50 protein-coding genes (1 of these 50 only partly in view) are annotated in these 57,671 nt (G+C 33.5%); 16 read left to right on the top strand and 34 right to left on the bottom strand.

What is annotated here, in order from left to right:
* Window positions 1-26 precede the first annotated feature (26 nt).
* On the bottom strand, window positions 27-398 hold the full coding sequence (locus KHA90_RS04480; protein WP_213295872.1) for a YraN family protein: 372 nt from the start codon (window positions 396-398) through the stop codon (window positions 27-29).
* Between the two features lie 171 nt (window positions 399-569).
* A complete protein-coding gene (locus tag KHA90_RS04475) occupies window positions 570-1,469 on the bottom strand; it encodes a S66 peptidase family protein (protein WP_213295870.1) in 900 nt (299 codons plus the stop codon).
* A 227-nt stretch (window positions 1,470-1,696) separates the two neighbouring features.
* On the opposite strand from KHA90_RS04475, the gene KHA90_RS04470 reads away from it, so the two are divergent.
* The 3 genes from KHA90_RS04470 (at window position 1,697) to KHA90_RS04460 (ending at window position 4,446) form a co-directional block, all read left to right on the top strand.
* Window positions 1,697-2,797, top strand: coding sequence for an endonuclease/exonuclease/phosphatase family protein (locus tag KHA90_RS04470; protein ID WP_213295868.1), 1,101 nt, complete (start codon window positions 1,697-1,699; stop codon window positions 2,795-2,797).
* 143 nt (window positions 2,798-2,940) lie between these two features.
* A complete protein-coding gene (locus KHA90_RS04465; RefSeq protein ID WP_213295865.1) occupies window positions 2,941-3,480 on the top strand; it encodes a 3-hydroxyanthranilate 3,4-dioxygenase in 540 nt (179 codons plus the stop codon).
* Window positions 3,481-3,651: 171 nt separating this feature from the next.
* Window positions 3,652-4,446: a hypothetical protein gene (locus tag KHA90_RS04460; protein ID WP_213295862.1), complete on the top strand. Its 795-nt coding sequence runs from the start codon at window positions 3,652-3,654 to the stop codon at window positions 4,444-4,446.
* A gap of 150 nt (window positions 4,447-4,596) precedes the next feature.
* On the opposite strand, the gene KHA90_RS04455 is transcribed toward KHA90_RS04460, so the two are convergent.
* Window positions 4,597-5,556, bottom strand: a complete 960-nt coding sequence (locus KHA90_RS04455) for an MBL fold metallo-hydrolase (RefSeq protein ID WP_213295860.1) — start codon at window positions 5,554-5,556, stop codon at window positions 4,597-4,599.
* Between the two features lie 181 nt (window positions 5,557-5,737).
* On the opposite strand from KHA90_RS04455, the gene amaB reads away from it, so the two are divergent.
* The 4 genes from amaB (at window position 5,738) to KHA90_RS04435 (ending at window position 9,908) form a co-directional block, all read left to right on the top strand.
* Window positions 5,738-7,291, top strand: coding sequence for an L-piperidine-6-carboxylate dehydrogenase (gene amaB, locus KHA90_RS04450; protein WP_213295857.1), 1,554 nt, complete (start codon window positions 5,738-5,740; stop codon window positions 7,289-7,291).
* A gap of 111 nt (window positions 7,292-7,402) precedes the next feature.
* The gene (locus KHA90_RS04445; protein ID WP_213295855.1) at window positions 7,403-8,155 is read left to right on the top strand and encodes a hypothetical protein; all 753 of its coding nucleotides are present in this window, start codon (window positions 7,403-7,405) and stop codon (window positions 8,153-8,155) included.
* 71 nt (window positions 8,156-8,226) lie between these two features.
* A complete protein-coding gene (locus KHA90_RS04440; RefSeq protein WP_213295854.1) occupies window positions 8,227-9,039 on the top strand; it encodes a leucine-rich repeat domain-containing protein in 813 nt (270 codons plus the stop codon).
* Window positions 9,040-9,071: 32 nt separating this feature from the next.
* Window positions 9,072-9,908, top strand: coding sequence for a hypothetical protein (locus KHA90_RS04435; protein ID WP_213295853.1), 837 nt, complete (start codon window positions 9,072-9,074; stop codon window positions 9,906-9,908).
* Window positions 9,909-9,936: 28 nt separating this feature from the next.
* Here KHA90_RS04435 and KHA90_RS04430 read toward each other — a convergent pair whose 3' ends face one another.
* Window positions 9,937-10,095 (bottom strand): hypothetical protein, encoded by a 159-nt coding sequence (locus tag KHA90_RS04430; protein WP_213295852.1) that lies wholly within the window; start codon window positions 10,093-10,095, stop codon window positions 9,937-9,939.
* Between the two features lie 116 nt (window positions 10,096-10,211).
* Between KHA90_RS04430 and KHA90_RS04425 the strand changes: the two genes are divergently transcribed.
* Both KHA90_RS04425 and KHA90_RS04420 read left to right on the top strand, forming a co-directional pair.
* The gene (locus KHA90_RS04425; RefSeq protein WP_244860247.1) at window positions 10,212-10,685 is read left to right on the top strand and encodes a LemA family protein; all 474 of its coding nucleotides are present in this window, start codon (window positions 10,212-10,214) and stop codon (window positions 10,683-10,685) included.
* Complete coding sequence (locus KHA90_RS04420) at window positions 10,669-11,070, top strand: hypothetical protein (RefSeq protein ID WP_213295849.1); 402 nt, start codon at window positions 10,669-10,671, stop codon at window positions 11,068-11,070. Before KHA90_RS04425 ends, KHA90_RS04420 begins: the two co-directional genes overlap by 17 nt.
* A gap of 76 nt (window positions 11,071-11,146) precedes the next feature.
* Here the strand turns inward: KHA90_RS04420 and KHA90_RS04415 are convergent, their stop codons facing one another.
* The 20 genes from KHA90_RS04415 to aspS all read right to left on the bottom strand — a co-directional run bounded on the left by KHA90_RS04415 (window position 11,147) and on the right by aspS (window position 35,265).
* A complete protein-coding gene (locus KHA90_RS04415; RefSeq protein WP_213295847.1) occupies window positions 11,147-13,999 on the bottom strand; it encodes a pectate lyase family protein in 2,853 nt (950 codons plus the stop codon).
* Window positions 14,000-14,623: 624 nt separating this feature from the next.
* Window positions 14,624-17,173: a pectate lyase family protein gene (locus tag KHA90_RS04410; protein ID WP_213295844.1), complete on the bottom strand. Its 2,550-nt coding sequence runs from the start codon at window positions 17,171-17,173 to the stop codon at window positions 14,624-14,626.
* Between the two features lie 568 nt (window positions 17,174-17,741).
* The gene (locus KHA90_RS04405; protein WP_213295841.1) at window positions 17,742-18,515 is read right to left on the bottom strand and encodes a Bax inhibitor-1/YccA family protein; all 774 of its coding nucleotides are present in this window, start codon (window positions 18,513-18,515) and stop codon (window positions 17,742-17,744) included.
* Window positions 18,516-18,657: 142 nt separating this feature from the next.
* On the bottom strand, window positions 18,658-20,049 hold the full coding sequence (locus KHA90_RS04400) for an NADH-quinone oxidoreductase subunit N (RefSeq protein ID WP_213295838.1): 1,392 nt from the start codon (window positions 20,047-20,049) through the stop codon (window positions 18,658-18,660).
* A 64-nt stretch (window positions 20,050-20,113) separates the two neighbouring features.
* On the bottom strand, window positions 20,114-21,553 hold the full coding sequence (locus KHA90_RS04395; RefSeq protein WP_213295836.1) for a complex I subunit 4 family protein: 1,440 nt from the start codon (window positions 21,551-21,553) through the stop codon (window positions 20,114-20,116).
* Between the two features lie 10 nt (window positions 21,554-21,563).
* Window positions 21,564-23,447: an NADH-quinone oxidoreductase subunit L gene (gene nuoL / locus KHA90_RS04390; protein ID WP_213295833.1), complete on the bottom strand. Its 1,884-nt coding sequence runs from the start codon at window positions 23,445-23,447 to the stop codon at window positions 21,564-21,566.
* A gap of 6 nt (window positions 23,448-23,453) precedes the next feature.
* Window positions 23,454-23,774, bottom strand: coding sequence for an NADH-quinone oxidoreductase subunit NuoK (gene nuoK / locus KHA90_RS04385; protein WP_017494599.1), 321 nt, complete (start codon window positions 23,772-23,774; stop codon window positions 23,454-23,456).
* Window positions 23,774-24,313: an NADH-quinone oxidoreductase subunit J family protein gene (locus tag KHA90_RS04380; protein ID WP_213295829.1), complete on the bottom strand. Its 540-nt coding sequence runs from the start codon at window positions 24,311-24,313 to the stop codon at window positions 23,774-23,776. The genes nuoK and KHA90_RS04380 overlap by 1 nt, the downstream gene beginning before the upstream one ends.
* Entirely contained in the window at window positions 24,314-24,859 is a 546-nt protein-coding gene (locus KHA90_RS04375; protein ID WP_059114695.1) for a NuoI/complex I 23 kDa subunit family protein, read from the bottom strand. It abuts the gene before it with no gap.
* Between the two features lie 164 nt (window positions 24,860-25,023).
* The gene (gene nuoH / locus KHA90_RS04370; RefSeq protein WP_213295826.1) at window positions 25,024-26,082 is read right to left on the bottom strand and encodes an NADH-quinone oxidoreductase subunit NuoH; all 1,059 of its coding nucleotides are present in this window, start codon (window positions 26,080-26,082) and stop codon (window positions 25,024-25,026) included.
* On the bottom strand, window positions 26,082-27,113 hold the full coding sequence (locus tag KHA90_RS04365; RefSeq protein WP_213295824.1) for a 2Fe-2S iron-sulfur cluster-binding protein: 1,032 nt from the start codon (window positions 27,111-27,113) through the stop codon (window positions 26,082-26,084). The genes nuoH and KHA90_RS04365 overlap by 1 nt, the downstream gene beginning before the upstream one ends.
* A 93-nt stretch (window positions 27,114-27,206) precedes the next feature.
* A complete protein-coding gene (locus KHA90_RS04360) occupies window positions 27,207-27,776 on the bottom strand; it encodes a hypothetical protein (RefSeq protein ID WP_213295821.1) in 570 nt (189 codons plus the stop codon).
* A gap of 13 nt (window positions 27,777-27,789) precedes the next feature.
* Window positions 27,790-29,160 (bottom strand): NADH-quinone oxidoreductase subunit NuoF, encoded by a 1,371-nt coding sequence (gene nuoF / locus KHA90_RS04355; RefSeq protein ID WP_213295819.1) that lies wholly within the window; start codon window positions 29,158-29,160, stop codon window positions 27,790-27,792.
* 1 nt (window position 29,161) lies between these two features.
* Complete coding sequence (locus KHA90_RS04350; RefSeq protein WP_213295816.1) at window positions 29,162-29,692, bottom strand: complex I 24 kDa subunit family protein; 531 nt, start codon at window positions 29,690-29,692, stop codon at window positions 29,162-29,164.
* Between the two features lie 126 nt (window positions 29,693-29,818).
* On the bottom strand, window positions 29,819-31,057 hold the full coding sequence (locus tag KHA90_RS04345) for an NADH-quinone oxidoreductase subunit D (protein WP_213295812.1): 1,239 nt from the start codon (window positions 31,055-31,057) through the stop codon (window positions 29,819-29,821).
* A gap of 24 nt (window positions 31,058-31,081) precedes the next feature.
* Window positions 31,082-31,603: an NADH-quinone oxidoreductase subunit C gene (locus tag KHA90_RS04340; protein WP_213295810.1), complete on the bottom strand. Its 522-nt coding sequence runs from the start codon at window positions 31,601-31,603 to the stop codon at window positions 31,082-31,084.
* A gap of 1 nt (window position 31,604) precedes the next feature.
* Window positions 31,605-32,153, bottom strand: a complete 549-nt coding sequence (locus tag KHA90_RS04335) for an NADH-quinone oxidoreductase subunit B (RefSeq protein ID WP_127338250.1) — start codon at window positions 32,151-32,153, stop codon at window positions 31,605-31,607.
* A 175-nt stretch (window positions 32,154-32,328) separates the two neighbouring features.
* A complete protein-coding gene (locus KHA90_RS04330) occupies window positions 32,329-32,694 on the bottom strand; it encodes an NADH-quinone oxidoreductase subunit A (protein ID WP_055097501.1) in 366 nt (121 codons plus the stop codon).
* Between the two features lie 243 nt (window positions 32,695-32,937).
* Complete coding sequence (locus tag KHA90_RS04325; protein ID WP_007137066.1) at window positions 32,938-33,132, bottom strand: cold-shock protein; 195 nt, start codon at window positions 33,130-33,132, stop codon at window positions 32,938-32,940.
* Window positions 33,133-33,513: 381 nt separating this feature from the next.
* On the bottom strand, window positions 33,514-35,265 hold the full coding sequence (aspS, locus tag KHA90_RS04320) for an aspartate--tRNA ligase (protein ID WP_213295809.1): 1,752 nt from the start codon (window positions 35,263-35,265) through the stop codon (window positions 33,514-33,516).
* A 158-nt stretch (window positions 35,266-35,423) separates the two neighbouring features.
* Between aspS and KHA90_RS04315 the strand changes: the two genes are divergently transcribed.
* Window positions 35,424-36,419 (top strand): TlpA family protein disulfide reductase, encoded by a 996-nt coding sequence (locus KHA90_RS04315; RefSeq protein ID WP_213295808.1) that lies wholly within the window; start codon window positions 35,424-35,426, stop codon window positions 36,417-36,419.
* Window positions 36,420-36,628: 209 nt separating this feature from the next.
* Window positions 36,629-36,976, top strand: a complete 348-nt coding sequence (locus KHA90_RS04310) for a toxin-antitoxin system YwqK family antitoxin (RefSeq protein ID WP_213295807.1) — start codon at window positions 36,629-36,631, stop codon at window positions 36,974-36,976.
* A gap of 249 nt (window positions 36,977-37,225) precedes the next feature.
* On the opposite strand, the gene KHA90_RS04305 is transcribed toward KHA90_RS04310, so the two are convergent.
* The 7 genes from KHA90_RS04305 to KHA90_RS04275 form a co-directional block, all read right to left on the bottom strand.
* Window positions 37,226-38,341 carry a PepSY-associated TM helix domain-containing protein gene (locus KHA90_RS04305; protein WP_213295806.1) on the bottom strand — a complete coding sequence of 372 codons (1,116 nt, stop codon included), beginning with the start codon at window positions 38,339-38,341 and terminating at the stop codon, window positions 37,226-37,228.
* 63 nt (window positions 38,342-38,404) lie between these two features.
* Window positions 38,405-39,955, bottom strand: coding sequence for a PepSY-associated TM helix domain-containing protein (locus KHA90_RS04300; RefSeq protein WP_213295805.1), 1,551 nt, complete (start codon window positions 39,953-39,955; stop codon window positions 38,405-38,407).
* Window positions 39,956-39,958: 3 nt separating this feature from the next.
* Window positions 39,959-40,261, bottom strand: coding sequence for a hypothetical protein (locus KHA90_RS04295; protein WP_213295803.1), 303 nt, complete (start codon window positions 40,259-40,261; stop codon window positions 39,959-39,961).
* Between the two features lie 18 nt (window positions 40,262-40,279).
* The gene (locus tag KHA90_RS04290; RefSeq protein WP_213295801.1) at window positions 40,280-40,612 is read right to left on the bottom strand and encodes a hypothetical protein; all 333 of its coding nucleotides are present in this window, start codon (window positions 40,610-40,612) and stop codon (window positions 40,280-40,282) included.
* 63 nt (window positions 40,613-40,675) lie between these two features.
* Complete coding sequence (locus tag KHA90_RS04285) at window positions 40,676-43,156, bottom strand: TonB-dependent receptor (RefSeq protein WP_213295799.1); 2,481 nt, start codon at window positions 43,154-43,156, stop codon at window positions 40,676-40,678.
* Between the two features lie 215 nt (window positions 43,157-43,371).
* Window positions 43,372-44,619, bottom strand: coding sequence for a 2-oxoglutarate dehydrogenase complex dihydrolipoyllysine-residue succinyltransferase (gene odhB, locus KHA90_RS04280; protein WP_213295798.1), 1,248 nt, complete (start codon window positions 44,617-44,619; stop codon window positions 43,372-43,374).
* A 78-nt stretch (window positions 44,620-44,697) separates the two neighbouring features.
* Entirely contained in the window at window positions 44,698-47,475 is a 2,778-nt protein-coding gene (locus tag KHA90_RS04275) for a 2-oxoglutarate dehydrogenase E1 component (RefSeq protein WP_213295797.1), read from the bottom strand.
* Between the two features lie 116 nt (window positions 47,476-47,591).
* On the opposite strand from KHA90_RS04275, the gene KHA90_RS04270 reads away from it, so the two are divergent.
* Window positions 47,592-48,143 carry a hypothetical protein gene (locus KHA90_RS04270; RefSeq protein WP_213295796.1) on the top strand — a complete coding sequence of 184 codons (552 nt, stop codon included), beginning with the start codon at window positions 47,592-47,594 and terminating at the stop codon, window positions 48,141-48,143.
* Between the two features lie 356 nt (window positions 48,144-48,499).
* Here the strand turns inward: KHA90_RS04270 and KHA90_RS04265 are convergent, their stop codons facing one another.
* Both KHA90_RS04265 and KHA90_RS04260 read right to left on the bottom strand, forming a co-directional pair.
* Window positions 48,500-48,853, bottom strand: coding sequence for a hypothetical protein (locus KHA90_RS04265; protein WP_213295794.1), 354 nt, complete (start codon window positions 48,851-48,853; stop codon window positions 48,500-48,502).
* A 40-nt stretch (window positions 48,854-48,893) separates the two neighbouring features.
* A complete protein-coding gene (locus tag KHA90_RS04260) occupies window positions 48,894-49,919 on the bottom strand; it encodes a LacI family DNA-binding transcriptional regulator (protein WP_213295792.1) in 1,026 nt (341 codons plus the stop codon).
* A gap of 163 nt (window positions 49,920-50,082) precedes the next feature.
* On the opposite strand from KHA90_RS04260, the gene KHA90_RS04255 reads away from it, so the two are divergent.
* The 3 genes from KHA90_RS04255 to KHA90_RS04245 all read left to right on the top strand — a co-directional run bounded on the left by KHA90_RS04255 (window position 50,083) and on the right by KHA90_RS04245 (window position 56,078).
* On the top strand, window positions 50,083-52,722 hold the full coding sequence (locus KHA90_RS04255; RefSeq protein ID WP_213295791.1) for a TonB-dependent receptor: 2,640 nt from the start codon (window positions 50,083-50,085) through the stop codon (window positions 52,720-52,722).
* Between the two features lie 280 nt (window positions 52,723-53,002).
* Entirely contained in the window at window positions 53,003-54,223 is a 1,221-nt protein-coding gene (locus tag KHA90_RS04250; protein ID WP_213295790.1) for an MFS transporter, read from the top strand.
* The gene (locus KHA90_RS04245) at window positions 54,213-56,078 is read left to right on the top strand and encodes an alpha,alpha-trehalase (protein ID WP_213295789.1); all 1,866 of its coding nucleotides are present in this window, start codon (window positions 54,213-54,215) and stop codon (window positions 56,076-56,078) included. Before KHA90_RS04250 ends, KHA90_RS04245 begins: the two co-directional genes overlap by 11 nt.
* A gap of 209 nt (window positions 56,079-56,287) precedes the next feature.
* Here the strand turns inward: KHA90_RS04245 and KHA90_RS04240 are convergent, their stop codons facing one another.
* Window positions 56,288-57,262, bottom strand: a complete 975-nt coding sequence (locus tag KHA90_RS04240) for a polyprenyl synthetase family protein (RefSeq protein WP_213295788.1) — start codon at window positions 57,260-57,262, stop codon at window positions 56,288-56,290.
* 267 nt (window positions 57,263-57,529) lie between these two features.
* On the opposite strand from KHA90_RS04240, the gene KHA90_RS04235 reads away from it, so the two are divergent.
* Window positions 57,530-57,671: the start of a YceI family protein gene (locus KHA90_RS04235; protein WP_213295787.1), read on the top strand. It continues 380 nt past the right edge of the window; the window shows 142 of its 522 coding nt (coding positions 1-142); it begins with the start codon at window positions 57,530-57,532; the stop codon falls past the right edge of the window.

Below are 57,671 nucleotides of genomic sequence, written 5' to 3'. Positions count from 1 at the left end.
TACAAATATAACAATAAAAATTTATGTTAAAAATGATAAAAAGCGTCTGTAAGATGTTCAATTGCAAATGTTTCGCCGCTTTTATGAATGGCAATAATATCAAATCTAATATTCAAATTGTCACAAAAATCCTTTTGCCTATCGTTTATGTAGGCATTTACTGCTTTAATAAGAAGTTGAATTTTTTTAGGCTTGACAAAATCTTGTGGAGCACCAAAATCCAAACTTGATCTGGTTTTAACTTCAATAACCGCTAAAATTTCATCTTTTAGTGCAATAATATCAATTTCAGCCTTTTGAAAAATCCAGTTTCTATCCAGAATTTTATAGCCTTCTTTCTGAAGAAATTCTACAGCAAGATTTTCTCCTTTTTTCCCTAATTCATTATGTTCGGCCATTTTTTTAATTGTGAATTATAAGTTGTGAATTATGAATTATGATGTAGTGAATAATTTGCGCGCAAAGTCGTAAAGACGCAAAGTAATTTGGTTAAAACTTTGCGTCTTTGCGACTTTGCGAGAGATATATTGTGGTATTTTTTTCTTATTTAAAAGAAATGAGCGACTATATTATTTTTGAAAAGAAACAGTACTTCCGGTTTCGTTAACTTCGATTGTAATAGTGTTTCCCATTATCAAAGCCCGATTGTCCTGGATATGTCCTGCCGGAAAGTTAAAAATTACCGGAATATTGTATTTCTTAGTCACATCATCTACGATTTCAACTGCATTTTTCCCCCAAGGAACTTCGTTGTCTTTCATTTTGGTCATTCCGCCAACGATAATTCCTTTTAGGTTTTCGATACAACCATTGCGTCGTAAATTCATCATCATACGATCAATATGATATAAATATTCGTCAAGATCTTCGATAAATAAAATTTTATCCCTGCAATCAATTGCTGATGGAGAACCTAATAAACTGTATAAAATAGACAAGTTACCACCAACTAATTCTCCGGTTGCTTTCCCGAATCTATTCATTTTATCTGGCGCGACAGAATAAGACAATGGTTCACCAAACAAACTCGATTTCATGGAACTAATTGCAGCAGGAGTAGCACGCGGAATCGTAACCGGCATAACTCCATGAATGGATTTATAGCCCATTGTATTCAAATGATTGTGTAAAACCGTTACGTCACTAAAACCAATAATCCATTTTGGGTGTTGTTTGAACTTGGTAAAGTCTAAAAGATCCACCATTCTCACAGTTCCGTATCCGCCACGAACACACCAAATTGCTTTTATATTAGGATTATCAAGTTGATGCTGAAAATCTGCCGCACGTTGCTCATCGGTTCCTGCTAATTGATTAAAGTAAAGTCCAATAGTGGTTCCAACAACGGCTTCTAATCCCCAACTGTGCAATAAATCAATGGTAGGTTTTAAGTTATCGTCGACATTTTTTCTTGCAGTGGCTAAAATAGCTATGGTATCTCCTTTTTGTAAATAAGGTGGTGTTATCATGTTTTGTTGGGATTGACAGTTGAGTGATTGTAAGGCAAAAATAAGAAATATGAATTTACAAAAACAAAAGTGTTTTCTGAAGTGTTGAATTGGGCTCGTTTTCATGTTTTCGCGGGTTCATTATTAAAGATAAACAAATATAGATATTTTAAAAAATAAAATAATTAGAAAATTCCTACAAATTAATTTATTTGTTTAAATTGAGCTTTTTTAAAACAACAGAGTTTATGAAGCTTATCAGATTATATTTTTATTGTATTGCCATTTTTTCATTTTCATTTTTACACTCACAATCCAAAAAATATACAATTCACACCGTTGCATTCTATAATTTCGAAAATCTTTTTGACACCATAAATGATCCAACGACGCACGATGACGAATGGACGCCAAGCGGAGCGCAACATTGGACAAAAGAAAAGTACGAACAAAAATTAAAAAACCTTTCCAGAGTTTTATCCGAAATAGGAACACCCGAAAATTCAAACGCACCAACATTAATTGGAGGTTCTGAAATTGAAAATCGCGGTGTTCTTGAAGACTTAATCAAACAGCCTAAATTGCAGCATTTTGATTACGGAATCATTCATTTTGATTCGCCGGACAAACGTGGAATTGATGTTGCATTGCTATATCAAAAAAAATATTTCAAACCTACGTCATATTCCAATATTCCTTTATACATCTATAAAAATAATTCGATTGTAAAAGAGGAAAAGAAGGAAGAATCAGATGATGAAGTCCAAATAAAAACGGAAAATAAGAACCGAATTTTCACAAGAGATCAGCTTTTAATAACAGGTTTTTTGGAAGATGAGGAGATTCATATTATAGTAAATCACTGGCCGTCGAGATCTGGAGGAGAAAAGAAGAGTAGTCCGTTTCGAGAATTAGCAGGAAATTTAAACAGAAGAATTATAGATTCTCTTCAGCAAATAAACCCGAATGCAAAAGTCATTACAATGGGCGATTTAAACGACGGTCCGTTTAACAGGAGCGTAAAAATAGCGTTGGGAGCAAAAGCAAAAAAGAGTGAAGTTCCGGAATTTGGCACTTTTAATCCGTTTGAAGAAATGGCAAATAAAGGCATGGGAACAATTGCCTTTAGAGATTCCTGGGATATTTTTGACCAGATTATAATCACCGAATCTTTAATAAAACCTGATTTTGCAACATTCAAATTTTGGAAAGCCGGTATTTTCAACAGGCCTTTTCTTGTTCAGAATTCAGGGCAATATAAAGGATATCCATTGCGCCACAGTTTAACCGAAGTGGGTTTTAGTGACCATTTTCCCGTTTATATTTATTTGATACAAGAGATGAAATAGTGGCAGTTTGCAGTCTCAGTATTCAGTCTCAACTTATTGGAAACTCTGACTTAAAAATTTTTACAATCGCAACTTACTGAAAACTGCGACTGAAAACTGAAAACTTTTTCCTTAACTTAGCTTCATACAAATTATCAAAAAAAATGTCAATAGCAAAGCCCTTCAATCTTACAAAATGGATCGACGAAAACCGTCATTTACTTAAACCGCCAGTTGGAAATAAAAATCTTTATGTCGATTCCGGTGATTATATCGTGATGATTGTCGCAGGACCAAATGCCCGAAAAGACTATCATTACAATGAAACCGAAGAACTTTTTTATCAGCTTGAAGGCAGTATAAAAGTAATTATTCAGGAGGATGGCGAACGCAAAGAAATGGAATTACATGCTGGCGATATGTACCTTCATCCAGCAAAAATACCACATTCTCCAGTTCGTTCAGAAGGTTCTATTGGTTTGGTAATAGAGCGCAAACGTGCCGGAAAAGGTTATACTGACGGATTGCTTTGGCATTGCGAAAACTGTAATCATAAACTCTACGAAGTACTTTTTGAATTGCACAATATCGAAAAAGATTTCCTGCCACATTTTGAACATTTTTATAATTCATTAGAACTAAGAACCTGCGATAATTGCGGAACCGTAATGGAATCTGATCCCAGATTTGTTGCTAAGAAGTAGTTAATTAGAAATTATTTCCCAACCTTTCGCACAAATTCTCTTGTGCGGTTTTCGAATATAAAAGGTGTATGGGCGGGAATTACAAATTTTGTACACTTTTTTTTAATTTCACAAAGAAGTTTAAAGCACTCACTATAATAGCATTAAAATATTGTCAATTAATTTAAGAAAATGAAAAACCACTTTAAAATCATACCTGTTCTAATTTTACTCATTATTGGGTGTGAAAGAAAAGTAATAGAATTTGAACAGCCTAAAATATTAAAAGCAAAATGCAAATTTGATTTAGCTATAATTGATTTTAATGAAGATGCAAAACAACTAACATCAAAAATACTTGATACAACAGCAACAGAGTCTTATTCATGTACAGATGAAAAAATGTATGATAGAAAAACTGGAAGTGTTTTGCCAACTGGCGTAAAAAGATGTGGTTATATGACTATAGAAAAACAGGATAGCGTAGCACATTTTGATGAGTTGTTTTTCCATAGGATTTATATTGAAATAGACGAAAAGAAAAAGATTAAAGCAGTCGTAGGTTATGCAAAATTTAGACAAGAGAAGGAACTTCAAAGACTTATGAAGTCTTTTTATGACAAGTACAAAACTACAGTTGATGGTGTAGAAGAATTAGGTTCCGATTACTATACAGGGCAAGATGTAAATTATGAATGGGGATTATATGATAGATTTATTCAAGTTCATATAGAAAATGGAAGAGAAATTGAAATCAGTACAAATGCGAAGGATAATTTTAATATTGAATATTTCTATGTTGAATTTTTAATGGTTCCAAGAGAAGAATATCAGCGAATGAAATTTCTAAACTTCAACGAAATAGTTAAAAATAAAAGAATAATGACAGTTGTAAAATCTTATTTTAATTTTGAGTCTATTGATCCATTAAGTGGAAGAAATTCTTCTCAGACATTGGATATATTACAAAGTAATACTTCTAAATAAAACTTAATCAGCTACTTTGACGTGTCAAATCATCAAAGTTTCTGTTTACAATTATGTGATAGCTTGATATGTTTTTAGAAATATTGGATAGTATAAAACATATACGAAAGGATTGACTACGATCGAATTTCATGTTGTAACGGGAATTTTTTACAACTCAAACTTTTTCCCCTGTTCAGGATAAATAATCTCCAACCCTAAATCATTTTGCTTTTGCAATTGCTCTTTAAGCTTTTCGATGTTTTTTGTTGGCGGTTTCAAATGTGTTACAATAATATTGAAGCCTTTCAGCGTGTCTTTTCCCGATAAATCAGCTAAAACGTGAAGTTCTTTCATTAAATAATTTGGAGTTAAATGTCCAAACAAAAACTGATCAGGTTGTTCGTTAGGGAAAGAAACTTCAATAAATATTCCTTTTAATTGTTTGCTTTTTACAAGAGGCGCAATCTCCGTCCAAAGAGATTTTAGTTTATCGCTTTTTTCTACAGCATCAGCTCCCGTGTCTCCTAAATAAAGTACATATGAATCTCCGTTTTTGATTAAAAACGCTGTACTTTCAAACGGATTCACATGACTTAACGGAAAAGCTTTTGCAGTCATGGTTGTATTTGTGATTGGAGTTTCTTCGCCAATATTTAAAGTTTGAAAATGATATTTATTCAATGGTTTTCCAGGACCTTTATCACCAAAATTAGCCCAGGTTTCATCATTAAAATAATGATTTTCCATCATCTCCATACATTTAGATGTAGCATAAACTGTTTTGGAAGAATCGGCAGGAGAATTAATAATCAATCCCGAAACGTGATCTAAATGCGCATGCGATATAAAATATCCTTTTATATATTTTCGTAAAACTTCACTTGTAGAAACTTTAAAAACTTTGTTTTCGATTGCTTTTGCAATTCCTGCATTTATAGTTCCGGCATCTAAAGAAATAAAATCGTTAGTATTAATTGGAGCGACTAAATAAGCGGATAGATTTTTTTCATCAATTCCGCCTTTTATTCCTAAAGGAACAACCTGAAATGAAGCTTTTAGCTCTTTTTGAGAAAATGCATTAAATGAAATTAAAACCAAGCAAAGCAATAACCGATTGAAATCAGACATATTTAAATAATTTTATGATTACAAATTTCATGAATTAAAGGGAATAAATCGCGGTATATTTCTTTAATTCATTTTTATTAATCCTAAATTTACTTGATTTTAACAAAGGCGTTCGGTTGAAATTCAACTTGAAATAATATCTTTACATAAAAATATAACAATTTTAACTAAAAAAGTTACAATGACAACAATAGCATCGCAATTTGGAATGAATGAGGCTCTGGAAAAATTGGGCATCAAATTGATAAATGAAGGAACATCGACTGGTGTAAATAATTTTTCTTCGGGAGAAATTTTAGACAGTTTTTCACCGGTTGACGGAAAATTAATTGCTTCGGTAAAAATGTCAACACCTGAGGATTACGAGAAAGTAATGCAATCAGCAACAGAAGCTTTCAAGACTTTTCGTTTAATTCCTGCGCCACAACGTGGAGAAATTGTTCGTCAGTTTGGACAAAAGTTACGTGAAAACAAAGAAGCTCTTGGTAAACTAGTTTCGTATGAAATGGGAAAATCATTGCAGGAAGGATATGGAGAAGTTCAGGAAATGATCGATATCTGTGATTTTGCTGTTGGATTATCCCGCCAATTACACGGATTAACCATGCATTCTGAAAGACCCGGACATAGAATGTATGAGCAATATCATTCATTAGGAGTTGTTGGGATTATTTCGGCATTCAACTTTCCCGTTGCAGTTTGGTCATGGAATACTGCTTTAGCATGGATTGCCGGAGATGTTTGCGTTTGGAAACCTTCTGAAAAAACACCTCTTTGCGGAATTGCTTGTCAAAATATTATTGCTCAAGTTATTAAAGAAAATAATCTTCCAGAAGGAATTTCATGTTTAATAAACGGTGATTATAAAATAGGAGAATTAATGACGGCTGATTCCAGAATTCCGTTAGTTTCTGCGACAGGTTCAACCCGAATGGGGAAAATTGTGGCGCAAGCCGTTGCAGGACGTTTAGGAAGATCATTATTAGAGTTAGGAGGAAATAATGCTATTATTGTTACTCCGGATGCTGATATAAAAATGACAGTTATTGGAGCTGTTTTTGGCGCAGTAGGAACTGCCGGGCAGCGTTGTACCTCTACAAGACGCCTGATTATTCACGAAAGTATTTATGATAAAGTAAAAAACGCTTTAATTGCTGCTTACAAACAATTGCGAATCGGAAATCCGCTTGACGAAAACAATCATGTTGGTCCATTAATTGATACGCATGCCGTTGAAATGTATGCAATTGCTTTGAATAAAGTAGTTGCCGAAGGTGGGAAAATTTTAGTTGAAGGCGGAGTACTTTCAGGTGAAGGTTATGAAAGTGGCTGTTATGTAAAACCCGCAATTGCAGAAGCTCAAAATTCCTATGCAATTGTACAGCACGAAACATTTGCTCCGGTTTTATATTTGATTAAATATTCTGGAGATGTTGATAATGCTATTGAAGTTCAAAATGAAGTAGGGCAGGGATTATCATCGGCTATTATGACCAATAATTTACGTGAAGCCGAAAGATTTTTATCAGTAGTAGGTTCAGATTGTGGAATCGCAAACGTAAATATTGGAACTTCAGGAGCAGAAATTGGCGGAGCTTTTGGTGGAGAAAAAGAAACTGGTGGAGGACGTGAATCAGGATCTGATGCCTGGAAAATTTATATGCGTCGTCAAACCAATACAATCAATTATACAACGAGTTTGCCTTTGGCACAAGGAATTAAATTTGATTTGTAGGACCTATATTTATAATTACAACCGCTTTTTCCATTCATTTTTGGGAAAAGCGGTTTTTTTATGCTAATATTTTATAGTATTTTACTTAAGTTTGGTCTAAATTTCAAATAAATGAAATATAAGATATTTTTATTGTTAGTTGCAATCTCTATCGTGAGTTGTAATAAAAAGTCAGATCTAAAAGTGGCAGTATCAAACACAGATACTTTGAATCAGGCTATTTCTCACGAAGAGGAGGAAGGCGAAACAGAAGGCGTGACTTTGCAACAACTGGAATTTCCAAAAACCGGCAAAAATGCCGAAGATTTTGTTTTAGAACCTTGTGAAATAAAAATGAAGGCCGAAGGTTTTCTAGATGATGATACACTTAAAGACATCGTAATTGTTTTGCAAAATAAAAACGACAACACAGACTCCAGAGCTACATTGGTTCTTTTAAAACAAAAAACAGGAGACTATAAATTACAGGAAATTTCATGGGAAGCGGTAGATCCTGAATATACTGATGGTGGCTACAGAATCTATGATAATGAAGAGATTTTTATAGACAATGAAAAGACATTGCACATTATGCTTCAGGCAATGGGACCTCCCGGCACGAGAGAAACAGTATATAGATATGTAAACAATGATTTAGTTTTGGTCAAAATTGGCACTTTTAATTCAGGCGCTGGCTCTCAGTTATCTAGTGAATATAATCTTGTTTCGGGACAAGTCGATCATGAAGTATTTAATACAATGCAGGATGATAGCGTACCAGGTAAACACCAAATTAAAAAGTTTAATTTAAAAAGACAGATGTTGTTTATTAGTGACAATCCAAACGATGTTTTAAAAGATTTACCAGGATCTGATGATTGGTAGAATAGAATCAGGATTGTTATAAAAGAATTGTTTAAAAAGAATTGTTTAAAAAGAATTTATAAAATTACAGAATGACTTTGATGTTTTTAGCGGGACTTACACCTTTTGGATATGCTTTTATAGGAGTTGTACTTTTATCTTTTCTCATTTCTTATTTATGGCTGAGACCTTCAAATAAAAAAAATAATTTAGGTTGTGTTTCAATCGGAATTCTGGCATTAATTATTGGGTTTATTTTGATGTTTCCTGCTACTATAACTTTTGAAATTATGGAAGGCGATAATGTCAATGCCAAATTAGGAATGCTTGTTTTTTGGGTTTTTATTTTATGTCTTGTTGTTTACTTTTTAGTCGCAAAAAAGACTACGAATGTCAAAAACATTCTACTTTCATTTCTCAAATACATTCTTTTTCTCATATTTCTTGGCTTGTTTTTGTCGATGTGTTTTGGGATGGCATATTATATTTACTTACGTCTTTTGACAACCGAAAAAAATACAGATCCAGTTTGGATGGCTTTTTTATGTATCTTTTTTTTAGCTGTACTTACCGTGGTTATTGCCGGATTATTTATTAGAAATAAAGAAGCGGATAAAAAACAAAAATCGAGTTTTTATGCTTTGGAAGAAGCAAAGTTAAAATCGGACTTAGTAGAAGAACTTAACTTATCAAATAAACAATTAAACAAATTTCCTGACGAAATTTTACAGTTCAAAAACTTAAGATTCCTGACTTTAAGCCATAACGATATTCATGAAATTCCTAATGAAATCAATAAATTGGATAAACTTATTGGTCTGGATTTAAGTCATAATCCAATTTCGGATATCGAAAGAAACCGTCTTAGAAAACTGCTTTCTAAAGAAGTAGAAATTGTATTTTAATCAATTTAACCAATGAATTTCTAACAGTAAATATGAACGATTTTTTTACATTGCTGACTCAAAATAAAGCAGATCCCGGCGCACTTATCTTTTTGATACTTTTTAGCTTTGGCATTGCTTTATTTCAAACTGTAATTTTTGCAGCACTTTATAATTTAAAATTTCCAAATTGGTTATTTTTTGTTTTAACTCCACTGCTTGTTGGTGGTAGTTACTTAATCGATGCCAGTTATCCGTTTGCAATTATATTTGTTTTATTTCTCACACTTTTTTTATTCACTATTATCGGAATGATCTATTCAGGTATAATAAGCAGTAAAAAAGAAAAAATAGAAAGAGAAAAATTCAATCGGATTCATAATATTCCTAAGACACCGCTTAAAGACAAACTTCTTGGATTTCTTGTCTTAGTGGCTATAATTGCTGCTTTTTATTGGCTGGCCGTAAGTGAAAACCTAAAACTACTTTTTTTAATTATCCCGGGTCTTATTCTGGTCAGTTCTATATTTTTTCCAAGTAATAAAAGTAAGTTTCTTAAGATGGAGTCTATTCTGCCAACTTCAAAAGTAGCAGCAATCGCCATGGGTTTAGTAGAGATTGAAGGAGATTTAGAAGAAATAGAATCTATTAGTTCTCCTTATTTTAAGAAACCATGCATTGGATATTATTATAAAATTGAAAAAGAAAGTCCGCCAGACGATGACGGCAGAACTACTTATTCAACCATTTTTAGTGAGCTCAAAACAGGTAAATTCAAGATCAAAGACGAAACTGGTTCTGTAACGGTAGATGGCGAAGGATTAGAATATTTTTTTGACAGAGTTGATAATCAACAGGGGGAAAGACCAGATATTCTGAAACTTATTTAAAAACCAACGATTATATGCTATTGATAGGTTACGCTGCATCAGACAATGGCGACACGATTATAAAAAAAAATTGTCCGGATACTATATTTGGCGTTGCAATTCCTAGAAGTATTTCGTTTAGAAATAAGTACAAACCATTGTTAAATTCTTTTTTAGCCACATTATTTTTTATTTCGCTTATACTCATTTATATCATTTTAAATTAAAGAAAATATGACTGTTCAAAACATTGCCCTACTTCCCGGATTAATTCTGATTATTATATTTTTTAATTTTTTTATAAGAATTTATAATAAGCTGGTTATGCTAAAAAATAATAATGAAAAAGCCTTTAGAAATATCGATGTAATCCTGATGCAACGTGCAGATGAAATTCCTGAGTTAGTAAAAATTGTCTCTAAATTTACAGAACATGAAACCAATATGCTTACGAATCTTACTAAATTAAGAACCGATTTTTTGAACGCGAAAACAGTAGAAGAAAAAATCGATAATGCAAATGAGTTTTCAAAAACATTAAAAAGTGTTTTTTCAGTTTCAGAGAATTATCCAACACTTTTGTCTAATAGTAATTTTCTGGAATTGCAAAAAAGAGTTTCACAAATGGAAGATAAAATTGCAGACCGACGAGAATTTTTTAATGACAGTGTAAATCTTTATAATGTAGGAATTCAGGAGTTTCCTAATGTTATTCTAGCGACGATATTTGGCTACAAAATGCAGACTTTATTTGATGTTTCACCAGAAGATAAAAAGTACGATGGAATTCAATTTTAATGTTTTTTTTGGCTACGAAGATGCTATTAATAGCTTAAACGATAAGGTTTTAATTTACGGATTTGCCAGCATTGTTTTTGGAATAGTAGCTTTATTATTTTTCTCATTTATAATTAGAAAACTCGGCTTGGATGCCATTAATAGTTATTTTATTAATCCATTAATGTTGTCTTTAGGACTTACGATGTTTGTTTCTATTTTGCCTACAATTGTATTTTATGTTGTAGCCTTAGATCTACCCGCGGTAAAGATTGTTTATAGTTGGATAGCCATTTTTATTGGAATGTTTTTGTTTGTAAGTATTAATTTGAAAACAATCAAAAGTGTATTTAAAGAATCTAATAAAGTGAGTCAACAAGAAGAATTTAGAAACAGAAACAGATAGACAAAATATCTTTTTACTTTGAAGAATTAAAGAAAGGCTTCCAAAATTTTGGAAGCCTTTTTCTTTTAAAATATTCTTATTTCTTTATAATCGTCTGATTGAATGAACCATCGTTAGTATTTACTTTTACTAAATAAGTTCCCGGAATTAACGGGGTCAAATCAACACTTTCTGCATCTTTTCCAACGCTTTTAACCAATACACCAGATAAATTATAGATTAAAATTTGTTCTATTTTCTGACTCGAATTTGATAAATATAAAGTGTTCATTACAGGATTTGGATATAGAATTGTTTTTGAAGATTGAATGGTTTCAACTGTTTCTTCTGCTTCAGTAATTTGTGCTATTCTGGCTGTCCCGCTGCCGTATTTTGTACTTATATAAAATAAATTGGCGACAGATCCTTTAATAATTGTGTGAGAACCCGAAGCAATTGAAGCTGTAACAATTCCTGCAGATGCTGTGTATGAAACATTATCAACCTTAACTGTTCCTGTAAAATTTGAATCAAAAACTAAAGTCAACGTTGACGTGCTTGTTGTTGTATAGGTAATAGAAGTGCTTGACTCAATTTTTAATCTTGCCGTTAAAGTTAGTCCTGCATAACTCACAGATCCTGAAGATGAATTCATGTTTCCTGTGATGTTATAAAATGAACTCGTTTTTCCTGAAGTTGTAAAATTGTGAATTTGATCCGTACCAGGATTGCTTGTTGTTACTGTGATTGTTCCTGATTCTGTAGCCGCAGTTCCCGTTCCGGTTGTAGCAATTGAGTAAGATACAGTTGCTGTTGGAGTTCCGGTAATTGTGATTGTTTTTGCTGAATAATTTTTTATATAACTAATACCAGATGCTGGTAATCCGGTTACTGTCGCATCAGTTGCGCTTCCGCCCCAAGTAAAAACGATAGAAGCAATTGCTGTTCCGCTGGCTACTGTTTGACTTTTGTTAGATGGCGAAGTAAGCGTTTGAGCGCTGGCAGATGAAACAGTAATTGTTCCTGATCCTGTCGCTACAGTTCCAGTGCCGCTGGTAGTTATGGAATATGATAAAGTAGCCGTTGGAGTTCCTGTAATGGTAATGGTTTTGGCTGATGCGTTTTTCACAAAACTAATTCCAGATGCCGGTAATCCGGTTACTGTTGCATCAGTTGCGCTTCCGCTCCAAGTAAAAACAATTGAACTTATTGCTGTTCCGCTCGCTACCGTCTGACTGTTATTTGTTGTAGATGTTAATGTTTGTGAACTTGCAGGAGGATTACCTTCGCCTTGTACAGCAACTAATGAACCTGTGTAGTTGGTAAGTGTCGATTTTAAAGCTGTAATTACCAAAGATGATTTATCATCGATACTATTGTCAAATGTCCATTTTAAATCTCCTCCGGAAACACGTCCTGCGTATTGCGTTACTTTATTTTTTGCAGTGGCCGGCTGATCTGTCACTAAGTTTTTTACATATAATGATGCATTGGTATCGAAATTATTATACGTGTTTGCTCCTGATTTAGATTTAACATTACTGCTCACAACTTCACCTCTTGAAGTTGCTGCATAAGCATCAAAATCTGTAGTGGAACTAATTTTTCCTGAAATATTATATAAAGGATTCGTATCGCCATAAGCTACGAATCGCATATTGTTTGTAGCGATATCTGCATCAAAAGTATTATTAAAAGCTTTGATCGACCCACCTGCCTCACCGGAGAAAGTTCCCATAGTTCCTGCATTGTTTACCTGATTGGCTTCGTCCCAAATATCTGAACCTTGTAAAGATGTCAGCATTGGATGTTTGCTGTTGCGGAAATAATTTCCTTCAACAAATAAAGAAGAACCCAATGTAGATCCCGAACCATATTTTGAAACACCGTCAAAATAATTGTTATAAATATGTGCCGAATAATAGCGTACACGTGGATGACGAGAATCTGAATGGTCGAACCAGTTGTGGTGATACGTAATGTATAAACCTGTTGTAGTTCCTTCGCTTAAGCCTAAAAGACTTGCTTTTCCACTGTCCCAAAAGTGATTATATGCTAAAGTTATATACGTTGATGTTTTATTATCCAATGCGCCGTCTCCTTTTATCTGGTCAGCATCACTTCCGGCATTTCCATAAAATAAATCACAATTGTGAACCCAAATATGGTCATTATCCTGTTGCATTCCAATATTATCTCCTGCAGTACTATTGCAGTTCATAACGCCAATATTACTTACTTCTACGTTTGAAGCTGCTTTAAGACGTATTCCCCAACCATTGGCAACAGCATCATTTCCAACGCCTTCCAGGGTTACGTAACTTGATGCATTATTTGCATTTTCAATTACGATATCTCCGCCTTCCATTACGCTAAAATCTGTAATATTTCCGATTAATCGAATAATAAATGGACGTGTATCTTTCCCTTTTTTAATGGCATAAAGAATATTTTGTAAGCCAACACAAGGATTTGTGCTCGCTCCTGTAATGTCCATTGAGATGGTATTTTTTGTATTTTGAGTAATATATAGAATTACCGCACCAGTTTTTGTAGTACCATCAGCATTATAACCGCCAGGAACGCGACCTCCGTCAAAAGCAAAACCATTTCGATCTTGTGCTAATACAGTTAAATTACTAGTGGTGGATCCTGTTCCTTCCGTTCCTGACAATACTGGTTTTACTTTTATTGTGTATGTTCCAGCTTTAAGGCCCGGAACATCAGCTCTGTAGTAAGAACCGTAACTTCTAATAAGTTGATCGTCAATTTTTTTGTCAACAAATCCGTTTCCGCTATAATAAACATTGTAGGATTGTGCATTGCTAACGGGTTGCCATTTTACAAATGCAGATTCTAACCAGCCTGAGGCTTCGTTAATTGTTACTTGCTGTGCCCATATTTGCGAACAGACAAACAATAAGGCGAAAATAAGTAGGTTTTTTTTCATAATTGTGGTTTTTTAGTTAATAAAGTTTTTTGTGGTTTTTTTAATATCGAAATCACCTGATTAATTGTAATCGATTGCACAAAAATATATTTAATTTCTTAATTATGTAAAAATTATGCTATAAAAATATTTAAACAATAAAAAATTACATATTTAAATATTGATTATGTAATAAATTACACTAAATGCAATTTATTACATAATGTAAGAAATCTTTGTAAGAGGTTGTTTTTATTGTATTTTCAAAAAATTGAAAGTAGTGGTGATATTGCTAAATTGTCTCTAAATTCAAGTTTTAGACAGTTTAATAATTTAAATTAAAAAATAAGAAAAAGGCTATATATTAATATCCTGTTTGGTGATATTTGGACTCAAAATTGCTTTTATTTTAAATAATTTTAATGAAATTGAAGTGGTAATTAGTTTAATAAATTCTATTTTAATACGTTTTATTTAAGTCTTTTTCCTGTTTTTCACTCATAAAAAGTTCGCACAAAACACAAAAGAGCCGTTAGGCTAGATTAATTTTGTAGTGCTGGACTTCAGCCCGGTTTAGATAATGTTTTAGGTCATAAAAAAGGCTTCCGATCAGGAAGCCTTGTGTTTTTTAATAGTTAGATTTAATTATTTTTTAATGATTTTTTTAGTAAAAGATCCTTTTTCAGTTGTTACCCTAACAATATAGTTTCCTGTTGTGAGGTTGCTAAGATCAATAGATTCAGTCTCTTTTTCAATAGTTTTTAATAGTGCTCCTAAGACATTATAGATTTCGACTTTTTGAATATTTTCTGAAGAAATATAAAGCTGATTCGTTACCGGATTAGGATATAAGATTAATTTCTGAGACTCAAAATTATCATTTAATCCTAGAGTGCTGTAAGTAGTTTTTATATAGAATAAATTTGCGGTATCTTTTTTTGCTATTGTATGATTTCCGGCAGGAATAGCGAGTGTTATAATTCCTCCTGTTGCAGTATAATTAACTCCGTCAATTTTAGCAGTTCCTGCTGGCTCAACAAAAACTAATGTCAATGTGCTTGTTTGAGTTGTTGTGTAAGTTATAGTTGTAGCAGTTTCCATTTTTAAACATTGTGTCAATGTTAAGCCGTTGTAAGTAACCGTTCCTTTATTTGTTGCCAGATTACCAGTAAATGTATAAAATGTGCTTGTCTTTGCCGAAAGAGTAAAGTCATGAATTTGATCTCCGGCACTTGGAGTAGTTGTGGTTTCAAAAGTTACTGTTCCTGATAATTTGGCAGGAGTTCCTCCGGTACCATTCGTTGTAATTGAGAATGAAACACTAGCTGTTGGAGTACCTGTAATGGTTATTGTTTTATCAGTAGTGTTTTTTATGAAACTTATTCCAGACGCAGGCAATCCGGTTACTGTTGCGTCTGTGGCATCGCCTCCCCAGGTAAAAATCATTGGTTCAATTACTATTTGTGCAGCTACAGTTTGGTTAATATCGCTATCAGTAGTCAAAGTTTGACTGCTTTCAACAACTGGGATTTCGCCTTGCACTTTTATTAGCGTACTTGTATAATTAGAAAGTGCTGATTTTAATGCTGGGATAACAAGCGAAGATTTATCGTCAGTTGCATTATTAAATGTCCATTTTAAATCACCGCCTGAAATTCTTCCCGCATATTGTATTACTTTATTTTTTGCTGCCAAAGGAGAATCGATTACCAGATTTTTTATATATAAAGAAGCGTCAGTATCAAAGTTGTTATAAATATTTCCTCCTGCAAAAGATTTGACAGAAGCCGGAACCTGATCTCCACGATTAGTTACAACATAAGCATCAAAATCAGTTGTTGAATTTATTTTTCCTGAAATATTGTATAGAGGATTTGTATCTCCATAAGCTACAAAACGCATGCTGTTAGTTGCAATATCAGCATCAAAAGTATTATTAAATGCTTTAATGCTTCCTCCGGCTTCACCTGAAAAAGTTCCTACTGTTGTTGCGTTATTTTTTTGAGCCGATTCATCCCATGCGTCTGTACCTTGCATTGAAGTCATCATTGGATTCTTGCTGTTTCGGAAATAATTCCCTTCAACAAATAAAGAAGATCCCAAAGTTGATCCAGCTCCATATTTTGAATTACCGTCATAATAATTGTTATAAATATGAGCAGAATAGTAGCGTACACGTGGGTGACGAGAATCTGAGTGATCAAACCAATTATGATGATATGTGATATATAATCCAGCTGTGGTTCCTTCGCTTAAACCTAAAAGACTTGCTTTTCCACTATCCCAAAAATGATTATATGCAAGTGTAATATAGGTTGAGCTTTTGTTATCAAGAGCTCCGTCACCTTTTACTTGATCTGCGTCACTTCCTGCATCTCCGTAAAATAAATCACAATTGTGAACCCAGATGTGATCGTTGTCCTGTTGCATTCCAATATTGTCACCTGCAGTGCTATTGCAATTCATAAATCCCAGATTACTAACTTCAATATTAGAAGCCTTTTTCAATCGAATTCCCATTCCGTTAACGACGGCATCATTTCCTATACCTTCTATTGTAAGATAGCTATTTGCGTTATTGGCATTTTCAATGGTAATATCACCGCCTTCCATTATTGTCATGTCGGTTATGTTTCCAATAAGTCGAATGATAAAAGGACGATTATCTTTTCCTTTTTTAATTCCGTAAAGAATATTTTGTAAACCTACGCACGGATTTGTACTGGCTCCTGTGATATTCATCGAAATAGTATTTTTCGTGTTTTGAGTAATGTAAAGAATTACGGCATTATCTTTTGGGGTTCCATCAATTTTATATCCTCCGGGAACTCGTCCGCCTTGAAAAGCGAAACCTGCACGATCCTGAGCTATCACGGTTAGATTTGATGTTGATGTCCCGGATCCTTCAATTGTTGCTGTTACTGGTTTTACTGTAATAGTATAATTTCCTGTAGTAAGTCCGGGAATGTCAGCACGAAAATAAGATCCATAGCTGCGAATCAATTCATTGTCGATTTTTTTGTTTGTTTGACCTCCTCCTGTATAATAAACATTATAAGAATCAGCGCCGGAAACAGGATTCCATTTTACAAAAGCAGATTCTAGCCAGCCTGCTGATTCATTAATTGTTACTTGTTGCGACCACATTTGGTAAGAGGTCAATAATAAGAATAGAAAAAGTAGTTCTTTTTTCATAATTGGTGGTTTAAGGTTAGATAAAGCGTGGTTTTTTGTGGTTTTAATTTTCGATTGACAAATTTTGGGGATATTGTAATCGATTACACAAACATAATCAAAATTTCGACATTATTAGTATTTTTTACTTAAAAAACACATGAAGTAAAAAAATCGTATTTATTTTAATTAATTTGTAATTTATTACATAAAATGTAATTTATTGCATATTAATGATGTCGTTAGTTGCGAAGTTTTTTGAAAGTATTTTTTTATTTTTTTCAGAAGTACTTTTTCGTTTTTTTTAATTAGTTTCTTCCAAAATCGTAAGAAATAACATTGACAAATTGTATTTCTTTAATAAAAAATGATTAAATTTTGATAGAAAGAAATTTGAATCTTTTAAAATATGAATATTCTATTGGAGATATTCCAAATATGCGAATAAAAAATAATGGGATATATTTTAGAATTCGATTGGATGTGAAGTGGCTAGCTTTTTAGTTGAGAAGACAATGGAATTTAAAGAGCATAAAAAAAGCCTTTTTGAAAATATCAAAAAGGCTTCGTATGTATTGTTAAAAAAATATTAATTCTTGCTTGATAATTTAGATAATAATCTTAAGAATTCAACGTACAACCAAACTAATGTAATCATTAATCCCATTGCGCCGTACCATTCCATGAATTTTGGCATTCTTTCCTGAACTCCTTTTTCGATTTGATCGAAATCTAAAAATAAGTTTAAGGCTGCTATGATAATTACAAAAACACTAATTCCTATACTCATCATTCCATTTCCATAATGAACAGGAGTGAAATTAAAGATCAAAGAAGCTACCCATGAAATTAGATAATAAGTTGCAATTGCCAAGGTAGCTGCAATAACTACAGATTTAAATTGCTCTGTAACTTTTACAATTTTAAATTTATATAATCCCAGGCAAACTAAAAAAGTTACCAGTGTTGCGCTTACTGCATTAACTACAATTCCCGGATACATAGCTTCAAAAATCGCAGAAATCCCTCCAATAAATAATCCTTCAAATAAGGCATAACCCGGAGCTAAATACGGTGAAAGATGTGGTTTGAATGCTGAAATTACAACTAAAATTAGTCCAACGATAGCACCACCAATTGTAGGTAACATTGCATTCATTCCGTTAAATGCCATCCACCATGTTAACATTGCAGATCCGCATAATATTAAAAACAAAATAGCTGTTTTATTAATTGTACCTGACAAAGTCATTTCCTGATTGTAATCAATAATTTGAGTCTGGTGTACTTCTTCAGCTTTTGAAACAGCATTTGATGAAAAACGTTTGTTGCTTAAAAATGGATTTTTAGAATTGAAGTTCATAATAATATTGGTTTTAAAACTCATCAAATATAATCGATATTTTTTGATGTGCCCGTAATACTATGGAATTTTTAACAATTACGACCAATAAAAAAGCCATCAATAACAATTGATGGCTTCTATATAAATTATGAAATTGTTTTTAATTTAAAAGATCTAAAACAAGTGATGGAAATAAACCTAAAACAATATTTAAAGTAATTGAAATTACTGCAACTGCATAAATAAGGAAAGGTTTTCCCGTGCGTTCCTGATTTGGTTCTTTAGAATACATTGCCAATATTAATTTGAAATAATATCCAACACTAATAATCGAGTTTATCACAGCAACAATTACTAAAGCAATATATCCAGCCTGAATAGTTTGATTAAACAAGAATAGTTTAGCAAAAAATCCGGAGAAAATTGGAATCCCGGCCATTGACAGCAATGATGCTGTTAAGATTGCCGCTAACAAAGGATTTGTTTTTCCTAAACCGTGAAAATTCGTAATATCTTCGTTGTCTTGGTTTTTACAGACATATAGTATAACACTAAAAGCAGCTATTCCGGCTAATGCATAAGCAGCGGCATAATACAATAAAACACCTGCTGAAGTTGCAATAGTTAATAAAGTCATCAACATAAAACCTGCATGTGAAATTCCTGAGAACGCCAGCATACGTTTTACATTTACCTGACGTAGTGCCATTATATTTCCTACGGTCATAGATGCGATAGAAATAATAACGATAATATTTTCAAAAGTTCCTAAAAGATCCTGATTGTCTAAAGAAGGCACAAGATTTAATGCCGAAACTAATTTATAAAGTGTTGCAATTGCTACAACTTTAGCCAAAGTACTCATTAATGCAGTAGTTAAAGCTGGAGATCCTTCGTAAACATCCGGAGCCCAAAAGTGAAAAGGAACTGCTGCTACTTTAAATAACATACCAATTATCATTAAGATCATTCCAATTGGAAACCAGATTGGCAATTCGGCAGATAGAGAACTTTCGTGAATTTCCGCAACATCAAAACTTCCCATTGCTCCATAAATCAAACAAATTCCAAATAAGATAATCCCTGATGCAAATGATCCCATCAAAAAGTATTTCATACCTGCTTCGTTACTTTTTAGATTTAATCTTTCACTTGCAGCTAATATGTAAAGCGCAATTGATAAAATTTCGATTCCCAGGAAAAACATCGCTAAGTTCCCAAAAGAAACCATAGCAACCCCACCAGCTAATAAAAAGATTTTTATAGCAACAAAATCTGAGATCTTGGTTGGGTGATTTTCGTAAAAATTATGACTTAATGCTACTAAGAAAATAGTTATAATAATAAATAGTGATGAAAACGTAGTAGAGAACTTGCTCACTGTAATCATGTTATTATAGTAACTTGCTGTTGATCCAAATTCGTAATAGTTGATTGCCAAAACGCCCAATAAACCAAGAATGGTAATAGGAACAATGGCCTTTCTTAAATTAAGAATTTCAAACAATAGGCAAAAAATACCCAATCCTGTTATAGCTATTAATGTATTCATTTTTGTTTTTTTGATTTAGGAAATCTCAAACTAATGATGCCCTAATTTATTTTTATTTAAAATATTAATTTTTATTGATAACGTTTAGAATTGTCTCTAAACTTGGAGTAATCAAATCTGTAATTGGTTTTGGATAAAATCCGAAGAAAATTAAAACCGCAATAATTACTACAAATGAAACTCCTTCATTAATAGAAACATCTGCAAAAGTTTTAGAGTTTGTTTCTCCTAACATTACATTTTGAAACATTTTAAGCATATAATAAGCTCCTAAAATAATAGTTGTTCCGCCTAAAACAGCAAACCATATATTAATTTGAGAAAGACTATACAAAACAGTAAACTCTCCAACGAAGTTAAAAGTACTCGGTAAGGCTACTGAAGCCAATACCAAAATTAAAAACATAGAAGTAAATTTTGGTGATTGCGTGCGAATACCACCTAATTGTGAAATTTCTCTGGTTTCATATCTTCTATAGATAACTTCAGCAGCGAAAAATAATCCAACTACTACAAAACCGTGAGCAATCATTTGTAAAACAGCTCCGCGGAAACCATCAATTGTTAATGTATAAGTTCCTGCAGCAATTAATCCAACGTGTGCTAACGAAGAATAAGCTAATAATTTCTTTAAATCCTTTTGTCTTAAAGCTACAATTGATCCGTAAATAACTCCGGCAATTCCTAAAGCAATGAAAATATTCATGTATTCTTTTGCAGCCAATGGAGCAAGAGGCAATTGCCAACGAATTACACTATACAATCCCATTTTTAACATGATACCGGATAAAAGCATTGTTCCAACGGTTGGTGCTTTTTGGTAAACATTTGCTTGCCAGGTATGGAAAGGAATAATTGGAATTTTAATCGCATAAGCGAAAAAGAAAGCTAAGAATATCCAAAGTTGCTCAGAAGCTGATAAATTTAATTTGTATAAATCTTCAATCATGAAACTGCCTGCTTTTGTATATAGGTAAATAAAAGCAACAAGCATGAATAAAGATCCTGCAAGAGTATAAATAAAGAATTTAACCACTGCCTTTCTACGTTCTTCCGCATCACCATTACCCCAAATAAGGGCAATAAAGTAAATAGGAATAAGTGCTAATTCCCAAAAGATATAATATAAAAGACCATCTGCTGCAAGAAAAGTTCCTGTCATAGCAAATGCCATAAATAAAATTAAAGCATAAAAACCTTTAGCATTTTTATATTCATTTCCAAAAGAAGAGAATATAATAATTGGCGTTAAAGCCGCAGTCAATAATAGCATTGCAATTCCTAATCCATCTGCATTAAGTGCAAATGAAATTTTAGGCTGATTGATCCATGCACTGACAAAACTGATACTTTCGCCTGCGTAAAAATGATTTAGTAAAACAATTGAACAACCTAAAGCTACCAAACTAAAGAACAAAGCTACTTTAGATGCTAGTTTATCACCAGCAAAATAAGTGACAAATGCACCAATTAAAAGAATAATTAATATAAGAGAAACGTTCATAGTTGTAAAATTATTTAGCTAAAAATATATAGGAAACAATGGCGCAAAGACCCAAAACAAAAGCAAACAGATATAATCCGATACTTCCGCTTTGTAATTTTCTACCTTGAAAACCTATTTCATTGGTTACTTTTCCTAATCCGAAAACAAGTGCTGATAAACCTGTTTCAATAGTGTCTCTAAAGAATTTTGATAATCCGTTAATAGAGCGAACAAATATTACATCGTAAATTTCATCTACATAATATTTGTTGTATAAAACTTTGGTCAAACCTGTAATGTTTTCGTCAGCTTCAGGAACGTTGTCTTGTTTAAAGTATTTAATGTAAGCAATTAAAATACCTAATAATCCGCCTAAAACTGCAACTCCCATTAATGTATATTCTGTAGTTCCTAAATGATGTTCTTCGCCAGCCACTTTTGTGAAAAGCGGCGCTAAATATTCATTTAACCAGCTATTTCCAGGCAAACTAATTAATCCGCCAAAAGTAGCCAGAATTGCTAAAATTATAAGAGGAAAAGTAATCAATGCGCCACTTTCATGTAAATGATGTTTTTGCTCTTCAGTTCCTCTGAAATCTTTAAAGAAAGTAAGGAACATCAATCTGAACATATAAAATGCAGTCATGATTGATGCAATAGAACCAATAACATATAAAGGAATACTGTGTTCGAAAGCCGTTAATAAGATTTCATCTTTAGAGAAAAATCCTGAGAAAAACGGAATACCTGAAATGGCTAATGATGAAATCAACATTGTCCAGAAAGTAATAGGCATTGCTTTACGCAAACCACCCATTTTACGCATATCCTGTTCTCCGTGTAAACCGTGAATTACAGATCCTGATCCTAAGAACAAACAAGCTTTAAAGAATGCGTGTGTGATTACGTGGAAAACAGCAACTTCATAAGCACCAAGTCCTAACGCTAAAAACATTAATCCTAATTGAGAAACGGTAGAGTAGGCTAATACTTTTTTGATATCTGTCTGAACTAAACCAATTGTTGCAGCAACTAATGAAGTCACAGCTCCAATAATAGCAATAACAGTTTGAACATCCGGAGCTAAATCAAATACAAAATTTAATCTTGTTACCATAAAGATACCAGCTGTAACCATTGTTGCAGCGTGAATCAATGCAGAAACAGGAGTTGGTCCAGCCATCGCGTCTGGTAACCAAGTATATAACGGAATTTGTGCTGATTTACCACAAGCACCAATAAATAAGCATAAAGCAGCTAATGAAAGCAACGGCAAATTCAAGTTTGTTGCGCCAACAATAGCAGTTTTTAAAGTTGCATAATCTAAAGTCGAGAACATTGAACCAATAATGAACATTCCGATTAATAAACCTAAATCTCCAATTCTGTTCATGATGAAAGCTTTTTTTGCAGCATCATTGTAATCCTGGTTTTTATGCCAGAATCCAATTAATAAGTACGAGCAAAGTCCAACGCCTTCCCAACCAATAAATAAAACTAATAAGTTACTTCCCATTACAAGCGTAATCATGAAGAATACGAACAGATTCAAATATGCAAAAAACTTGTGCATATTTTCATCATCGTGCATATAACTGATAGAATATAAGTGAATCAATGAACCAATACCAGTTACAAAAAGCAACCAAAGTAATGATAATTGATCTAATAAAAATCCAAGATTAATATGTAAATTACTGAGCTGAATCCAGTCAAATAAAGTGATTTGAATGACTTGTTTTGTTTGGCTGATTTGATTGAAAAAGAAAAGTGTAACGACAAAAGAAACTACTACCGCAGCAGTTCCAATAATTCCTGAAACAGTTTTTCCTAAGCTTTTGCCAAAGAAAACATTGATTAAAAATCCTAAAAAAGGAGCTAATACTAAAACTAAAGCTAAATTGGTATCCATTTCCATTTATCCTTTTAAATTTTTTAAATTATCGATACTAATCGAACCTAAATTTCTAAAGATCGAAACTAAAATAGCCAACCCAACTGCAACTTCTGCTGCAGCAACTGCCATCGAAAAGAATACAAAGACTTGTCCTTGTGCGTCTTGATGATAAGTTGAAAAAGCAACAAATAAAAGGTTAACAGCATTCAACATGATTTCGATAGACATGAAAACGATAATAGCATTTCGTCTGTACAATACACCAAAAATACCAATACAGAAAAGTACAACACTTAAAAAGATGTAGTTTTCAATACCTATTTGATTTAATATATTACCCATTATTTATTTAATTTTTCTTTTTTAGACAATAATACAGTTCCAATCATAGCTACTAAAAGCAAGATCGAAGCGAATTCAAACGGAACCATATATTCGTTCAATAATATTTTACCCAATACCTTAATCGACTGGAAATCCTCGCCAGTTGAATCATATTCTCCAACAATTGGTTTAGAATTTATGAAAATGGCAATCAATACAACACAAATCAAACAGAAAGATACAATTGCGCCTAAACGTGTAATTCTTGGTCTGTGTACATCTCGTTGTTCGTTCAAATTCATCAACATGATCGTAAACAGGAACAAAATCATAATCGCTCCAGAGTAGACTATAATATGTACGATAGCCAAAAATTGAGCATTTAATAATAAATAGTGACCAGCAATAGAGAAAAAACAAATCACTAAATAGATAGCACTATGAATTGGATTTCTGCTAAAAATAGTCAGGAAAGCGGTGATTACAGTAATAAACGCTAAGAAACAAAATATAATTTGTACAGTTGTTGCGTGTGCAAAATCAGGAATATGTATCATTTAATTAGCATTATTAAGTTGAGCATTTTTGATCGCCACATCAAGAGGCATCACTAATCTGTCTTTTCCAAAAATGAAATCTTCTCTTTCATAGCTGGAAGGAACCAATACCTTTGAAGTCGTCAAATAAATGGCGTCTTTCGGGCAGGCTTCTTCACATAGACCACAAAAAATACAACGTAACATATTGATTTCGTATATCGAAGCATATTTTTCTTCTCTGTACAAATGTTTTTCGTCAGCTTTACGTTCAGCAGCTTTCATTGTGATAGCTTCAGCCGGACATGACAAAGCACATAATCCGCAAGCGGTACAGTTTTCACGACCTTGTTCATCACGTTTCAACTGGTGTTGACCGCGATAAACCGGACTCATTTCACGCACTTGTTCAGGATAGTGAATTGTCACTTTTTTTCTGAATAAGTGTTTAAGTGTGATAAACAATCCTTTCACAATCGCCACAAGATACAATCGTTCCCAAAAAGTCATCTCTTTATTTGAGACCATCTTCTTTCTACCCGATAATGATATAGTTTCTATTGACATTTTTTAATGTATGATTTACGATTCTTAATTTGAGTTTAATTCAAATCTATAATCTGTTTTATTTTTAATTTGAAGCTAATCCTGCTATTCGCTATATCTTTAATTTTTCTAAAGAAAAAAAATTAAAGGATGCCGCTTCTATCAGGGCTATGACTTAAGGAGTATTAAAACCCGAAATATGCTGCGATTTGATGTCTTAAAATAACAACTCCGGTAATCATGATATTAACTATTGAAAGCGGAATCAAAATCCTCCATCCTAAATGCATTAATTGGTCATATCTAAATCTTGGAATTGTCCAACGAACCCACATATAGAAAAATATAAAGAAACATACTTTAGCAAATAATGCTACCATTCCTAAAACGTTTCCAATATTTACACCAACATTTTCTACCATCCATTGCATTCCGGGATAATTATATCCTCCAAAAAACAATACAGAAATAATAGTTGCAGATGTAAACATACTTGCATATTCAGCAAATAAATAGAATCCCATTTTCATGGATGAATATTCAGTATGATAACCTCCAATTAACTCAGATTCACATTCCGCCAAATCAAAAGGAGTTCTGTTTGTTTCTGCAAATGAACAAATCAGGAAAATTAAGAATGATAAAGGCTGATAGAAAACATTCCAGTTCATTCCTTGTTGCTGTAATGAAATTTCTTTTAAGCTCATAGTTCCTGTCATCATCAATAGTGCAATCATTGATAATCCCATTGCAACTTCATAAGAAACCATTTGCGAAGCTGCACGAACAGCCCCCATCAATGAGAATTTATTGTTAGAAGCCCATCCACCAATCATAATACCGTAAACTCCAACTGAAAGAACTCCAAAAATATACAGTAAAGCAATATTAATATCAGTTGCCTGAAGAATTACATCTCTGCCAAAAACATGAAGTTTATCTCCCCAGGGAATTACAGCACTTGTCATTAAAGCAGTACTCATGGCAATTGCCGGTCCTACAACAAATAAAAATTTGTTAGGCGTATTTGGGAAAAATTCTTCTTTCGAAAATAATTTCATACCATCAGCAAGAGGTTGCAATAATCCTCCCCATCCAGCACGGTTAGGCCCTACACGATCCTGAAGAAAAGCCGCAACTTTACGTTCAGCCCAGGTAGAATACATTGCCATAATCATCGTTACGGCAAAAACCACAACAATTACAACACTCTTTTCTATAATAAACGCACCATCTACCATCATTAAGAATTTTTGTTGTTAGTGTTTAATGGAATCTCAGCCATACTAATTTTTTTACGGTCGATATCTCTACCTTCTAGTATTGTTTTTTCTGTATCAATTATTACTTTCTCTAATTTTTGAGTGTAATTGTTTTGGTTGATAACAGAATCTTTTTCAAATTCTCTTGGTCCTTCAATAACCCAGTCATTCACATTTTTGTGATCAAAACGACAACTGTTGCAAATGAATTCCTCTACTTCATGGTACTCATCTTTACGACCAGTTACACGTTGAATTTCTCCTCCAAACATCCAAACAGTAGTTTTTCCACAACATCCTGGAGTTGTACATTCTCTGTGTGCATTGTAAGGTTTGTTGAACCAAACTCTTGATTTAAAACGGAAAGTTTTATCAGTCAATGCCCCAACAGGACAAACGTCGATCATATTTCCTGAGAATTCATTGTCGATAGCTTTAGAAATTCCAGTAGAAATATTAGCATGATCTCCACGATCTAATACTCCGTGAACTCTGTTGTCCGTCAACTGATCTGCAACTTGTACACATCTTTGACATAAAATGCAACGGTTCATATGTAGTTGAATATGTGGACCAATATCTTCTGGCTCAAATGTTCTTTTTTCTTCAATAAAACGTGATTTTGGGTTTCCGTGCTCAAAACTCAAGTTTTGAAGATCGCATTCACCAGCCTGATCACAAACCGGACAGTCTAATGGGTGATTGATTAACAAAAATTCAGTAACAGATTTACGGGCTTCGTTCACACGATCCGATGATTTACTGTTCACTTCCATTCCGTCCATACAGCCTGTTACACAAGATGCCATTAATTTTGGCATTGGTCTTGGGTCAGCTTCACTTCCTTTTGCCACTTCAACTAAACAACAACGACATTTACCGCCGCTGCCTTTTAATTTTGAGTAATAGCACATGGCTGGCGGAACTAAATCTCCACCAATCATACGTGCAGCTTGCAGGATCGTTGTTCCTGGCTCTACGTCTATACTTTGACCGTCTATGGTTACTTTCATTTCTTTATGATTTGAATGTTGAAAGTTGAAATATTCAAAGGAGTTTCCATTCTTTTAACTATTAACTTTATAACTTTCTGCTTTATTTTTTTACTATTTGAAATGCTCATTATATAATTCTATAACCTCTTCTATTTGATTGACTTTGTAATAATTACTAGAGTCCATCCATTTTTGATCTAGTTCTGGGTAATCCTTAATTTGTTTGGAAAGCCCTTTTTTTAGATTCATTGAATTCAATTCTGTTAAATTGTTGTCCTTGATAATAAAATATTTAACACTAGCATAATAACCTAATACTCCACCTGAGTTGTTTAAATATACTTTATAATAAGATAATTTACCCCTTATAATTTCATGATAAAAATAATTTTGATCGATAATACTCACAAAATTATAATTTCCATTTTTTGTCTCTTTAATAAAGAACGACTTGATTTGATTTGGTTTAAATTTTAACTTCTCACCATTCTCTGTAATAACATTTATTTTATTTCTGACCGTTTGAGGGTCAAACTTTTTCGAATCAAATAAGATAACAGGAATGTCAAAGCTACATGTTATAGTGTCATCGTCATTTGTTATATAATATCCTTTGTAGTTTTGGCTGTAAAAGATTGTACTTATAAAGCAAAATACTAAAGAAAAAATTATTTTATTCAATATGGATTAATTCTTATACAATCATTTTACCGCCTACTAAATGCTTTACTTGCGAGAAAGGTTCAGTAACAAAGTGATCTCTATTTTTTATTTTTTCAGGGAAACGAACGTGGTATTCAAATTCATCTCTAAAGTGGCGAATTGCTGCTGCTACTGGCCATGCTGCTGCATCTCCAAGCGGGCAAATCGTATTACCTTCGATTTTACTTTGAATGCTCCATAATAATTCGATATCTTCTTCACGGCCCTGACCGTTTTCGATTCTCCACAATATTTTTTCTAACCATCCGGTTCCTTCACGACAAGGCGTACATTGTCCGCAAGATTCATGGTGATAGAAACGAGAAAAATTCCAAGTGTTTCTTACTACACAAGCAGTATCATTATAAACGATAAATCCTCCTGAACCTAACATCGATCCGGTCGCAAAACCACCATCACTTAAAGATTCGTAAGACATTAATCTGTCTTCACCATTTGCAGTTTTAAAAATTAATTCAGCTGGCAAAATTGGTACTGAAGATCCTCCGGGAACAAATGCTTTCAAAGGTCTGCTCGAAGACATTCCTCCCAAATATTCATCAGAATTCATGAATTCGTCAACACTTAATCCTAATTCAATTTCGTAAACTCCCGGATTTTTTATGTGTCCTGAAGCTGAGATCAATTTAGTTCCTGTAGAACGACCTATACCTATTTTAGCATAATCATCACCAGAATTGTTGATAATCCATGGCACAGTTGCAATAGTTTCAACATTATTTACTACTGTAGGATTTGCCCATAATCCTGAAACTGCAGGAAATGGTGGTTTGATACGAGGATTTCCTCTTTTACCTTCTAATGATTCGATAAGTGCAGTTTCTTCTCCACAAATATAAGCACCAGCTCCACAATGAACATATAATTCTAAATCGTAACCTGTTCCTAATATATTTTTTCCTAACCAACCGGCTGCTTTAGCTTCGGCGATCGCTCTTTCTAATATTTTGAAAACCCACATATATTCTCCACGAATGTAGATATATGATAAGTTAGCGCCTAAGGCAAAACTTGAAGTGATCATTCCTTCGATCAATAAGTGAGGAATAAATTCCATCAAATAACGATCTTTGAAAGTTCCCGGTTCAGACTCATCGGCGTTGCAAACTAAATGTCTTGGTTTTCCTGATTTTTTGTCAATAAAACTCCATTTCATTCCGGCTGGGAAACCTGCTCCACCACGACCACGAAGACCTGATTTTTTTACTTCTTCAACAACTTCGTCTGGCGTAAGTGTTTTTAAAGCTTTTTCTACAGAAGCATAACCACCATTTTGGCGATATACTTCGTAGGTTTTGATACCCGGAACATTGATTTTATCTAATAATATTTTTTGTGACATATTATTTATCGTGTAATATTATTTTATCATCTCTACAATCAGCGATTAACTGATCGATTTTGTCTTCTGTCAATTTTTCTTTGTAGAAATCTCCCAACTGCATCATCGGAGCATATCCGCAGGCACCTAAACATTCTACACCGGCAATGGTAAACATTCCGTCCGGAGTTGTTTCGCCCATTTTAATGCCTAATTTTTCAGAAGTATAATCCATTAAATTTTCAGCTCCATTTAAACAACAACAAGAAGTCTGGCAAAATTCAAACATGTATTTTCCAATTGGTTTCTGGTTGTACATGGTATAAAAAGTAACTACTTCATAAACCTCAATTGGTTTTATATGCAAAATTTCAGCAACTTTATCCTGCAACTCTGTACTTAACCAGTTATCATGCGCATCCTGCACTTCATGCAAAACAGGCAACAAAGCTGATTTTCTTTTGTCTTCAGGATAATGACTGATTAATTCATTGATGCGATTCATCAATGCTTCAGTCATGTTTATTTCTTGTTTGTAATGTTTACGTTCCATTTTTATTTTGGATTTTAGATTTTAGATTTTAGATTTTTCAATCTTGATCTATAAATCGGCATTCTGCAATCTTTTTTATTTTAGATCCTCGATTTTTCAATCTAAAATCTAAACTCTGCAATCTGTTTATGCGTCTAATTCTCCTGCAATTACATTTAAACTTGATAGAATAACAATTGCATCTGATAATAAAGCGCCTTTAATCATTTCAGGATATGCCTGGTAATAAATAAAACAAGGTCTTCTAAAATGTAATCTGTATGGAGTTCTGCTTCCGTCTGTAACTAAATAAAATCCTAGTTCTCCATTTCCGCCTTCAACAGGATGATAGATTTCTGCAACCGGTACAGGAACTTCTCCCATTACTATCTTAAAGTGATAAATTAAAGATTCCATTGAAGTATAAACATCTTCTTTTGGAGGAAGGTAATAGTCAGGAACTTCTGCGTGGTATTCATTTCCGGCTGGCATTTTATCTAAAGCCTGACGAATGATGCTTAAACTTTCGCGAACTTCTGCATTACGAACACAGAAACGATCGTAAGTGTCACCTGATTTTCCAACAGGAACAATAAAATCGAAATCTTCATAAGAAGAGTAAGGATGTGCAACACGAACGTCATAATCAACTCCGGCAGCACGTAAGTTTGGACCTGTAAATCCATATGCCATTGCTTGCTCTGCTGAGATCGCACCTACGTCTACAGTTCTGTCAAGGAAAATTCTGTTTCTTTCGAATAAATTTTCAAATTCTTGCCAAGCGACAGGAAAATCTTTTAAAAACACATCTAGTTTGCGGAAAGCTTCTGGTGACCAATCTCTTTCGAAACCACCAATTCTTCCCATATTTGTTGTTAATCGAGCACCACAAATTTCTTCGTAGATCTCATAAACTTTTTCTCTAAATTGAAATACATATAAGAAACCGGTATAAGCACCAGTATCAACGCCCAGAATCGAATTACAAATCAAGTGATCCGTAATACGCGCCAATTCCATTACGATAACTCTTAAATATTGAGCACGTTTAGGCACTTCGATATTTAGTAGTTTCTCTAAAGTCATCCACCATCCCATATTGTTAATAGGAGAGGAGCAATAGTTCATACGGTCTGTAAGAGGAGTAATTTGGTAAAAAGGACGATTTTCGGCAATTTTTTCGAAAGCTCTGTGAATGTAACCAATAGTAGGTTCAGCTTCAAGAATTCTTTCTCCGTCCATCAACAGGATATTTTGAAAAATACCGTGAGTGGCCGGGTGTGTTGGACCTAAATTCAATACTGAAAGCTCGCTTCCGTCTTCGTTTAGTTTATCCTTTACTATTTTAGCATAACGATGCTCTGGTGGTAATAATAGTTCTGACATTTATAATGTTGAATTATTTATTTTTTAGCAATTTGTTGTTGTTCTTCCAAAGAATCTGTCATCCTTATCAGTTCTTCCGCTGTCTTCCATTGGGAATTCTTTTCGCATTGGGAATGATATCATTTCATCCATATTCAAAATACGTTTCAATTGTGGATGTCCAATAAAGTTAATCCCGAAAAAATCGTATGTTTCTCTTTCCATCCAGTTTGAACTTAAGAAAATGTTTGAAATGGTTTTTATCTCAGGTTTTTCGCCGTTAAGATATACTTTGATTCTAATACGTTTGTTTTCGTACCAATTGTGCATGTGATACACTATTGCAAACTGACGATCTAATTCGTTGTCCGGATAATGAATACCGCATAAATCGGTTAAAAAGTGAAAACGTAAGTCAGAATCGTTTTTCAAAAAAAGAATTAAGGCTGTGATTTTATCAGCAGTAGTTTCCAGTGAAAAAATATCTCTTTCTTCTTGAAAGTTAAAAACACTTGCGTCAAATGTTTCTGTAAGTTTATCCTGAATCAGGGTATTTTCTAAAGCCATCTTATGAAATGTTATATGAAGCTAGTAATTCTTGGTACTCTGGTGAACTTCTGCGTCTTACAGATTCTGATCTTACCAATTCTTGAAGTTTCATTACTCCATCTACTATTTGTTCTGGTCTTGGTGGACATCCCGGTACATAAACGTCAACTGGAATCACTTTGTCAATTCCTTGTAAAACTGAATAAGTATCGAAGATTCCGCCTGATGAAGCACAAGCTCCAACTGCAATAACCCAACGAGGTTCAGCCATTTGTTCGTAAACTTGTCTTAAAATAGGAGCCATTTTTTTAGAAATAGTTCCCATTACCATTAACATATCAGCCTGACGGGGAGAAAAACTCACACGCTCAGAACCAAATCGTGCTAAATCATAATGTGAAGCCATTGTTGCCATAAACTCGATTCCGCAACAAGAAGTTGCAAAGGGTAAAGGCCAAAGAGAATTCGCGCGCGCCATACCTACTACATCATTTAGTTTTGTGGCGAAAAAACCTTCACCAACAACACCTTCAGGAGGGGCAACCATATTTACTTTTGAATCGCTCATTTTTATTTTAGATTTCTGATTTTAGATTTTAGATTTGGGGAAATCGTAAAAGTTAAAATCAATTTTTAAATCAGTATATTAATTCGAGGAAATCAAATCTTAAATTGTAATTCTAAATCTATTCGGATAACCGATTCTTAAATCTAAAATCACTAATCTAAAATCTAAAACCGTTTTATTCCCAGTCTAATGCTTTTTTCTTGATGATATAGAAAAAGCCAACTAAAAGAAGTGACATGAATACGATCATCTTTAACATTCCTTCAATGCCAAGTTCTTTAAAGTTTACTGCCCAAGGATAAAGGAAAATCACCTCTACATCAAACAATACAAATAAAATGGCTACCAGGAAATATTTTACTGAAAAAGGAATACGGGCGTTACCAACAGATTCGATACCGCACTCAAAGTTTTTATCTTTAACTTCTGAGGTTCTTTTGGGTCCTAATTTTCCAGAAATAATGATTGTTCCTACCACAAAACCTACAGCCAGAATAAACTGCATTAAAATAGGAAGATAACTGTATTGATCAGATTGCATAAACTTAGGGTTTTTACTTAAAGAATAAGCCACAAAGATAACTTTCAACTCTGTAAATCACAAGCTAAAAAAGGATTTAAGTGTATCACTAAAGGGTCATTAATTGTAATTTTTATTGATTATAAATAATAACAACCTATTTTAAGTTTTTTTTAAGATTTGAGCAAAAAAAAAACGTCTCGAAATTAATCGAAACGTTTTTAAACCATTCAGAGGCAAAAAAAATAAATTGCTATATTTTTCTTAGATTACTGCTACTTTAGCAGCAACTTTCCCTTTTCTTCCTTCTTCTTCTTCGTAGCTTACACGGTCACCTTCGCGTAATTCTTCCGCGTTAATTCCTGAAGCGTGAACGAAGATATCTTTTCCTGTTTCTTCGTCTGTAATGAATCCATAACCTTTAGATTCATTGAAAAATTTTACTGTACCTGTACGCATTGTAATTGTAATAATAATTTATAATGAAGCAAATGTAATATATAAATTCATACAAAAGACAAGAAGGTGTTAATTTTTTGTAAAAATTATTGATTCACAGTGTTTTCGCTATTTATATTGCATCAATTTTGATATGGAACTACTTTATTTAAGAATCGTCAATTGTAAGAAAAAAAGTTAAAAAAGTAGCTTATAGTTTACAAATTTTTCTTAACTTTTGCACAAGTCAATTGCTTAATTAATGGTTATGTGAGAGAATACTTGTATTTACTGAGATTGTTCGTTTTAATGAATATATTTTCTTAAACCAAAAAAGGTATAAAAAGGAAAACGGCAGCTAAATTTTTTAGCTGCCGTCTCATTTTTTAAATTCTCAGAAATTTATATTGAGTCAATTTTAATGTGTAATTCTTTTAATTGTGCATCATCAATTTTAGCCGGTGCATCGATCATTACATCACGTCCTGAATTGTTTTTTGGGAATGCAATGAAATCTCTAATCGTTTCCTGGCCTCCTAAAATAGCAACTAATCTGTCAAGACCAAATGCTAAACCTCCGTGTGGTGGTGCTCCAAACTGAAAAGCATCCATTAAAAAGCCAAATTGTGCTTTTGCTTCATCTTCGGTAAAACCTAAATATTTAAACATTAACTGTTGTGTTGCTTTATCATGAATACGAATTGAACCTCCGCCAATTTCATTTCCATTCAAAACCATATCATAAGCATTAGCACGAACTTTTCCTGGTTCTGTTGCCAACAAATGCATGTCTTCCGGTTTTGGAGATGTAAAGGGGTGGTGCATAGCGTGATAACGACCAGTTTCTTCATCCAATTCTAATAAAGGAAAATCAACTACCCATAACGGAGCAAATTCTTCCGGTTTACGCAATCCTAAACGAGTTGCTAATTCCATACGAAGCGCAGAAAGCTGACCACGTGTTTTATCAGCCGGACCGGAAAGTACAAAAATCATATCGCCAGATTTTGCCCCAGTAATTTTTGCCCATTGTGTTAAATCGTCCTGATCGTAGAATTTATCTACAGATGATTTAAAAGTTCCGTCGTCATTACATTTTGCATATACCATTCCTGATGCGCCAACTTGCGGACGTTTTACCCAGTCAATTAATCCGTCAATTTCTTTACGGGTATAATTTCCTGCTCCCGGAACTGCAATTCCCACAACTAATTCTGCAGCATTGAATACTGGGAAATCTTTGTGTTTTGCAAATTCGTTTAACTCACCAAATTCCATCCCAAAACGAATGTCCGGTTTGTCATTTCCGTATGTTTTCATGGCATAATCGTAGGTAATTCTAGGGAATTTATCTACATCAATACCTTTGATTTCTTTCAATAAATGTCTTGTCAGACCTTCAAAAACATTCAAAATATCTTCTTGTTCCACAAATGCCATTTCGCAATCGATTTGTGTAAACTCAGGCTGACGGTCTGCACGCAAATCTTCGTCGCGGAAACATTTTACAATCTGGAAATATTTATCCATTCCACCCACCATCAATAATTGTTTGAAAGTTTGAGGAGATTGTGGCAATGCATAAAATTGTCCTTCGTTCATACGGCTTGGTACAACGAAATCTCTTGCACCTTCCGGAGTCGATTTTATTAAATAAGGAGTTTCAACTTCGCAAAAATCTAAATCAGATAAATACTTACGAACTTCCATCGCTACTTTATGACGGAACAATAAACTGTTTTTTACAGGATTTCTTCTAATATCTAAATAACGATATTTCATTCGAATATCTTCTCCACCATCCGTTTCATCTTCAATAGTAAACGGAGGCGTTAATGCTGCATTTAGAACAGTCATTTCTGTAACTAAAATTTCGATTTCACCAGTCGGAATATTTTTGTTTTTGGCTTCACGCTCAATAACAGTTCCTTTTACCTGAATTACAAATTCTCTACCAAGAGTTTTTGCCAATTCAAATACAGTCTTATCGGTACGACTTTCGTCGAAAATAAGTTGTGTAATTCCATAACGGTCACGTAAATCGACCCAATTCATAAATCCTTTGTCGCGTGATTTCTGAACCCAACCCGCTAGTGTAACTTCCGTATTAATATTTGAGGCGTTCAATTCGCCACAATTATGACTTCTATACATGATCAAAATTTTAGATTGCAAAAGTAAACACAAAATTCAAGATAATATAGTAAAGTGATAAAGTTGATAGATGTAAATTTGAAATATTTTGTTAATTCTTAAATTTTGACGCTGTAATTTCTTTAGATTTGAATCACTAAAAGCAAACTATAATTATTATGAAAAAACTTTTTATAACTGGTCTGTTGATTTTTAGCGCTTTGAATGTTATCGGTCAAGCCAAAAATCAAATAAAATTTACGGCTAAAATTACTAACAGAAATAGCGACACTTTAGTTATTAGAGGAAAGGATAATTTTAAACAAGTTATTCCAATTAATAAAAATGAAGTTTTTGCTGCTAATTTTGAAGCTCCGAAAGGATTTTATATGTTTTCTGACGGAATAGAATCTTCGAATTTATATTTAAAGCCGGATTCAGATATTAATTTAACGATGAATGCAAAAGAATTTGACGAGACTATACTATATAAAGGTAAAGGTGCTGATGAAAGTAATTTTATGGCACAACAAGCTTTAAAAGATGAGCAATTTCAAAAAGAGGCTTTCGCCAAAGAACCGGCAGAGTTTGCCACTTTATTAGCGGCAAAGAAAAAAACAGATATTGAAAATGTTGAAAAAGGGAATTTTGATCCTGAATTTAAAACAGCATTAAAAAATAGTTTTGAAAGTTTCAATCAATACGCATCTCAGGAATACGACAGAGCATCAAAAGCGAATAAACTAAACGGAAAACCTTCGCCTGATTTTGATTATGTTAATTATAAAGGAGGAAAAACAAAACTTTCTGATTTAAAAGGGAAATATGTTTATATCGATCTTTGGGCAACTTGGTGTGCGCCTTGCAGAGCCGAAATTCCTTACCTACAGAAAATTGAAGAAAAGTATCACGCAAAAAACATTGAGTTTGTTAGTATTTCAATTGATAAACTGAAAGATAACGAAAAATGGAAAAAATTTGTGGCAGATAAAAATCTGGGCGGAATACAATTATTTGCTGATAAAGATTGGGAATCTGAGTTTGTAACAAGTTATGGCGTAACCGGAATTCCGAGATTTATTATTGTTGATCCAAAAGGAAATGTTTTAAGTGCCGATGCTGACAGACCATCGTCTCCAGAGCTTGAGAAGCAGTTAGATACATTATTAAAGTAATTTATTATAAAAATTACAACGATATAGAAGATTTGCAATTTTTAGTAAATCCCAGTAAAACCAATGCTTAAGCATTGGTTTTTTTATTTTAGGTAAGTTTCCAATGTTAAGCTTTTACTCAATGTTACCAAATTGTTAACTAAAAGTTTTTTTAATGTAAACAATTAATTATATTTGATAAAGATTTGAAAACATAAATACCTAAAGATATGAAAAAGTGTGTAATTTTAGTTGCAATATTGTTCTCTGGAATTTTAGTTGCACAAGAGGTAAAACCAGAATTAGAAGCTGTTGGAAACAAAGTAAAAGCTACTTATTACTATGAAAATGGGAATGTACAACAAGAAGGCTTTTTTAAAGATGGTAAATTAGATGGCGTTTGGGTTTCGTATGATGAAAAAGGCAATAAAGTTGCCGTAGGAGAATACACAAACGGATTGAAAACTGGAAAATGGGTTTTCTTCAATGAAAAAAACCTTTGCGAAGTTGCTTATGAAAACAGCAAAATCAGTTCAGTTAAAAACTTACAGAAAAATGCATTAGCAAACAGAAATTAATACAATTTCAAATAAAATAAGAACCGCTTTTATGAGCGGTTTTTTTATGGAGTAAAACATATTGTATTTGTGGAGAAAGATAAAATATTGTGAATCTGCATTGCGAATTTACCGCCGAGTCCGCAAAGTTTATATATTATACGAATGTTTAGAAAACACAAAGTTCACAAAGCTTTGTCTTGATCTGGCTTTGCGAAATTTGTGTTTGAAATCATAAAATAATATTTGTGTTCTTTGCGGTTAAATTTTTTATGCTTTTATTTTTTTACAGGATTTATTTCTTCTTCCGTACCAAATTACAAAACCCGTTACAGGCAAAGCTGCTGCAATCAGACTTATAATAAAAGCAATTATTTTTCCAGGCAGATCTAAGATTTGACCAGTGTGAATGCCGTAATTTATTTCGACAACCTGCAAACCTAAACTCTTTTTTTCGAAGGTTTGACTTTGAATTAATTTACCATCATTTGGATGGAAATAATAATTGCTTTGATGATCGTATCTTAATGTATGCGGATAAGCTCCAGAATTTATCAGATCACCTTTTTGCTGCGGATAGGTTACAAAAATCATTTCGGCTTTTGGCTGTAATTTTATTGTTTCAAGAAAAGCACGATCAACGGCAATAATTTTATTAGAAGTAAATTTAGTTGTATCAATTATTGGTGCTCTTGTTTCTAAGGTTTTATCTCCGCCAAAATTGAAACTTTTGTAAATGCCGTCTCCAACCCATTCATAAGTAAAAGTCAAACCTGTAATGGCAATAATAACAGCAATAATAGCAATGTAAAATCCGGATGTATTGTGCCAGTCATAATTTACACGACGCCATTTTGCGGACCATTTTATAGAAAAACTTCTTTTAAGATCATTTTTGCGTTTTGGCCACCATTGAATAATTCCTGAAATCAATAGTAAAATAAAAATGATTGTTGCTCCGCCGATAATATGTTTGCCAATATAATCCGGTAATAATAAATACAAATGAATGTATTCTACAATAATAAAAAAGTCCGTTTCAGGATTTTCACTTTTTAAATATTTTCCTGTGTACGGATTAAAATAAAGATATCGATTTTCTTTATCATAATAAGTATAAACAATTGCAGCTCTGTTTTTTCCGTAAAAGGAAACCATAGATTGTTTATAATTTGGCAGAATTTCTTTTGCCTTTTCCTGTAAAACAGAAGGAAGGACAAAAGGCTTATTTTGAGGTTCAACCAATCGCCATTCTTTGCGGGTGATGTCTTTTATCTCATCATGAAAACAAAATATACAGCCTGTAATACAGACTATAAAAACAATAAGCCCGGAAATTAATCCGAGCCATTTATGTAAAAAACGTATTTTTCGTTTGAATCCCATTTTTGAATAAAAACGTAAAAGTATACGCTAAATCTCGCGGGGACAAATTATTTATGCCAATTTTTAAGAAACTACCTTTTTTGGCTTTAAATGATAAGCGACATACAATGTGATTGATGCCAAAACAATCCAGAAAACATCAATAAAGAAAACCTGAATATGATTTTGCATGAATGAATTCCAAAACCAATTTCCGGATACAATTCCGTTTGTTATTGGAATCAGAAATCCTAAAATGCTTCCTGAAATCAAACAGAACTTATTAGTGAATGCATCATTCTTTTTAATTATAAAGAAGATTGTGAGAACTAACCATCCGCCAAAATAAACTAAGAAAAGATTATCCTGAGTTAATGGATAAAATATTTTAGAGGCAATAAATGCAAGTGCCGTAATGGGATACATACTCAGACAAATTGCCAAATAGATACGAACGACGGCTGCGTTGAAGCGTCTTTTCTTTTCAGGTAAATTATTTTTTTGTCTCGCAATTAACCAAATCATCACGCCGGAAATAATTACAAAACAAGTGATAATTCCTAAAACGAAACTCACAATTTTTAAAGCATATCCGCCATAATCTCCAAAATGTATTCGATACAAAACATTTTTTACAACATCGAGATAGTTGTTTTGTGTGATAGGATTTTTCTTTGCAACTTCTTTTCCATCAGCAATTCGGTAAATTACTTTTCCAATTCCTGTGAATTTTTTATGACTTAACATTTCGCCTTCAACTACAACATGCATATTTACATCGCCATAATTCTGAATTAAAACGCGTGTAATTTCAAAATCTTTCCAGTTGCTTTTTGTTTTTGCAACTAGCTGATCTATATTAAATGGAGTCGCTAATTTTTTATTGTCAAATTGATAAACAGGATCGTTGTATTCTAATTCTTTGTACAATTTATCCTGATCGCCTTTGTACAATGCCATTACAGCAGGCGCGACGATTAAAAGTTTGATCATAAAGAAAGCTCCGGTTACAGCATAAACAAATTGAAAAGGTAAACCAATCATTCCTAAAGCCGTGTGAGCATCTGTCCATAATGTTTTTAATTTTTCCTTTGGACGGAAAATATAAAAGTTGGAAACGATTTTTTTCCAATGTAATAAAACCCCGGTGACAATTGCAAATAGAAAAAACAATGCTACAAAACCGGAAAGATAATACCCAACCGGATATGGGATTTGTGCTAAGAAATGTAAACGGTATAAAAATTCACCTAACGAATAAGATTGTTCATAGGTGTAGGTTTTGAATGTTTGAGTGTCAAGATAAAAAAACGTTCCTTCTTTTTGTTTGGCTGGAGCCAAAGTATCTTTGGTGCCTTCAAGATAAACGGCAACTCTTCTTTCGTTACTTGGTTTAGAAATCGTGATGTTTCTTCCGTGTAAAACGTATTCTTTGTCCAGTTTATTTAAAGTTGTATTATAGTCTAATTGAATTTCTTTGGTAATTGCAGAAGATTCATTTCTTTCCCAATTGATGATTTCATCCCTGAAGAAAGAAAAAGATCCTGCGAAAAAAATCACAAAAAGAACTACACTAATAACAATTCCGCTAACGGTATGTGTATGAAAATAGATGTTATAATTACGGTTATTCATAAGTTACTGTGCTATCGGATTGTAGGTTTGACCCAAATAAATAAAAAGAGAAAAAACTAAAGTAAGAAGTATATAAAGACCCCAGATTTTCCAGGCGCTTTTTGCTAAAAAAGCAATTACCATTAGTGCTACCCAAAGTATAAATCCGGTAAAAGCCATTGTCATTAAAATAGTAGCACGGTTGAACCAAGATGCTAAAGCCAAATGAAAAGTGACTGAAACAAAATAGCCGCCTATTATAGCAGCTGTAATTTTGGCAAATCGTTGCCATGGAGATTTTGTTAGATATTTAGGATTTGCTGGCATATTTTGGTTAGAAATAAGTTAGTGGTAATAAAATTCGAGTAAAGCGACAATTATAAAAAGAGCAATAATAGCGAATCGGTTAATTTTTTTTAATGGAGTTAAAATGATGATTAAACTTCCAATAGTCATTAATTGAATAAAAAACATTAAAGTTCCGCAACACAAAGATTGTGTAATTAACCACAATGAATAGGCAAGAAGCAGAAGACCTAAGCCTACGAATTTCGTTGGTTTTGGATTGCTCTTCATCCATTTTTCAAAACCTAAATCATAAGATAAAGTGGCTCTTTTTGAGGTGTAATAAAGAGTATAAAAAGCTAAAAAAACGATAAGACTTGCTATTGTTATCATGATTTTATGAATTTAAAAAACACCTTTCTTTTTAACGAGAAAGGTGCCTTGTATTGTTTTTTATTAGAATTTATATGAGAAACTTGCAGCTAAGCTTCGCATGTTTTTTGGGTGTATAGTTGACCAACCATCATAAGTATCAACATTTGCGATATTATCAAGTTTAAGAGTCAAAGTGAATTTTTCTGTTCCGTAGAATACAGAAGAATTAAGTACAGTATACTCCGGAATTGTAAATTGTCCGGTAAGTGTACGGTTCATGATTTTATTATTACTTGCATAATTTCCTCCAAAACCTAAACCAAAACCTTTTAAGTCTCCGTCAAGAAATCTGTAGCTTGCCCAAAGATTTGCTAAGTTTTGCGGTCCTGCACTTTCTGGTCTGTGACCTACGAAATCAGGATCTCCAGCAGTTAAAAGAGCATCATTATAACTGTATCCAAAAACAATGTTTAAACCATCAATTGGGTTTGCAACGATTTCAGCCTCGAAACCTTTGTTTTTTTGTCCGCCATCTTGGTAAGATGTTTGTGTTGTTGCAGTATAAACTGTATAAACCTGATCTTTAACTTCAGTGTTGTAATAGCTGAAAGTTGCATAAAGTCTGTCTTTAAAAACATTCAATTTTGTTCCAACTTCAAACTGGTTGGCGTGCTCAGGAGAGAATGTTCTTGGTAAAGAAGTTCCATTTGCTAATATATCGCTAGTTGGTAATGTGTTAGCAAAACCATCCATGTAGTTTGCGAAAACAGATACTTTGTCAATAATTGGCTGGTAAACCAATCCAAATTTAGGTGAAAAAGCAGTTTGGTTATAATCATCAGTATCTGTAGTAACATCACCTTGCGTCATGAAACGGTCTACACGTAAACTTGCCATTGCAGATAATGCAGGAGTAAAGTTGATTACGTCAGATACATAAACACTCATTACTTCTTGTTTGGTTTTGTTATTGTTCATAGCAGCTGAAGATAAAAGTTTGTCAGCACCTGCTTTTGTCAATTGACCACTATCTCCATCAGTAATGTATTTAGTTGGATCAGTAATGCCATAAAGATTTTCGTTTACTGTTTTAAGATCAAGATTTCCAATATAGATTCCGCCATTTGCTACATATCCGGTACCATTATCAATTGAACCTCTATTGAAATAATCTAAACCGGCAACAATTCTGTTTCTTAAGTTTCCTATTTTAAAATCACCAATAAAATTTTGTTGAATATCAGTGATTAAAGTGGTTGCATCCTGATAGTTCATTTGACGACCAAGTACAATCCCTTCTGTTATACCAGGATAAAATTGAGTTCCTTCATATAAATATGAATAATATCCTTGTGATTTTGCTGAGTTTCTTGAAACAACCGTTTGAGAACTCCATTGATCATTAAATTTGTAATTCATTTGCCCTTGTAAACTATAAGAAGGAGTTTCCATGGCAAGTTGATTACTTGTGTATGAACGCTTATTGTCATAACCTAATTCATCTATATTATGAACTTTTAAAGGCGCACCTCTGTCTAAGAATAACATTGTTTGATTAGTTGATTTGTTATTCATGAATTCCGTGTTAATGAAAAACGAAAGTTTATCATTAACCTGATAAGATAAAGATGGTGCAAAAAAGAATGATTTTTTGAATCCTGCATCCTGAAAGCTATTTTCGTTATGATAAGCTGTGTTGATACGCAAGTTTACTTTGTGTTCGTCATCTAAAGGAGTGTTAACATCAGCAGTCACTCTGTTTAAACCGTAACTTCCTGCTGTATAATTTATTTCTCCGCCAAAATGATCGTAAGGTTTTTTAGTTGTTAAATTGATCAAACCTCCGTAAGAGATTAAACTGCTTCCAAATAAAGTTCCTGATGGTCCTTTGATTACTTCAATTTTTTCAATGTTAGCAGGATCAAGACTTCCGTTTGATAAAGCAGGTAATCCATTAATCATACTTGGCTGAACAGCAAATCCTCTTAAAGAGAAATAAGCAGCACCATCTCCACCACGACCTGTAGAAGCCCAAAGTGGTGATAATCCTGGAGCATTTTTAAGTGCGTCGTCAATATTTGTAACAACTTGCTCTTTTAAAAGTTCGCTTGTAATGGTAGTGTAAACTTGTGGGTTTTCAAGATTTTTAAGTGGTAATCTTGAAACTTGCTGAGTCTCTTTACGTGCTAGTGGATTTTTTTTATTTCCTCCATTTACTACAATTTCGTCTAATTGTTCTGAGTTTGAACTAATAGTAAAGTCTTCAACAATATCATCTCCATTATTAAGAGAAACACTTTTCTCTTTTGATGAATGTCCAACAGCAGAAACTCTAATTACATAGTTTCCCGGTTTAAGATTTTTAATTTCATAAAAACCATTACTGTCAGTATTCGTTCCTATTTTAGTTCCTTTTAAAACTATTGAAACATTGTCTGCAGCCTGATTGTTGGTTAAGCTAATTTGACCTTTGATACTAGCTTTTTCCTGAGCTGTGATATTTGTAACAGCTAATAGAAAAAAACAAAAGCTCAAAAAAGAAATTGTAAATTTATATTTCATTTTATTTAGAATTGATTTTAATAGCGCAAATTTAATCGTTGATTATCAATCAGGCAAGCTATTCTTATTTATTCTAAATAAAATATTTTTTAAAGGGTAAAATTTACGTTTATTCAAAAAATTAACATCTTAAGCAAGATTTAAGCTAATATTAAGAAAAAAAACCTGTTCAATTGAATGAACAGGTTTTATATTATTGTCGAAAATGATTACAATTACAATTCTAAAGCACGTTTTGCGTCTCCATTCATCAATAACTCAACTGGATTTTCTAAAGCTTCTTTTACAGCAACTAAAAAACCAACAGACTCACGTCCGTCGATAATTCTGTGGTCATAAGAAAGTGCCACGTACATCATTGGGTGAATTTCAACTTTACCATTTACAGCAATTGGACGCTCAATAATATTGTGCATTCCTAAAATTCCTGATTGTGGAGGATTGATAATTGGAGTACTTAACATACTTCCAAAAACACCACCATTAGTAATTGTGAAAGTTCCGCCAGTCATGTCGTCAACTGTAATTTGCCCATCACGAGCTCTTAAAGCTAATCTTTTGATTTCAGCTTCAATTCCACGGAAAGTTAAGTTTTCAGCATTACGAACTACAGGGACCATTAAACCTTTTGGTCCTGAAACTGCGATAGAGATATCAGCAAAATCGTAAGCGATTTTATAATCACCATCCATCATAGAGTTTACATCAGGATATAATTCTAATGCTCTTGTAACTGCTTTTGTAAAGAAAGACATGTAACCTAAACCAAGACCACCATGTTTTGCTTTGAAAGCATCTTTGTATTCGTTACGAATCAAGTTGATTGGTGTCATGTTAACTTCGTTGAAAGTAGTTAACATTGCAGTTTCGTTTTTAGCAGCTACTAATCTCTCAGCAACTTTACGACGCAACATTGATAATTTTGTACGCTCAGATCCACGGTTTCCTCCAGTTGGAGTTCCCATAGAAGGCACTGCATTTACAGCATCATCTTTAGTGATTCTTCCGCCTTTACCAGTTCCTGAAACAGTTGCCGGTGCTATATTTTTTTCGTCTAATATTTTTCTTGCTGCCGGAGATGGAGTTCCAGATGCATAACTTGTAGCCGCCGGAGCTTGAGTTGGAGCCGCTTTTGGCGCTTCAGCTTTTACCTCTGCTTTAGGTGCTTCAGCCTTCACTTCAGCTTTTGGTGCTTCAGCTGCCGGAGCATCACCTGCTGGTTTTACACCATCAGTATCAATTAAACAAACTACAGCTCCTACTGCAACTGCATCACCTTCTTCTGCTTTAAGCGTAATAATTCCGCTCATTTCAGCCGGTAATTCAAGAGTTGCTTTATCTGAATCTACTTCAGCAATAGCTTGATCTTTTTCTACATAATCTCCGTCTTTTACTAACCAAGTTGCAATTTCAACTTCTTTTATTGATTCCCCTGGTGATGGGACTTTCATTTCTAAAATCATCTTTGTTTTTGTTTAAAGTTTTAATTGTTTAAAGTTTCATGTAATTAAACCTGAAACTTTAAACTTGAAACATTTTTTTTATCTGAATAAATCTTTATCGAATACCATTCTAATTGCATCTGCATGACGACGTTTTGCACGTGTATAACTTCCTGATGCCGGAGCAGCGTAAGCTTTTAACGAAGCTAATCTCCATTTTACAAGATCAAAGTTCATTAACATAAAGCTGTAAGCTCCCATGTTTTTAGGTTCTTCCTGAGCCCAAACATAATCATCAGCATTTGGATATTGTGCGATGATTGCTTTTAACTGTTCAACTGGCAATGGAAACAATTGCTCGATACGAACAACTGCAACGTCATTTCTTCCGTTGTTCTCTCTTTCGGCAACGATGTCATAGTAGAATTTACCTGTAACAAAAACTAAAGTTTTTACTGCTTTTTTATCTACTGTATTATCATCAATAGTTTCCTGGAAACTTCCTTTTTCTAAATCTTCGATAGTCGAAACACATCTTGGATCACGTAATAAACTCTTAGGTGTAAATACAATAAGAGGTTTACGGAATTTTGTTTTCATTTGTCTTCTCAACAAGTGAAAGAAGTTAGCTGGCGTTGTACAATCTGCAACATACATGTTTTGTCTTGCGCAAAGTTGTAGGTAACGTTCCATTCTTGCAGAAGAGTGTTCTGCTCCCTGACCTTCATATCCGTGAGGTAATAATAAAACAATACCGTTTTGGTTGTTCCATTTATCTTCGCCACAAGAAATATATTGGTCTAACATAATTTGAGCTCCGTTAGAGAAATCTCCAAACTGTGCTTCCCAAATTGTTAAGGCATTTGGAGACGCTAATGCATATCCGTAATCAAAACCAAGAACTCCGTATTCTGATAATAATGAGTTGTAGATATTGAAATTTCCTTTTTTACCTTCAAGGTTATTGATAAGGATTACTTCTTCTTCAGAATCTTCAACTTTAACAACAGCATGACGGTGAGAGAAAGTACCACGCTCAACATCTTGTCCAGAAATACGAATGTCATAACCTTCCTGAAGTAATGATCCGTAAGCCAAATGTTCTGCCATTCCCCAATCTAATAAATTGGTATCGAAGAACATTGTTTTTCTGTCGTTGATTAATTTTTGTATTTTACTGATGAATTGTTTGTCTTCCGGTAAATTAGAAATTGCATTTGCAATTTGAGTAAGACCTTCTCTTGAATAAGAAGTATCTACATTTTCAAGCATTTGCGTATCTGTTACCTGAACAAATCCGTCCCATTCGTTTTTCATGAATGGAGTTATGATAGTCAAATCTTTTTTACGGGAAGCTTCTAAATTCTCCTCCATGGTAGATTTGTATACTTTTTCCAAACCATTTACATAAGAGGCATCGATTACGCCATCTGACAATAATTTCTCTGCATAAATATCTCTTGGATTTTTATGTTTTGAGATGATTTTATATAAAACCGGTTGTGTAAAACGAGGTTCATCACCTTCATTATGACCGTATTTTCTATATCCTAATAAGTCAATAAATACGTCACGACCAAATTGCATTCTGTAATCCAAAGCAAAAGATATTGCATGTACAACAGCTTCAGCATCATCAGCATTTACGTGTAAAACTGGCGAAAGTGTTACTTTAGCAACATCTGTACAATATGTAGACGAACGTGCATCAAGATAGTTAGTTGTAAAACCAACCTGGTTGTTGATTACAATATGAATTGTTCCTCCGGTTTTGTAACCGTCAAGCTGAGCCATTTGAATGATTTCATACAAAATACCCTGACCTGCGATTGCAGCATCACCGTGAACGGCAATTGGCAATACTTTGGAGAAATCATTAGGGAAATATTTCTCTTGTTTTGCTCTTGTGATTCCTTCAATTACAGCTCCAACCGTTTCTAAGTGAGATGGGTTTGGTGCTAAATTGATATTGATATTTTTTCCTGTTCTTGTTTTTTTGTCAGCCGTAAGACCTAAGTGGTATTTTACGTCACCATCAAAATATTCCTGATCGTAATCTTTACCGTCAAACTCTCCAAAGATATCCTGAGTAGATTTGCCAAAGATGTTTGCCAAAACGTTCAAACGACCACGGTGAGCCATTCCCATTACGAATTGTTCAACACCTTTTTCAGCAGCTTGTTCAATTAAAGCATCAAGAGCCGGAATGATAGTTTCACCACCTTCTAATGAAAATCTTTTTTGACCTACATATTTAGTATGCAGGAAATTCTCGAAAGAAACAGCCTGGTTTAATTTATCTAAGATAGTTTTCTTTTCTTCAGAATTGAAGTTAGGCTGATTAACATTTACAGCTAATTTTTCCTGAATCCATTTTACAACACCAGGATTCCTGATGTACATATATTCAATACCAATATGTTGGCAGTAAATAGATTGAAGACGCGTAATAATGTCCTGTAATGTAGAAGGTCCCACTCCGATAGTCTGAGCAGCATCAAAAACTGTAGAAAGATCAGCAGTTGTTAATCCGAAATTCTCAATATCTAAAGTTGGAGAAGAAGTTCTACGATCACGAACCGGGTTTGTTTTTGTAAACAAATGTCCGCGGGTACGGTATCCATCAATTAATTTTAGAACGTTGAATTCTTTTTGCAGTTTTTCTGAAACCTGACTGTAATCTGTGTTTGGGCTAGTCACATATTCAACAATCTGTTGAACTGGATTTTCGTCATTATAAGTCGTTTGTCCAAAGTCGAAACCCTGAAAAAAACTTCTCCAGCTTGGCTCAACGCTATCTGGGTTTACTAAATACTGATCGTATAATTGTGCGAAAAACTCTGTATGCGCTGCATTTAAAAATGAAAACCTATCCATAATATTAGTGAATATACTTTTTGTTAAATAGAATGGCAAAAGTACAACAATCGACTTTATTTAAACCTTTTTTTTACGTACTTTTACGTAAAAATTTGTTAAAAATAGACTCAACTATGAATAAAATTCAATTTTCAATCGATTGCAAGAATTTATTTGTGATTTTAGCAGTCTTATTCTCTACTTCCTCAATTGCACAACAAAATTATGTAATTGACAATAGTAATCACTTTTGGGACAAGGTTCAGTTTGGGGGAGGACTTGGTTTAGGAATAGGTTCCGGATACACAGATATCTCCGTTATGCCAAGCGCTATCTACAATATAAACGAAATTGTCGCGGTTGGTGTTGGATTGCAATTTGGTTATTTATCATCAAAAAGCTACTATAACTCATTTGTTTACGGCGGAAGTGTGGTTGGACTTGTAAACCCAATTCCTGAAATTCAATTATCAGCCGAATTAGAACAAGTTCGCGTAAATACAGATTATAATTCGACTCCATACAGACCCAGTTATTCAGATAATTATTGGAATACCGCCTTATATTTAGGCGCAGGTTACAGAACCGGAAGTGTTACCATTGGTGCACGTTACGATGTTTTGTATGATCCAAAAAGAAGTCTTTATGGATCTGGGTTTATGCCTTTTGTGAGGGTTTATTTTTAAGAGGTACAAAGTTGCAGAGTGACAAAGGTTCAAAGGGTTAGCGACGATTGTTTTTTCGCTCCAATTTGTCATCCTGAGGAACGAAGGATCTTAGCAAGTAACTCCGCAAAGATTTGAAAGATAGTTGGTCGAGTTTCTTATGGAGATTCTTCGTTTCAGAATGACAAGATTGTGGTTATTTTATGGATGTGATTGTCGTTATGGTCATGATTGCGAAGAATGGATTAAAATCCATCTTTACAATATGTTTTGTTCCTCCGGAACGCTTTAAAATCCTATAAAATGATTTATTTTTTAGCAATGTCTTCATGAAAAAAAGCCTCTGTCCCTTTGCAACTTTGAACCTTTGTCCCTTTTTACTTAAAATTCTTCCTAAACCAAACCTTCTGCCATTCTCTTTTTAAAACCAAAAACGAAACCTGTTCTGCAAGAATTACCAAATCAGAACCGTCGAGTTTTTTTATTTCACTTTCAGATACATCGATGATATAAAGCAGATTGAGATATTCAGCAAATTTGTACTGAATCATTCGGTAGATTTTTTCGTGAAGCTGAATTTTTAGTTCGTCGGGAGAAATACTTAACGGAAAATCAATTCCTTCATTGGCTAAATTAAAGTCTTTATTAATTTGCTCAATCAGACTTATATATAAATTTTCTTTTTCGGCATCAGCCAATAAAAAATCGGTATTTTCAGGAATCGGAAACATTGATGCTTTTTAAGATTGGCACAAAGTTAAAACTAAAAAATCATTTAACTGTTGATTCACGTTCAATGATTCTTGTAGGAAGTTCGATAATTTGATGCGTTACGGGGCGATGTTCTTTTATGTCGACAATTTCATCAATTAAAAGAGAGACTGCCTGATGTCCCATTTCGAATCCAGGCTGATCAATTGTAGTTAATTTAGGTGAAATAACCGTACTCATAAACCAATTGCTAAACCCAAAAACAGCCACTTGTTCTGGCGTTTTTATTCCTGCCTCATTAAAATATTTGATAATCCCGATAGCAACTAAATCCGTAATGGCAAAAATGGCATCAATATCTGGGTTTTCAGTCATTATTTTCTGGGCATTTTCGTAGCCGTCTTCAAAATCCGTATTGTTGTCGCAAACATAAACCAGTTTCGAATCGTACTCAATTCCGTGCGCTTCAAGTGCTCTTTTATATCCAAGAAAGCGATCAATCGAGTTTTGCGGAACATACGATCCTCTAAAATGGGCGATTTTTTTAAATCCTTTATTAATAAGGTAGGTAACGGCATCATAAGCCGCTTTTGCATCATTAATAACGACTTTCGAGCAATCGACTCTTTTAGCGATTTTATCGAATAAAACAACGGGCGTATTTTTTCGAATGGCTTCATTAATATGAGTAAAATCATCTGTCTCGTTTGAAAGCGACATTAAAACGCCGTCAACTCGTTTCTGAATTAATAAAGCAAGCTGTTTTTTCTCTAGTTCATATTTTTCATTTGATTGTAATATAATGACAAGATATCCTCTTTTTTCGGCTTCTTCTAAAATGCCATTTAATACACTCGAAAAAAAATGATGAACAGTTGCGGGAATGATCACGCCAATGGTTTTAGTTTCATTGGTTCGAAGATTTACCGCAACAGAGTTTGGAATGTAGTTCATGGTTTCGGCCATTTCAATCACCCTTGCGCGTGTAGCTTTACTAATATCTGTATATCCTTTTAAAGCTTTTGAAACCGTAGTAACCGAAATTCCTAATGCCGAGGCTATATCTATTAATTTTGTGTCATTCATGAAATAAAAGTACTAAAAATAAACTGCATTGATAAAAAATTAACTTCCGAAAACGTTTTAGGTGTTTTCGAAAACGTTTTCGATTTGAAATTGCTATATTCCTTATAATTAGTTATTAAGTTTGACAGTGATAACCATAATTACTAACTAACCAAACAAAAAAATGAAAAAGCTACACCAATATTTAGGTACATTACTTTTGATGTTTTGCCTATTTTCTTTACCAAATAATCTGTTTGCACAAACTCAGAATAAAATCTCGGGAAAAGTACTTGACGACAGCGGAGCAACAGTTCCCGGAGCAAATGTATCGATCAAAGAAACAGGCAAAAGTACTGTTACAGATGAAAACGGAGGATATTCATTCTCGAATATCGAAGCAGGAAATTATACTATAATTGCAACGAATGTAGGTTATAAAACCTTCGAGAAAAAAGTTGCAATAAAGGAAGGAGAATCATTAGACGTAAATTTACTTCTTGAAGGAGAATCACAAAGTTTAAATGAAGTCGTGGTTACAGGATCTTCGGCACCGCGATCAAAACTGGAATCCAGTGTTGCGATTACAACAATGGGAGCAAAAGCAATCGAAGACAGAGCGCCATCAAGTACGGCAGCTTTATTACAGACAATTCCCGGATTTGTGGTTGAAGCATCAGGAGGAGAAATTGGAAACAACCTTTTTGCAAGAGGAATTCCATCTGCGGGAGCTTATGAATCTGTACAAATTCAGGAAGACGGATTGCCGGTTTTTGAAGATGGAGCTTTGCAATTTGCCAACGCCGATACTTTTTACAGACTTGACGAAACCGTAAGTAAAATGGAAGCCGTTCGTGGAGGTTCTGCATCAATTTTTGCCAACAATGCTCCGGGTGGAATCATAAATTTTATTTCGAAAACAGGACAAAATGAATTTAAAGGAAGAGCAAAATTCACCACTTCAGATTACGGAATGTTCAGAACAGATCTTAATTTATCAGGAGCTTTAATTCAGGATAAATTATTCTTTAATGTTGGAGGTTTTTACAGAGCCGATAACGGAGTTAGAAATACAGGCTTTACAGCAAATAAAGGCGGTCAGATAAAAGGAAACATCACGTATAAATTTGATGACGATGATTATTTAAGAGTTAATTTCAAACATCTTGATGACAGAAACACGTTCTATTTACCAATTCCGCTAAAAAGCAATAACGGTAAAATTGAAGGAATTCCGGGATTTAATCCAAATTACGGAACGTTGACATCAGTAAATTTCAGTCGTTTGAATGTGCCTCAATACGGTGGCGGAACTTTTAGCGCAGATTTAGAAGACGGTTCTCACCCAATTATTAACTCAATTGGAGCAGAGTTCAAAAAGAAAATATCGGAAAAAGTGACTTTCAAAAACTCTTTCAAACAAACCAATATTGATTTAAATTACAATGCTATTTTCCCAAATGGCGGACCTTGGACGCAAGATGGTTATGCAACAAGCGTTCAAAATACAACTGCTAGTAATCTAACATATTCTTATGTTGATAACGGACAAACGCTTGATCCAAATGCTTTAATCATGAGAGCTGATCTTTGGCATATCGAGAAAAAGATGAACAATTTTGCTAATAATTTCTCTTTTAATTTTGACTTAGATCCTGTAAAATTAACTGCTGGTTACTATTATTCTAACTGGAAATCGAACCAATATTGGAACTGGAATTCCTATTTAGTAGGTGTTTCAGATAATCCGAGATTATTAAATGTAAAAGACAATACAACAGGAGTAGATCATACCTGGAACGGTGTAGAAAGAATTACATGGCTTGAAAGAGATGCGCAAACAAAAGGACTTTTGAACGATATCTACGCTGACGCGGAAATTAAAGCTACTGATAATCTGACTTTCAACGCAGGTTTAAGATACAATAAAGACAAATATTCAGGTTACAGAGACAATGCAAGATTTTTTGCCGAAAACTTAGGACTTTTAGACAATAATACGGCTGATGACGCGGTGACAACTGTAAAAGGGAATCCTTATACCTATTGGAGATATGATGTGAGCGAATGGTCGTATACTGCAGCAGGAAATTATAAATTTAATGATAAAATGGCTTCTTATGCTCGTTACAGCCATGGTTTCAGATCGCCAATCGAAGAATCATTTTATGATAATGCAGCAGATTTAAGCAAACTTGAAAACACAGAAGTAAACCAAATTGAATTGGGTTATAAATATGCCAATTCCTTCTTCTCTGTAAATGCGAATTTATTTCATATGGGATTGAAAAACGTAGCTTTTACCGATATTTTATCTGATGGATCTTCTGAAAATAAATTTGCCGATGTAAACAATATTGGTCTTGAAGTAGAAACTAATGCCAGATACGAAATGGTAAAACTGAACTTTACATTCACCGTTCAAAAACCAGAATACGATAATTTTACAGGTACAAATGCTGATGGCTCTACGTTTGATTTTAACGGAAATACAGCAAGAAGAATTCCTAAATTTTTCTGTAATTTAAGACCGGAAGTAGACATTACAAAAGATTTTACAGCGTATGTTCAGTTCTCTTATTATGATAAAAAGTTCACGAATCAGGACAACAAACAAGTTTTACCGGCTTATAAAGAAGTAGGAGCAGGTTTAAATTATACCTATAATAATCTACGTTTTGCAGTTGATGCTTCGAACTTATTTAACGAAATTGGTTTAACAGAAGGAGATCCAAGACAAACAACATCTGCAGCAAGTGATGTGTTTATGGCAAGACCTATTTTAGGACGTGCCTTTAGATTTTCGGTAGCGATTAATTTTTAAATTTATGTAAAATCAGACTTATGTAATTCTTAAAAAATATTTAACACATAGAAACATAGATTTTAAACGCTTAAAAAAATAAGAGAATGAAATAAACTAGTTTCCACGCATACCTATGTGAATTAATGTTAGTGAAACGCCTTTTGAGCGCAAAAAAAGCTATGTCTCTATGTGTTAAAAATATAAACAATGCGTTTAATCAGTCATACACGGAATCGTAGAGACGCACAGCAGTGCGTCTCCGCACCGTAACCACAAAGCATAGATAAACAAATAAAAAATGAAAAACATAGGAATCAAAATCTCTCTTTACCTCAATTATTTTGTCTTTGCTATTTTATTAAACAGCGTAGGCATTGTGATTTTAAAATCGCAAAGAAATTACGGAGTAGATGAAGTTCAGGCAAGTATTCTCGAAGCTTTTAAGGATATGCCAATTGCCATTGTATCTTTTTTTATCGCCTCTTTTTTACCAAGAATCGGCTATAGAAAATCGATGTTGATAGGTTTGGGTTTGGTGACTTTGGCTTGTATTTCTATGTATTTTGGAAATTCATTTGATAATGCTAAAATTCTTTTTGCAACCGTTGGGGTTTCATTTGCCTTGATAAAAGTTTCTGTTTATTCCCTGATTGGAACCGTGACCGAAACCAAAAAAGAACACAACGCTTTAATGAGCAGTATTGAAGGTTTTTTTATGGTTGGGATTGCGTTGGCTTATTTTTTATTTCCGGCTTTTAATAACGAAGACGATCCTAATTCATGGCTGAATGTTTATTGGTTTTTAGCAGGATTATCATTCTTGTCATTTCTGTTTTTACTTTTTGTAAAATTCGAAGAAGCCGAAATTTCAGCGGGAGCAAATCTCAAAGACGATTTCATGCAAATGTTTAAACTAATGGCAAAATTGCTTACCGTTATTTTTGTTATAAGCGTCTTTTTGTTTGTCATGATCGAACAGGGAATCCTTTCGTGGCTGCCAACATTCAATACAAAAGTGCTTCATTTACCAGAGAATATTAGCATTATGATGGCCAGTATTTTGGCGATTTCATTAGCGATTGGGAGATTGATTGCAGGAATTGTAACTAAAAAAGTAAACTGGATTTGGGTTTTAAGCGTCTGTATATTCTGTGCAATGCTTATCGTAATTTTTGTATTGCCAAAAACAGTTGGATTAGAAGTTAAGAATATCAACACACTTTCGGATATTCCGTTAATTGGTTTTGCATTTCCCTTAATCGGATTGTTTATTGCACCCATTTATCCATTATTAAACTCGATTGTTTTAAGCGCTTTGCCTAAAAATCTGCAAAGTTCAATGACCGGATTAATCGTGATTTTTTCTGCTCTTGGCGGAACATTAGGTTCCAGAATAACCGGTTGGCTGTTTAAAAATGAAGGACCGGAAAACGCATTTTATTTTACTTTAATTCCGATGACCTTGTTACTGATATCATTCTTTATTCTCAAAAAAATAACTGCAAAAGATGAAATTTAAATTACATATAACCCAAACAATCGAAAAATTATTGGCTCAGGAAGATACTGATGGCGATAAAAAAATAACGATCGATGATAACGGACCAAAAAAGTTTTTGTTAAATGATGAAAACGGAAATTCTGCGGTTATTGAGGGAACTTATCAACTTTCGAACTTATTGCAGGAATTGGCTTTGGCTAAAAAAAACAAAACAGAATTTGCAGAAATAGATTTAAATGAAATCACCGAAGATCCTGTAAAACGAATTTCAAGAAAAATAAAAAACTTGTATTGGAAGGGGCTTACGCGTACAATTGATGCTATTGGAGTAAAGAAAATTCTGGAAGACGATAAAATCGAAAATGAATTTGCTTATTTGTATGTGCCTTTTGGTGACGAAATTGTTTTTGATTATTTTAAAAAATTAGAAGCTACAATTCCAAAGTTAAAAGTGGTGCAAATGCCTAAAAACATTTCGCCGGAATATGTTTTATCGCTCAATAAAAAACCGGGAATTTTGGCTTTGGCACTTCAAATTAAAAACAATGAAATTTCGGGAGTTCCGTTTGTCGTTCCTGGCGGAAGATTCAACGAAATGTACGGTTGGGATAGTTATTTTATTGCTAAAGGACTTTTGATTGATGATAAAATTGATCTTGCTTTAGGCATTGCCGAGAATTTTAAATATCAGATCGATCATTACGGAAAAATTCTAAACGCGAACAGAAGTTATTATTTAACCAGAACGCAACCGCCGCTTTATACTTCGTTAATTATTGATGTTTTAGAAAAGTCTAATCCTGATATTTTCTGGATTGAAAGACATTTAAAAACCGCCATAAAAGAATACAAAACCGTTTGGATGGAAGAGGGAAAACGACTTACTGCCAATGGCTTGAATCGATATAAAGCCGAAGGTATCGGACTTCCGTTTGAGGTTGAAGAAGGGCATTTTGACGATATTCTGGAGCAATATGCGCAGAAATATAATTTGTCTACGCGTGAATTCGAAAAAAAATATCTTGAAAGAGAAGTGGTTGATGAGGAACTTGATAAATACTTTATTCACGATAGAAGTATGCGCGAAAGCGGACATGATACAACAAATAGATTGGTTGGCGTTTGTGCCAATTTAAATACTGTTGCCATAAATAGTTTGCTTTATAAATATGAAACTGATATTGCTTTTTTAATTAAGAAATATTTTAAAAATGAATTTCAGTATTTTGAAGATAAATCGTATTCAAGTGAATATTGGATTTCGAAAGCAGAATTGAGAAAAGAGAAAATCAACAAATTGTGCTGGAATGAAGAATCCGGTTGTTATCTTGATTATGATTTTGTAAATGAAAAGCAACATTTTTTTGAAGCTGCACCAACATTTTATCCGCTTTGGGCAAAAATAAGTACGCCGGAACAAGCAGAAATTTTGGTAAAAAAGATATTACCAAGGTTTAAAATGAAAGGTGGAATTGCCGGATGTACCCAAGAATCAATTGCTGGTGTTGATGAAAATGCACCAATCCGACAATGGGATTATCCGTTTGGATGGGCGCCGCATCAAATGCTTTTATGGGAAGGTTTACTTAATTATAATTTTAACGAAGAAGCGCAGGAAATGGTGTATCGCTGGCTTTGGCTGATTACCAGAAACGCGGTTGATTATAACGGAACGATTCCGGAGAAGTTTGACTTGTCTATAAGTTCGCACAAAATCTTTGCAGAGTACGGAAACGTAGGAACCGAGTTTGATTATATCACCGAAGAAGGTTTTGGCTGGATGAACGCTTCTTACCAATATGGATTGACAATTTTAGAAGATGATTTAAAACAAAAATTATCGGATTTAGTTGATCCGGATGATTTGTTTTAAAATAGCCACAGATTAAAAGATTTTCACAGATTATATTAGTTTTCAAATAGTAAACCTGACAGGTTTAAAAACCTGTCAGGTTTACTATTTGTAAAAATTTGTTGCACGAATTACACTAATTTTCACTAATTTAATTATGCTGAATCCGTGAAAATTAGTGTAATTCGTGGCGAAAATCATTAAAATCCTTTAATCTGTGGCAAAAAAAACTAAACTTTTCTTCCCATTAAGTTCTCGCCAAATGTTCTTAAAATAGCTTTCTTTTCAATGTTAATGTCCATTTTTTCTAAAGTTTCAAAAGCTTTAAGAGTGTACATTTCTATCGCTTCCTGCGTTGCTTTTGAAGCTCCTGACTCGTTAAAAATAGTTTTTGCAGTTGCTATTTTATTTGTATTATCTTCTAATTGTAAACTGAATAATTTTTCTAATTCTGAAGCTTTTTCAAGAGATGAAAATTCACGTGCTTTCAGGTATAAATAGGTTTTTTTGTTGACTATAATATCTCCTCCAACTTGTTTTCCAAAGGTTTTAGGATCTCCAAAAGCGTCTAAAAAATCATCCTGAAGCTGAAAAGCCAAACCTAAATTCAATCCGAAATCGTAAATTAAATCAGCTTCTTTTTTAGTAGTTTTAGCTACAATCGCACCCATTTTCATGGCAGCTGCAACTAATACGGCTGTTTTATATTCGATCATTTTAAGATATTCCGGAATTGTGACATCGTTTCTTTTTTCAAAATCAACATCCCATTGTTGTCCTTCGCAAACTTCGAGAGCCGTTTTGCTAAACAATTTTGCCAAATCCCTAAAAATGACAGGCTCGTATTGTTCAAAATATTGATAAGCAAGGATAAGCATGGCATCACCGGAAAGAATTCCGGTATTCAAATCCCATTTTTCATGCACGGTTTCCTGACCTCTTCGCAAAGGTGCATCATCCATAATATCATCGTGAACAAGTGAAAAATTATGAAAAACTTCCACCGCCATTGCTGCCGGAAGTGCTACTTTATAGTCAGTATCAAAAACTTCGGATGCCATTAAAGTTAGTACGGGACGCATACGTTTTCCGCCAAGTCCTAAAATATATTTAATGGGTTCATAAAGGTTTTTAGGCTCTTTGCTGATGCTTTGGTTTTCTAAATAATTGATGAAAAAATCCTGGTATTGGCTAATATCGTGCATAAAATATAATCTGAATTGCGAACCTCAAAGATACAATTCATTATGAATTATTTCTTTCTTATAGTTTTAAATGATAGTTTCTGTTTGAATTTTATATTTAATCAGTTAATTAACAGTCTGTTAAATTTATTTTAAAAAAAACTTGGAAACTTTCTTGGTGTTTCCAGTTTCCTGTTTATATTTGCACTTTTAATTGGAAACTCTAAACACTAGAAAAGTTTCCTTAAGAGTTTTGAGTAATTTATAACCTCATTAAACCAGTAATTTATGAAAACAACATGGACCTTAGATTCTAGCCAATCAGATGTTTTAATTAAAATGAGACATTCGATAATTGCCTACATGGGAGGAACTACAAATAAATTTGATGGTTATGTGAATATTGAAGACAATGAAATTGAAGATGCTT

The organism is Flavobacterium psychroterrae (assembly GCF_018380615.1).
Taxonomy (GTDB): domain Bacteria; phylum Bacteroidota; class Bacteroidia; order Flavobacteriales; family Flavobacteriaceae; genus Flavobacterium; species Flavobacterium psychroterrae.
The sequence above is the reverse complement of the archived record's forward strand: the minus strand, read 5'-3'. Positions and strand labels throughout refer to the sequence as shown.

Coding starts and splice junctions, on each gene's coding strand:
- KHA90_RS04400 (WP_213295838.1), bottom strand. CDS start 20,049: ATGAATACATTAATAGCTATAACAGGATTGGGTATTTTTTGCCTATTG.
- KHA90_RS04430 (WP_213295852.1), bottom strand. CDS start 10,095: ATGAGTATAAGCGAAATAAAAAATAATGTGGCTAAAAAAGAATTTAAC.
- nuoF (WP_213295819.1), bottom strand. CDS start 29,160: ATGTCACAAAAAATATTATTAGATAAAATCAATGTTCCGGGTATCAAA.
- KHA90_RS04415 (WP_213295847.1), bottom strand. CDS start 13,999: ATGAAAAAAAACCTACTTATTTTCGCCTTATTGTTTGTCTGTTCGCAA.
- KHA90_RS04480 (WP_213295872.1), bottom strand. CDS start 398: ATGGCCGAACATAATGAATTAGGGAAAAAAGGAGAAAATCTTGCTGTA.
- KHA90_RS04250 (WP_213295790.1), top strand. CDS start 53,003: ATGAAAAACATAGGAATCAAAATCTCTCTTTACCTCAATTATTTTGTC.
- KHA90_RS04440 (WP_213295854.1), top strand. CDS start 8,227: ATGACTTTGATGTTTTTAGCGGGACTTACACCTTTTGGATATGCTTTT.
- KHA90_RS04340 (WP_213295810.1), bottom strand. CDS start 31,603: ATGGCTTTAGAAAATACCCTGATTCAGGATAAACTTACAGAAACATTT.
- nuoK (WP_017494599.1), bottom strand. CDS start 23,774: ATGGGTAATATATTAAATCAAATAGGTATTGAAAACTACATCTTTTTA.
- KHA90_RS04240 (WP_213295788.1), bottom strand. CDS start 57,262: ATGCACGATATTAGCCAATACCAGGATTTTTTCATCAATTATTTAGAA.
- KHA90_RS04300 (WP_213295805.1), bottom strand. CDS start 39,955: ATGAATAACCGTAATTATAACATCTATTTTCATACACATACCGTTAGC.
- odhB (WP_213295798.1), bottom strand. CDS start 44,619: ATGATTTTAGAAATGAAAGTCCCATCACCAGGGGAATCAATAAAAGAA.
- KHA90_RS04380 (WP_213295829.1), bottom strand. CDS start 24,313: ATGATACATATTCCTGATTTTGCACACGCAACAACTGTACAAATTATA.
- KHA90_RS04435 (WP_213295853.1), top strand. CDS start 9,072: ATGAACGATTTTTTTACATTGCTGACTCAAAATAAAGCAGATCCCGGC.
- KHA90_RS04245 (WP_213295789.1), top strand. CDS start 54,213: ATGAAATTTAAATTACATATAACCCAAACAATCGAAAAATTATTGGCT.
- KHA90_RS04305 (WP_213295806.1), bottom strand. CDS start 38,341: ATGGGATTCAAACGAAAAATACGTTTTTTACATAAATGGCTCGGATTA.
- KHA90_RS04330 (WP_055097501.1), bottom strand. CDS start 32,694: ATGCAATCTGATCAATACAGTTATCTTCCTATTTTAATGCAGTTTATT.
- KHA90_RS04325 (WP_007137066.1), bottom strand. CDS start 33,132: ATGCGTACAGGTACAGTAAAATTTTTCAATGAATCTAAAGGTTATGGA.
- amaB (WP_213295857.1), top strand. CDS start 5,738: ATGACAACAATAGCATCGCAATTTGGAATGAATGAGGCTCTGGAAAAA.
- KHA90_RS04335 (WP_127338250.1), bottom strand. CDS start 32,153: ATGAGCGATTCAAAAGTAAATATGGTTGCCCCTCCTGAAGGTGTTGTT.
- KHA90_RS04345 (WP_213295812.1), bottom strand. CDS start 31,057: ATGTCAGAACTATTATTACCACCAGAGCATCGTTATGCTAAAATAGTA.
- KHA90_RS04275 (WP_213295797.1), bottom strand. CDS start 47,475: ATGGATAGGTTTTCATTTTTAAATGCAGCGCATACAGAGTTTTTCGCA.
- KHA90_RS04475 (WP_213295870.1), bottom strand. CDS start 1,469: ATGATAACACCACCTTATTTACAAAAAGGAGATACCATAGCTATTTTA.
- KHA90_RS04365 (WP_213295824.1), bottom strand. CDS start 27,113: ATGAAAGTAACCATAGACGGTCAAAGTATAGACGTAGAGCCAGGAACA.
- aspS (WP_213295809.1), bottom strand. CDS start 35,265: ATGTATAGAAGTCATAATTGTGGCGAATTGAACGCCTCAAATATTAAT.
- KHA90_RS04255 (WP_213295791.1), top strand. CDS start 50,083: ATGAAAAAGCTACACCAATATTTAGGTACATTACTTTTGATGTTTTGC.
- KHA90_RS04410 (WP_213295844.1), bottom strand. CDS start 17,173: ATGAAAAAAGAACTACTTTTTCTATTCTTATTATTGACCTCTTACCAA.
- KHA90_RS04470 (WP_213295868.1), top strand. CDS start 1,697: ATGAAGCTTATCAGATTATATTTTTATTGTATTGCCATTTTTTCATTT.
- KHA90_RS04290 (WP_213295801.1), bottom strand. CDS start 40,612: ATGATAACAATAGCAAGTCTTATCGTTTTTTTAGCTTTTTATACTCTT.
- KHA90_RS04425 (WP_244860247.1), top strand. CDS start 10,212: ATGCTAAAAAATAATAATGAAAAAGCCTTTAGAAATATCGATGTAATC.
- KHA90_RS04455 (WP_213295860.1), bottom strand. CDS start 5,556: ATGTCTGATTTCAATCGGTTATTGCTTTGCTTGGTTTTAATTTCATTT.
- KHA90_RS04315 (WP_213295808.1), top strand. CDS start 35,424: ATGAAAAAACTTTTTATAACTGGTCTGTTGATTTTTAGCGCTTTGAAT.
- KHA90_RS04350 (WP_213295816.1), bottom strand. CDS start 29,692: ATGGAACGTAAACATTACAAACAAGAAATAAACATGACTGAAGCATTG.
- KHA90_RS04460 (WP_213295862.1), top strand. CDS start 3,652: ATGAAAAACCACTTTAAAATCATACCTGTTCTAATTTTACTCATTATT.
- KHA90_RS04270 (WP_213295796.1), top strand. CDS start 47,592: ATGAATAAAATTCAATTTTCAATCGATTGCAAGAATTTATTTGTGATT.
- KHA90_RS04295 (WP_213295803.1), bottom strand. CDS start 40,261: ATGCCAGCAAATCCTAAATATCTAACAAAATCTCCATGGCAACGATTT.
- KHA90_RS04405 (WP_213295841.1), bottom strand. CDS start 18,515: ATGAACTTCAATTCTAAAAATCCATTTTTAAGCAACAAACGTTTTTCA.
- KHA90_RS04265 (WP_213295794.1), bottom strand. CDS start 48,853: ATGTTTCCGATTCCTGAAAATACCGATTTTTTATTGGCTGATGCCGAA.
- KHA90_RS04465 (WP_213295865.1), top strand. CDS start 2,941: ATGTCAATAGCAAAGCCCTTCAATCTTACAAAATGGATCGACGAAAAC.
- KHA90_RS04310 (WP_213295807.1), top strand. CDS start 36,629: ATGAAAAAGTGTGTAATTTTAGTTGCAATATTGTTCTCTGGAATTTTA.
- KHA90_RS04285 (WP_213295799.1), bottom strand. CDS start 43,156: ATGAAATATAAATTTACAATTTCTTTTTTGAGCTTTTGTTTTTTTCTA.
- KHA90_RS04375 (WP_059114695.1), bottom strand. CDS start 24,859: ATGTCAATAGAAACTATATCATTATCGGGTAGAAAGAAGATGGTCTCA.
- nuoL (WP_213295833.1), bottom strand. CDS start 23,447: ATGGATACCAATTTAGCTTTAGTTTTAGTATTAGCTCCTTTTTTAGGA.
- KHA90_RS04445 (WP_213295855.1), top strand. CDS start 7,403: ATGAAATATAAGATATTTTTATTGTTAGTTGCAATCTCTATCGTGAGT.
- KHA90_RS04395 (WP_213295836.1), bottom strand. CDS start 21,553: ATGAACGTTTCTCTTATATTAATTATTCTTTTAATTGGTGCATTTGTC.
- nuoH (WP_213295826.1), bottom strand. CDS start 26,082: ATGATGGTAGATGGTGCGTTTATTATAGAAAAGAGTGTTGTAATTGTT.
- KHA90_RS04260 (WP_213295792.1), bottom strand. CDS start 49,919: ATGAATGACACAAAATTAATAGATATAGCCTCGGCATTAGGAATTTCG.
- KHA90_RS04420 (WP_213295849.1), top strand. CDS start 10,669: ATGGAATTCAATTTTAATGTTTTTTTTGGCTACGAAGATGCTATTAAT.